General features: G+C 42.2%; 48 protein-coding genes, 1 pseudogene and 1 riboswitch. Of the genes and pseudogenes, 23 read left to right on the top strand and 26 right to left on the bottom strand.

Going from position 1 to position 42,619, the window contains the following annotated elements:
- The 3 genes from IPP77_07300 to IPP77_07290 form a co-directional block, all read left to right on the top strand.
- Positions 1-567 (top strand): hypothetical protein (locus IPP77_07300; protein ID MBL0309470.1); only part of this gene is annotated, 567 nt, incomplete at its 5' end.
- 59 nt (positions 568-626) lie between these two features.
- Positions 627-1,433: a hypothetical protein gene (locus IPP77_07295; GenBank protein ID MBL0309469.1), complete on the top strand. Its 807-nt coding sequence runs from the start codon at positions 627-629 to the stop codon at positions 1,431-1,433.
- Positions 1,430-2,383, top strand: a complete 954-nt coding sequence (locus IPP77_07290) for a hypothetical protein (protein ID MBL0309468.1) — start codon at positions 1,430-1,432, stop codon at positions 2,381-2,383. The genes IPP77_07295 and IPP77_07290 overlap by 4 nt, the downstream gene beginning before the upstream one ends.
- Positions 2,384-2,392: 9 nt before the next feature.
- On the opposite strand, the gene IPP77_07285 is transcribed toward IPP77_07290, so the two are convergent.
- The 9 genes from IPP77_07285 to IPP77_07245 form a co-directional block, all read right to left on the bottom strand.
- On the bottom strand, positions 2,393-2,731 hold the full coding sequence (locus tag IPP77_07285) for a MerR family transcriptional regulator (protein MBL0309467.1): 339 nt from the start codon (positions 2,729-2,731) through the stop codon (positions 2,393-2,395).
- Positions 2,732-2,791: 60 nt separating this feature from the next.
- Entirely contained in the window at positions 2,792-3,523 is a 732-nt protein-coding gene (locus IPP77_07280) for an ABC transporter ATP-binding protein (protein ID MBL0309466.1), read from the bottom strand.
- A gap of 3 nt (positions 3,524-3,526) precedes the next feature.
- Complete coding sequence (locus IPP77_07275) at positions 3,527-4,483, bottom strand: iron ABC transporter permease (GenBank protein ID MBL0309465.1); 957 nt, start codon at positions 4,481-4,483, stop codon at positions 3,527-3,529.
- Positions 4,484-4,555: 72 nt separating this feature from the next.
- Positions 4,556-4,939: a hypothetical protein gene (locus IPP77_07270; protein MBL0309464.1), complete on the bottom strand. Its 384-nt coding sequence runs from the start codon at positions 4,937-4,939 to the stop codon at positions 4,556-4,558.
- On the bottom strand, positions 4,911-5,711 hold the full coding sequence (locus IPP77_07265) for an ABC transporter substrate-binding protein (protein MBL0309463.1): 801 nt from the start codon (positions 5,709-5,711) through the stop codon (positions 4,911-4,913). The genes IPP77_07270 and IPP77_07265 overlap by 29 nt, the downstream gene beginning before the upstream one ends.
- 7 nt (positions 5,712-5,718) lie before the next feature.
- A complete protein-coding gene (locus tag IPP77_07260) occupies positions 5,719-6,771 on the bottom strand; it encodes a hypothetical protein (protein ID MBL0309462.1) in 1,053 nt (350 codons plus the stop codon).
- Positions 6,772-6,774: 3 nt separating this feature from the next.
- A complete protein-coding gene (locus IPP77_07255) occupies positions 6,775-8,652 on the bottom strand; it encodes a TonB-dependent receptor plug domain-containing protein (protein MBL0309461.1) in 1,878 nt (625 codons plus the stop codon).
- The gene (locus IPP77_07250; protein ID MBL0309460.1) at positions 8,649-9,650 is read right to left on the bottom strand and encodes a T9SS type A sorting domain-containing protein; all 1,002 of its coding nucleotides are present in this window, start codon (positions 9,648-9,650) and stop codon (positions 8,649-8,651) included. Before IPP77_07250 ends, IPP77_07255 begins: the two co-directional genes overlap by 4 nt.
- Positions 9,651-9,671: 21 nt before the next feature.
- The gene (locus IPP77_07245) at positions 9,672-10,928 is read right to left on the bottom strand and encodes a DUF4465 domain-containing protein (GenBank protein ID MBL0309459.1); all 1,257 of its coding nucleotides are present in this window, start codon (positions 10,926-10,928) and stop codon (positions 9,672-9,674) included.
- 100 nt (positions 10,929-11,028) lie between these two features.
- Positions 11,029-11,231: riboswitch (cobalamin riboswitch) on the bottom strand.
- A gap of 55 nt (positions 11,232-11,286) precedes the next feature.
- Between IPP77_07245 and IPP77_07240 the strand changes: the two genes are divergently transcribed.
- Complete coding sequence (locus IPP77_07240; GenBank protein MBL0309458.1) at positions 11,287-11,601, top strand: hypothetical protein; 315 nt, start codon at positions 11,287-11,289, stop codon at positions 11,599-11,601.
- Positions 11,602-12,171: 570 nt separating this feature from the next.
- Here the strand turns inward: IPP77_07240 and IPP77_07235 are convergent.
- Entirely contained in the window at positions 12,172-12,372 is a 201-nt protein-coding gene (locus tag IPP77_07235; protein ID MBL0309457.1) for a hypothetical protein, read from the bottom strand.
- 129 nt (positions 12,373-12,501) lie between these two features.
- Here IPP77_07235 and IPP77_07230 point away from each other — a divergent pair, with 129 nt between their 5' ends.
- The 5 genes from IPP77_07230 (at position 12,502) to IPP77_07210 (ending at position 15,285) form a co-directional block, all read left to right on the top strand.
- Positions 12,502-13,425, top strand: coding sequence for a hypothetical protein (locus tag IPP77_07230; protein MBL0309456.1), 924 nt, complete (start codon positions 12,502-12,504; stop codon positions 13,423-13,425).
- Positions 13,426-13,563: 138 nt separating this feature from the next.
- Positions 13,564-13,758 carry a hypothetical protein gene (locus tag IPP77_07225; protein MBL0309455.1) on the top strand — a complete coding sequence of 65 codons (195 nt, stop codon included), beginning with the start codon at positions 13,564-13,566 and terminating at the stop codon, positions 13,756-13,758.
- 60 nt (positions 13,759-13,818) lie between these two features.
- On the top strand, positions 13,819-14,700 hold the full coding sequence (locus tag IPP77_07220) for a sulfotransferase domain-containing protein (GenBank protein ID MBL0309454.1): 882 nt from the start codon (positions 13,819-13,821) through the stop codon (positions 14,698-14,700).
- Positions 14,701-14,821: 121 nt separating this feature from the next.
- Positions 14,822-15,025: a hypothetical protein gene (locus IPP77_07215; protein ID MBL0309453.1), complete on the top strand. Its 204-nt coding sequence runs from the start codon at positions 14,822-14,824 to the stop codon at positions 15,023-15,025.
- The gene (locus IPP77_07210; protein MBL0309452.1) at positions 15,016-15,285 is read left to right on the top strand and encodes a type II toxin-antitoxin system RelE/ParE family toxin; all 270 of its coding nucleotides are present in this window, start codon (positions 15,016-15,018) and stop codon (positions 15,283-15,285) included. Before IPP77_07215 ends, IPP77_07210 begins: the two co-directional genes overlap by 10 nt.
- Before the next feature lie 245 nt (positions 15,286-15,530).
- Here IPP77_07210 and IPP77_07205 read toward each other — a convergent pair whose 3' ends face one another.
- The 9 genes from IPP77_07205 to IPP77_07165 form a co-directional block, all read right to left on the bottom strand.
- The gene (locus IPP77_07205; GenBank protein ID MBL0309451.1) at positions 15,531-16,757 is read right to left on the bottom strand and encodes a PKD domain-containing protein; all 1,227 of its coding nucleotides are present in this window, start codon (positions 16,755-16,757) and stop codon (positions 15,531-15,533) included.
- Between the two features lie 200 nt (positions 16,758-16,957).
- The gene (locus IPP77_07200) at positions 16,958-18,385 is read right to left on the bottom strand and encodes an L-serine ammonia-lyase (protein MBL0309450.1); all 1,428 of its coding nucleotides are present in this window, start codon (positions 18,383-18,385) and stop codon (positions 16,958-16,960) included.
- A 121-nt stretch (positions 18,386-18,506) separates the two neighbouring features.
- Positions 18,507-18,680 (bottom strand): hypothetical protein, encoded by a 174-nt coding sequence (locus IPP77_07195; protein MBL0309449.1) that lies wholly within the window; start codon positions 18,678-18,680, stop codon positions 18,507-18,509.
- Positions 18,681-18,726: 46 nt separating this feature from the next.
- Positions 18,727-19,005, bottom strand: coding sequence for a hypothetical protein (locus IPP77_07190; protein MBL0309448.1), 279 nt, complete (start codon positions 19,003-19,005; stop codon positions 18,727-18,729).
- Positions 19,006-19,317: 312 nt separating this feature from the next.
- The gene (locus tag IPP77_07185) at positions 19,318-19,704 is read right to left on the bottom strand and encodes a hypothetical protein (GenBank protein ID MBL0309447.1); all 387 of its coding nucleotides are present in this window, start codon (positions 19,702-19,704) and stop codon (positions 19,318-19,320) included.
- Positions 19,705-19,916: 212 nt separating this feature from the next.
- Entirely contained in the window at positions 19,917-21,500 is a 1,584-nt protein-coding gene (locus IPP77_07180; GenBank protein ID MBL0309446.1) for a tetratricopeptide repeat protein, read from the bottom strand.
- A 49-nt stretch (positions 21,501-21,549) separates the two neighbouring features.
- Complete coding sequence (locus IPP77_07175; GenBank protein ID MBL0309445.1) at positions 21,550-22,485, bottom strand: substrate-binding domain-containing protein; 936 nt, start codon at positions 22,483-22,485, stop codon at positions 21,550-21,552.
- Positions 22,486-22,498: 13 nt separating this feature from the next.
- The gene (locus IPP77_07170) at positions 22,499-22,732 is read right to left on the bottom strand and encodes a DUF308 domain-containing protein (protein MBL0309444.1); all 234 of its coding nucleotides are present in this window, start codon (positions 22,730-22,732) and stop codon (positions 22,499-22,501) included.
- A 173-nt stretch (positions 22,733-22,905) separates the two neighbouring features.
- Complete coding sequence (locus IPP77_07165; GenBank protein MBL0309443.1) at positions 22,906-23,529, bottom strand: YihA family ribosome biogenesis GTP-binding protein; 624 nt, start codon at positions 23,527-23,529, stop codon at positions 22,906-22,908.
- Between the two features lie 93 nt (positions 23,530-23,622).
- Between IPP77_07165 and ubiE the strand changes: the two genes are divergently transcribed.
- The 5 genes from ubiE to IPP77_07140 all read left to right on the top strand — a co-directional run bounded on the left by ubiE (position 23,623) and on the right by IPP77_07140 (position 26,269).
- Positions 23,623-24,351 carry a bifunctional demethylmenaquinone methyltransferase/2-methoxy-6-polyprenyl-1,4-benzoquinol methylase UbiE gene (gene ubiE, locus IPP77_07160; GenBank protein MBL0309442.1) on the top strand — a complete coding sequence of 243 codons (729 nt, stop codon included), beginning with the start codon at positions 23,623-23,625 and terminating at the stop codon, positions 24,349-24,351.
- Positions 24,352-24,425: 74 nt separating this feature from the next.
- On the top strand, positions 24,426-25,106 hold the full coding sequence (locus IPP77_07155; GenBank protein MBL0309441.1) for a PorT family protein: 681 nt from the start codon (positions 24,426-24,428) through the stop codon (positions 25,104-25,106).
- On the top strand, positions 25,106-25,603 hold the full coding sequence (locus tag IPP77_07150) for a 4'-phosphopantetheinyl transferase superfamily protein (protein MBL0309440.1): 498 nt from the start codon (positions 25,106-25,108) through the stop codon (positions 25,601-25,603). The genes IPP77_07155 and IPP77_07150 overlap by 1 nt, the downstream gene beginning before the upstream one ends.
- Positions 25,600-25,746: a hypothetical protein gene (locus IPP77_07145; protein ID MBL0309439.1), complete on the top strand. Its 147-nt coding sequence runs from the start codon at positions 25,600-25,602 to the stop codon at positions 25,744-25,746. The genes IPP77_07150 and IPP77_07145 overlap by 4 nt, the downstream gene beginning before the upstream one ends.
- A 226-nt stretch (positions 25,747-25,972) precedes the next feature.
- On the top strand, positions 25,973-26,269 hold the full coding sequence (locus IPP77_07140; GenBank protein ID MBL0309438.1) for a type II toxin-antitoxin system RelE/ParE family toxin: 297 nt from the start codon (positions 25,973-25,975) through the stop codon (positions 26,267-26,269).
- A gap of 3 nt (positions 26,270-26,272) precedes the next feature.
- On the opposite strand, the gene IPP77_07135 is transcribed toward IPP77_07140, so the two are convergent.
- Both IPP77_07135 and IPP77_07130 read right to left on the bottom strand, forming a co-directional pair.
- Entirely contained in the window at positions 26,273-28,222 is a 1,950-nt protein-coding gene (locus tag IPP77_07135) for a DNA primase (protein ID MBL0309437.1), read from the bottom strand.
- 639 nt (positions 28,223-28,861) lie between these two features.
- Positions 28,862-29,059: pseudogene (locus IPP77_07130) on the bottom strand (T9SS type A sorting domain-containing protein).
- Between the two features lie 243 nt (positions 29,060-29,302).
- Between IPP77_07130 and IPP77_07125 the strand changes: the two are divergent.
- From IPP77_07125 to IPP77_07105, 5 genes are all read left to right on the top strand, one after another.
- Positions 29,303-30,658, top strand: a complete 1,356-nt coding sequence (locus tag IPP77_07125) for an amino acid permease (GenBank protein MBL0309436.1) — start codon at positions 29,303-29,305, stop codon at positions 30,656-30,658.
- 228 nt (positions 30,659-30,886) lie between these two features.
- On the top strand, positions 30,887-31,306 hold the full coding sequence (gene msrB / locus IPP77_07120) for a peptide-methionine (R)-S-oxide reductase MsrB (GenBank protein ID MBL0309435.1): 420 nt from the start codon (positions 30,887-30,889) through the stop codon (positions 31,304-31,306).
- 121 nt (positions 31,307-31,427) lie between these two features.
- On the top strand, positions 31,428-32,639 hold the full coding sequence (gene sucC, locus IPP77_07115) for an ADP-forming succinate--CoA ligase subunit beta (GenBank protein MBL0309434.1): 1,212 nt from the start codon (positions 31,428-31,430) through the stop codon (positions 32,637-32,639).
- Between the two features lie 16 nt (positions 32,640-32,655).
- Positions 32,656-33,672, top strand: a complete 1,017-nt coding sequence (locus IPP77_07110) for a dipeptide epimerase (protein ID MBL0309433.1) — start codon at positions 32,656-32,658, stop codon at positions 33,670-33,672.
- Positions 33,673-33,683: 11 nt separating this feature from the next.
- The gene (locus IPP77_07105) at positions 33,684-34,406 is read left to right on the top strand and encodes an RluA family pseudouridine synthase (GenBank protein ID MBL0309432.1); all 723 of its coding nucleotides are present in this window, start codon (positions 33,684-33,686) and stop codon (positions 34,404-34,406) included.
- 393 nt (positions 34,407-34,799) lie between these two features.
- Here IPP77_07105 and ribD read toward each other — a convergent pair whose 3' ends face one another.
- From ribD to IPP77_07090, 3 genes are all read right to left on the bottom strand, one after another.
- A complete protein-coding gene (gene ribD, locus IPP77_07100) occupies positions 34,800-35,825 on the bottom strand; it encodes a bifunctional diaminohydroxyphosphoribosylaminopyrimidine deaminase/5-amino-6-(5-phosphoribosylamino)uracil reductase RibD (protein MBL0309431.1) in 1,026 nt (341 codons plus the stop codon).
- A 194-nt stretch (positions 35,826-36,019) separates the two neighbouring features.
- Complete coding sequence (locus IPP77_07095) at positions 36,020-36,619, bottom strand: hypothetical protein (protein ID MBL0309430.1); 600 nt, start codon at positions 36,617-36,619, stop codon at positions 36,020-36,022.
- A gap of 191 nt (positions 36,620-36,810) precedes the next feature.
- Positions 36,811-36,999: a hypothetical protein gene (locus IPP77_07090; GenBank protein MBL0309429.1), complete on the bottom strand. Its 189-nt coding sequence runs from the start codon at positions 36,997-36,999 to the stop codon at positions 36,811-36,813.
- A 222-nt stretch (positions 37,000-37,221) separates the two neighbouring features.
- Here IPP77_07090 and prmC point away from each other — a divergent pair, with 222 nt between their 5' ends.
- A complete protein-coding gene (prmC, locus tag IPP77_07085; protein ID MBL0309428.1) occupies positions 37,222-38,070 on the top strand; it encodes a peptide chain release factor N(5)-glutamine methyltransferase in 849 nt (282 codons plus the stop codon).
- A 50-nt stretch (positions 38,071-38,120) separates the two neighbouring features.
- Here the strand turns inward: prmC and IPP77_07080 are convergent, their stop codons facing one another.
- Positions 38,121-38,705: an SRPBCC family protein gene (locus IPP77_07080; protein ID MBL0309427.1), complete on the bottom strand. Its 585-nt coding sequence runs from the start codon at positions 38,703-38,705 to the stop codon at positions 38,121-38,123.
- 123 nt (positions 38,706-38,828) lie between these two features.
- Between IPP77_07080 and IPP77_07075 the strand changes: the two genes are divergently transcribed.
- Complete coding sequence (locus tag IPP77_07075; GenBank protein MBL0309426.1) at positions 38,829-39,245, top strand: cytochrome c maturation protein CcmE; 417 nt, start codon at positions 38,829-38,831, stop codon at positions 39,243-39,245.
- Between the two features lie 16 nt (positions 39,246-39,261).
- Positions 39,262-41,796, top strand: coding sequence for a cytochrome c biogenesis protein CcsA (gene ccsA / locus IPP77_07070; GenBank protein MBL0309425.1), 2,535 nt, complete (start codon positions 39,262-39,264; stop codon positions 41,794-41,796).
- Positions 41,797-41,847: 51 nt separating this feature from the next.
- On the opposite strand, the gene IPP77_07065 is transcribed toward ccsA, so the two are convergent.
- Positions 41,848-42,057 (bottom strand): hypothetical protein, encoded by a 210-nt coding sequence (locus tag IPP77_07065; GenBank protein ID MBL0309424.1) that lies wholly within the window; start codon positions 42,055-42,057, stop codon positions 41,848-41,850.
- A gap of 310 nt (positions 42,058-42,367) precedes the next feature.
- Here IPP77_07065 and IPP77_07060 point away from each other — a divergent pair, with 310 nt between their 5' ends.
- Positions 42,368-42,565, top strand: coding sequence for a hypothetical protein (locus IPP77_07060; GenBank protein MBL0309423.1), 198 nt, complete (start codon positions 42,368-42,370; stop codon positions 42,563-42,565).
- The last annotated feature ends 54 nt before the right edge of the window (positions 42,566-42,619 follow it).

The raw sequence follows: 42,619 nt of genomic DNA, 5'->3' as shown, positions 1-42,619 counted from the left end.
GTCAAAAATTATGTGCCGGTCGTTTATTGGTTGGTCATTATTGCCACGACAACTTTAGGAACTGAAATCTCTGATTACATTGACCGAACACTTCATTTAGGTTACACCGCCGGAAGCATTTTACTTGTGAGTTGCTTGCTCCTCACCTTGTTTTTATGGTTTCGCAAATTCAAAAACCTCGAGGTTTTCCCAATCGCTGACAAGCAAAAAGAAATTTATTACTGGTCTGCAATTCTTTTCTCAAACAGCTTAGGAACCGCTTTCGGAGATTTTCTTGGCGACCATTTTGGAATGAGTTATCTTCAAGGTGCTTTTATAACAGGCGGAGTAATCATAGTGGTGGTGCTGCTCCACTATCTCACCAAAATCAATCACATCATTTTGTTTTGGGTTGCGTTTATTTTCACCCGACCATTCGGAGCCACCTTTGGCGACTTTCTCACAAAGCCGATTGACAAAGGCGGGTTGAATCTTGGGACTTTAGAATCTTCGCTTGTTGCAATTAGTGTGATAACCGTTCTACTTTTCATTGCTCATAGACAACACAAATTGAACAGCACCGGATAGCTGGAAAGCAGTGGGACAGCTAATCGAGTAGGCTGAGAATTAAAAGCAGAAAGGCCTTAGTGAAAAATAGTTTGCTGGCGCTTTTCTTTCTGTCCTTCATTCATTCATCAAACGCACAAGGCACCTTCATCCCCTTAGGCTCGGATGCTTATAATTATATAGACCGGTTCGACATTAAGTATAGCAAGATTGTTCCGATTTCCCATACCGGCCAGAAAACCATTCAGCGCAGTACGGCCGCTAAGTTGGCAGAAACACTTTTGTTGTCTAATATCCACTTTAACAAAGTAGATCGCGGCAGGATTCAATATTTGATTGATGACAATGCAGATTGGCTGGACACTTTAACCAGTGTATCGAAAAAGCCTTGGTGGAAGATGTATCGTGAACCGGCTACTTTTCTTCATGTTTCTTCCAAGAAAAAAGGTCAGTATGATCTTCGCGCCAACGCCATCGGCGAATTGAGGTTGGGAGGAGAAACATACAACAAGCGCTTTCTCTTTACCCGAACTGCGGGTATGGAATTCAGAGGAAATATCAAGCAGGTGTTCAGTTATTACTTCAACCTGACGCAGACTGCCGCGCGCATACCGCAATATGCTTCAAACAAGGTGAAGTATGAGCGAATCAAAGACACTGTAGGCTTGACAGATTATACCTACGTTCCGAATGAGTCATACTGGAAAGATTATTCTTCAAAGATTTTTAAGTTTGAAGATGGGGTAGATTATTTTGATGTACGGGGATATATCACTGCACACATTCTGAAACACATCAACCTCACCTTTGGGCGCGATAATCATTTTATAGGCAATGGAATCAGATCACACATTCTTTCTGATAATGCCCGGCCTATTTGTTCTTGAAGTTTAATGTAAATTTTTGGCGCATCAGCTATCAGAGCATATTTGCCGAACTGACTTCACAGTATCAGCGCGGCGGAGACCAATTGCTTCCTAAAAAATATATGGCGCTGCACCACGCGAGCATTCAGGCTACTCACTGGCTCAACATCAGCGTTTTCGAATCGGTGATTATGAGTCGTAGCAATCATTTTGAATTGCAATATCTCAATCCAATTATTTTTTACCGAGGGGTGGAACATGCGCTTGGCAGCCCCGATAATGTTTTGCTGGGAGGAGATTATAAAGTCAACTTCCTGAACCACGTACAGATATACGGGCAGTTTGTGCTGGACGAGTTCAGCTTCAAGAATGTAGCCAAGCGAACCCGCTGGTGGGCGAATAAATATGCGATGCAGGTGGGGATGAAATATATAGATATTGTTCCCAATCTAGATGCGCAGGCAGAGTTTAATCTGGTGCGGCCATTCACCTATACTTCGGGAGATCCAAAAACTAACTACACCCATTATAATCAGCCGTTGGCTCATCCGCTTGGCGCAGGGTTCTATGAGTTTCTGCTGAATGTGCGGTATCAACCTGTGATGCGCCTTTCCTTTAATTTGAGAATGATGTACGCCAAAACAACCGGTGATACTTTATGGGTGAATCCACAGAACAATAAATGGGAAATGACGAATTTCGGAGGAGATATTTTTAGAAGTGCAGCGCCATTAACCGTTACTAAAGAGTTCGGCAACCGTATAGGTCAGGGGGCGGGTGGTTCCATTGCTTATATTCAACTGCTTACTTCTTATATGCCTTGGCATAATTTCTATGTAGATTTCGAATTGCTCTATCGTTCTAATACGGCAGGCGATAAATCAATTAACAACCGAAATCCGGCTCTTTCCTCTTTTATCTATTCTATTGGAGCGCGACTCAATTTTGCTTATAAGAGTCACGAATTTTAGTCCGAATGCTTAACCCAGTTCCTCTTTCAGTTGTTCGAGGAAGTCTCTTACCTTTTTGAGTTTGTCAGTTAACTGCATTTTCTTTTCTACATCTTTCGGATCCGCTTTTAGCCGAGCCCTTGCGCCGTCCAGGGTGTATCCTTTTTCTTTTACCAGATGATAGATGAGCTTAACCTTTTCAATGTCCTCTTTTGTGTAGAAGCGATCGCCTTTGCCATTCTTTTTGGGTTTCAATATGCTAAACTCCCTTTCCCAATAGCGCAACATCGAGGCATTGATTTCTAACATGGTCGCCACCTCACCTATGGAGTAATATAGTTTTTCTATGGTTTTCTCTTTCCAAGCCATGTGGCGAAGTTAGAATTTAGATTTAGGATAGATACAAAAGAGCCTCTTCATTTCCACATTTCAGACCAATTCCTGAATCTTCAATTTGTCCATAATTATCTGTCGGAACTCAGGCTCGGTGTTCTTGACTACTACAAATTCCTTTTCCTCAGTCATCAACCAAAAGGTGTTGGCATATTGCATGGCCGCTTGAATGTCGTGGGTCGAAAAAATAGTAACTCCTTCACCCTCTAACGCCGACCTATCTGTCAATAATTCGTAAATAGATTTTTTATGTCTAAAGTCAAGATAGGCAGTGGGTTCGTCGAGTATGAGTATCGGGGTGTCTTGACAAATAGCGCGAGCTATCAATACTCGTTGCTTTTCCCCATCGCTCAAATGATTAAACAAACGATATTCCATATCCTCTAGTTTTGCCGTTGTGATAGCCATGTCAATAACAACATAATCTTCCTCAGACAAATTACCAAACCAACCGGTATAAGGAGTACGCCCCATCGCTATAAATTCTCTTACCGTGATATTCTCTATATAAATCTTCTCGGTCCAGACGGCACTTATCATTGTTGCCAGTTCCGGTGCACTATAGTTTTCAGTTGATTCACCCGCGATAAATATTTCCCCATGTAAGTGTTCTTGAACACCACAGAGTGTACGCAGGAAGGTGGACTTGCCTACTCCATTCACACCTAAAAGAGCTATGATATCACCGGGGTCAGCTTTCACAGATATCTTTGAAAAGATGGGAGCCTTTTCTTTAAATCCTATGTCCAAGTCATTAATTACTATCATGGCTTAGCCCTTTTTATATTTCATGATAATCCAAATAACAACCGGTGCACCAAAAAGGGAGGTAACCGCATTAATAGGAAGAGCAATTTCTGTACCCGGAACCGAAGCAAGGATATTGCAAAGACAGCAGATCACAGCACCCATCAGAGCACAGGCGGGCGTAAGGATATTGTGGTTGTATGTATTAAAAAGCCGGCGCACTATGTGAGGTACCGCAAGCCCTACAAAGCCGATAGGTCCACAGAAGGCCGTGACACAACCGGCCAAGAGGCTGGTGCAAAATACAACTAGATACTTTATCAGGTTTATTGGCACTCCCAAGCCGGCAGCATAAATCTCGCCGAGCAGCAACAGATTAAGTTGTTTGGAAACAGCCAAGGATAAAAATATACCTATCATCACTGCACCAGCCAAATAGGCTACCTGGGTGATATCTACATAACGAAAGCTACCAAAGGTCCAGAGCACATAATGTTTCAGTGCTTCATTGCCCGAAAAGGATTGAAGAATTTCAATAAAGGCACTGATTCCTCCGCCCAACATTAAACCAATAATCAGCACAGCCACCACATCGCGAATCCGAAAAGTCAGTACTGAGCTCACAACAAATATGACAAAAGCACCCAAGGAAGCCGAAATGATAATTCCCCATCCGCTCAATAGATGAAACAAAGAATAGGAACTAAGAGCAGCGGCCCCCATTAAATATAAAGCAACACCCAAACTGGCTCCGGCACTGATTCCCAACACATAAGGACCCGCGACAGGATTGCGAAATAAAGTTTGCATTTGCAAACCGCTGACAGACAATCCGGCACCAGCCAACATGGCAGCCAGCGCCCCGGGAAGCCTCGACTCGATGACAATATTACTCCATGCTTCATTGTCAACCGTTCCTCCGGTTAGAATAGTAAGAACACTACTGATTGGAATTCTTACCGAGCCGATAAATAATTGCAAGAGCAGAACTATGAACAGCAAGCTGGTTAAAACTGCAAAAAGGAAGAGGTGTCTGCTTTTGTTTTCCAAAATCTATTTCAATTGTTGGTAGTAATATAGCTGATGAGCCGGAATGAAATCAGGATGGAAAATAGTAATGAGGTCAGACAATATCAGGTCAGGGTTCACCGTGCCCGATTCCCAGAAATCAAAACCTCCGGCAGGAGTATTGCGAAGATTGTTGTTGAATACCTTATTGGTCTTCCAAGCCTTGAAAAATGTGTTCTTGCTATCAGCGGCTTTAATATCAGCTAATGACTTAGCAAAACCACTGTTTATCCAAAAGTCTGCTTCCGCCGCTTTGTTATAGACTGCTTCGTAATCCAGGTTCAAGTTCAAACCATTATTTGCGTTTGTATTTTTCCATAAAAAATCTCCACCCGCATCTTCAATCAAACGCCATATAGTTTTCGCCACAAGGCATATACCATATTTCCTTGAAAGGGATATTGCAAAAGACAGTAGGTCGCTGCACCACCTGCTTCATTTGGTTCTTTAGAGAAAGATATTTCTCCTCCGTTATAGAAAACAAACTATCCGCCTCCTTTTCCCGATCGAAGAAAGCAGCCATAAACTTCAACCACTCAGCACGAGCCAAAGGATCTTGCTCCATATAGTCGAGATTAAGCACTGAGGGAATATTTAATGAACGGAGTTTAATGTTCAACTTATCTCCACCATCATAGCTACCGGATGAAAGCACAAAGGAAGGAGCAATTTCCACCAATCGTTCAAAATCCATTTCGTCGTTTCCCAAATTGGCAATCGCTCCTTGTTCAATTCTTTGATGAACCTCCTGATTATAAATCAATGATGCTCCGGTGATGCCTGCAATCCGGTCAACAAGATTTAGCTTCACCAATTCAGCGATATGCGTCGTGGAAATACAAACTACTTTATCTACGGGTGTTCCAATCTTGACAGCTTTGTCATATCCAAGAGGTGCCGAAGATGATTTTGGATAAAGAATATACTCTGCCAATAGTTTGGTAGTATCCTTTCCATCGCGAACCGAAATGATTTTGAACCCATCGAAATAATGAATCGAAAAGCCTCGAGCATATTTTAGAGAAAGAACCGATATGGGTTCTTCTGATTTTTTCAGCAATACACCTTTATCCTTTCCCTGATGGCAAGATGATGCAACGAGAAGAATGAAAATGGCACTGAGCAATAGTGAATATTTCATTCGCCCCCTATTCATTTTTAAACGTAAAGTTCCCGGCAATGATTCCCGCCGTGAAGGAATGTATTAGTTGTCCGGATTTATCATAACGATAAACACGAGAAGCCTGAACAAAATCCAATGCGTCAGAAAAATAGATGTCGCCTGATTTAGAGTCAATATCTAAAGCATAGATGTTGTGCCCATTCCGAGAAATGAACGGAGTAGCGGACAGTTGGTTATCAGAAATTGAAAAACGATAAATATCTGAGTCGAGATACAGAAGGGTGTCGCCGGTTGCGTTGATGCGAAGTAATGCCGGATGATGATTCAGAGGAAATGAAATCATCCGGTGAACGGAGAAATCTTCATTGAGGCAAACTAAGGAGGAATTAATGGAATGAGCTGTATCTCCGTCCATCAACAACCAAAGGCGATTGTCCTTATCCTTTGCCATCCCCTGAATATTACTTCCATCAAATGAATAGTGTTGAACAACAGCATGACTATTCGAATTGATTCTTACAAAACCAGCTTGAGAAGAAGGAAAAGCATCTAGATTACGTTCTTCTACCAAAATGTCATTTCCGTACTTCATCAGGTGTTCGGTCCAACGAGAAACCTGGTCTATTTCCTTTATTACCACACCTGACTGATAGTTGAGGACATAGATTTTTGATTTGTAAAGTTCTGAAACATAAGCAATGCTGTCATTCAAAGCATAGAAGTAACGCGGTGAAGAGCCTGGGATTAGAATAGTCCTTATCTTTTTCATTGAAGCAATGTTTACAACTTCAATCTTCTGTGAGTTATTGACTACAATAAATCCTAAAGAATCTCGAATGAAAAGGGATTGCGCCACATCACCTAACGCATACTGATTAGCTGCCTGAAAAAGATTATTACTAATCTCCTGATTCATTGGGTTATAAAAAGAAATTTCACCACTCCCGAAATTGAAGGGGCCTTCATTGCAGATAAATACTCCGGCAGTGGAAGGCAAATTAAGAGTTGTCGTATCCTTTTTACAGGAAGAGCAGACAAACAATATCGCTAAACAAAAAACAACGAATGGTCTTCCCATGAGCTACAAAAATTTAAACCTAAATGTTCCTTCAAAGTTCCTTCCGGGCATTGGTCTCTGCGCAATCACTTGGTACGAAGAATTAGCCATGTTATTTACACGGAATGAGATGCCCAATTCTAAATGAGCGAAGTTCAGCTCCTTTCCTAACTCCAGATCTGAAATAAAATATCCTTTTAGAGACTGTGAATTATCTGTAGTAGTGTAAACTTTATCCGTAAAACGATTCACTGCGCGCAGATAAAACTTGCGGTACTGTAATTGCAAGCCGACCACAACTTGATGAACAGGGACGTATATCAATTGCTTTCCTTTGGAATTATCAAACTCTGAGGTGGCATCCAGATTAGTAGTGCGCGTATAGGAGTATGATGTGTTGAGGTGAAAAACAAATTGGTTTGGAAGATGCTCCATTGCATTGGTAAAATGAAAGTTAGTCTCTATCCCTCTAGAAAAGACCCGTTTCAAATTTTCTGGAGACCAAAAACTTCCATTGGGAGTCCATTGAATCCAATCATTTACATAAATATAGAAGTTAGATACAGCAACGTCTGCCACTTTTCCATATCGGTATTTCAGTTGTATTTCACCATTCCATGATTTCTCTTGTTTCAATTCAGGATTTCCACCTGGTATCCAATACAGGTCGTTGAGTGTAGGAAAACGAAAGTTGCGCGATGCAATCAGCCCGGCGGTGATTCCATGTTTTTGTTTGAAATCCTTTGAATAGCTGAAAGCTAATTCTGGTGCAAAAGTAGAGAACCGTTGACCAACAAAATCTTCACGAAATCCTCCATGTATTCTAAATTGTTTTAGAAAATAATAGTCAGCATAGACTTTTAGTCCAACAATACTTCTGTCTTTCTTGCCTCTGTATGCCAGAACATTAGCCGCTTCATAATCATAGTTTAGCTCTGAATTAAGAATCAACTGAAATGGAAAAATATAACGAGCAGAAAAATTGCTTCTAATGGCAGTCATGTGTGAGGTCTCGTCCAAAAAGGCATTTGGACTGATGTATTCCATATCGTCTTTCAGTAAGGCAGATGAAAGTTTCAGATTCAGATTTTTATACCGTCCTTTCCAATCTGCCATTAAACGCAGGGAGCCATCTTTTTGACTTTCATTGCTCAAGGGTTTACTCATAATTGGTGAAATTTCCCGGAAAGCATCTGTTAGCCAACAATATAGATTCAAAGAATTGTTTTCATTCAACCGAAAACCAAACTGTTGTAGAAATGACAATTGAGATACAGAGGCATTGGTTTGTTTTGTACGAGGATGATTTTCTTCAAAGATATTTCGGTAAGAAAAATTATTAGTCGCATTCACAAAATTAAAACGGGTGCTACCCGAAACTATCCCTTTGGCATACTGCGCATCCGCCATCACCTCAAAAGTGCTGAAACTGGCAACACGAAAATTACCGGAAATCGAAAATCCCGAATCCATTTTCAGTTGATTATCCATTAATAATGTACCTCCAATCGTACCGTGATAACCGGTGCGTATCAACTGCAAATCATCTTGCATTCCTATTTGAAATAGTGATAAATCCACCTGACCCAAAGCAGGGGAGTTGAGTTTTACTCCATTCCATAAAATCTCTGTTTGTGTAGCAGATGTTCCTCGAACGGATAGTGAAGCTAATTGGCCAGCACCATATTTTTTTACATAAACCGACGAATATTCATTCAGTGCATCGGCTATTCGTTTGCCTTTGATATACCGGATATCGGTGAAAGGAGATTCGATCGCTTCGGGGTGAGCACTTACCTTTTCTATCTTCATAACATCTTGAAGTGTCACCGTATCTTTTACACCGGTGGCATACAATAGCTGGACTACATTGAGCAACAGATATGTCCAGATAAATTTCATTCAACTATAACCTTTATGGTCTGTGTTTCCGAAGAAGATTGGAGTGTCAAAAAATATATCCCCTTTGGATACGCAGCCGTCTCAATAACCTTATTTGTTTTATCCAATCTGCCGGAATACAAAACCGAACCGGTAGTGTTCGTGAGCACTAAAGCAGCACCGACCCAATGAGCATCAGCAATTAAATGAACGGTCTCTGTTCTATTGGGATTAGGAAACAATGTTACCGGTATAGCCCATGAATCATTTATACTGGTTTCGTTTAGCGAATGAATGACCCCTACGGCATCTAAATCAAATCCACCGGAAGGAAAAGGTGTAGGCCAAGAATCATTTATTTTCTTTCCCTGCGAATCATAAGTAGCAAACTGCGAATCTATAGACCCGACCACATCCACCACCCGAACGTGTGTAATATGAAGCACATCCAACCCAGCAGAATCTTTCAACTCCTCCAAATCAAAGGGAGTTCCATAACCGGCAACATACTTGCCTGCTAAGTTATTTACTAAAGAAGCATCCATTCCCTCCATAGCCAATTGGATGGTGTCTTGGATATTTGAAATAGTTGGAAAGCGAACGAACCGATTCCCATCTGAACTCACCTCCACAAAAGCAAATTCGAGAAAAGCAAGCGGTGTGCCAGCCACAGAAAATCCATTTTCAAAAACAGCAAAGTCAAAACCCGGGCCGTTGAAGATTGGCGAAGAGAAGGTCAGAGTAGCTATGCCTCCATCTCCAAGACTAACAACACCGTTTTCTCCGGGTTTGCCGGTTGGAGAAATTTCATTACCGACAGCCGTATGACCGATGGTAGTATCCGAAATATTTTGCCAACCTAATTGCAAAGAACAGGTAGAAGCCCAGGAAGTAAAAGATTCATCGCCTTTATGAATTGCCGTACTTCCTTCAAAACCCGCCGCAGGAGCAAATTGTCCCTGCAACGGATTGGAACTAAATATCACTGCAACGAACAGTATCTGTAAGATTGTTTTCATTTCATTCAACCCTGCGAAAGGCTATTGCTTTAGTGCTTTTAACACTACCGAAGCACCACCACCAAACACTTTCACAAAATATAAGCCCGACAAAAGGTCTGTTGTCTGGATTACCTCTTGTTTCATAGATTCCTTCAAAATTTTGTTCTTCACCATTCTTCCGTTTATATCAAACAGTTCTATCCGTTCAGTGCCTTCGGGGAAATTGATAGCAAATGAACCGGTGAATGGATTGGGTGATAAGAGAATATCGTTTTCAGTTAAATCTTCTATACCGGTTAAAGAATTCACCCGCACAACAAGCATCGCGGTATCACATTCCATTGCGGCATCACAAACTCTGTAATAGAGCGTATCCGTCGCTACAATGCCGACGGCAGGCTGATAGTAAATATGCGTACCGTTAGAGTCGGCAGCATAAGCACCGGGAATCATAGGGCTACTGATTAGCTGCACGGTGAGCGGAAGGGCATCCACATCTATATCGTTTGACAGAACATCAATCAATGTATCCTCCAAATAATTAATCATCACTTCATCGTTCATGGCTACCGGTGCGTTGTTTGCAACATCAGCAGTTGTAAAATTGTCCAGACAAAAATAGGCGGGCGTATTCATTCCATAAAGACCGGTGTCGGACGAGGAAAGAAAAAACTGTATGCTGTCCACATTGCCCAGCGGAATGAGGTCTAACCATTCCCACGTTTTGAGAATATAGTCTTCGCTATTATCCGAAGATCGGAAATCGGCCAGATAAAAATCTACCCTATTTTTTTTCTCTGCACCGTTCAACCAACCTTTGGCCGTGAGTTTAAACCAGTCTTCTTCATTACCCGAAACACCCCCGAATTTTTTACAGAAAGCATCTCCGTCTTTCATACTGAGATAAGCATAAGTTGCATTAGTGACATAGAAACCGCTGGCCTGTTTCCCCGCACCGATACCGGTAAGGCGAATTTTTGTTTGGCCACTGAGATTGGCAACTGCATAGTTGGAAGAACCATAAAATCCTTCACCGGTAATCGCACTAAAATCATTTTGATAGCCGGAAGTGGTGGTATCTTTCTTGTTGGAATAACCAAAGCCGCCCCAAAGCTGAAACGCGACAGAATAATCGCTCGCAAAGAAAGCATTGCCATCGCTGAAGCCCCCTGTCAAATCTGCCCCATTCCAAAATGAATCGGCAGGTAAAGTGAGACTTTCAAAATCAGATACGGTTTGTGCAAAAGAGATAAGCGCGAAGCACATCGCAAGAAATAAAAGGTTGATTTTTTTCATTTTAAATGAATTTGAATGATTAAAAAAATCGCCCCGAAATGAAAGATGGAATAAAAACCGGGTAAGGTTTCGACTCGCTGCTCTTCTTCCCGAAAGCTTTGAAAAATTTATTGTTTAAGGCAGGTCTTCTGGCTCGCTTCGTTTTCGGCGCCTTCCCATTTCGCTTGATCGAAATAGTGGCAAAGTTGCCGAAAATGTTAAAGAAGCATACAGCAGCGGGAACTGCTCCTGATTTTCACAGGATTCCCTATTATGGCCGCCACAAATTCTTGTGGTTTGGCCACCTTTAACGGCGTAAAGGAAGAAAAATTCTTTTCACCAGTTGAAAATAAAATGTCAACATTGCGTTTACTTATTTATGAAGTATCTCTTTTTTCTGCTTACAACAACGTGTATTCTTTCCTTTGTTTCTTGCAAAAGAGCCTGCTATCGCTGCACACAATATTGCGCGTATTGTATTTCAAAAACCGATTCGTCTATCTCCTATAAAATCTGTGCCAATGCCGGCATCGGCAATAGCCGCGTAGATGCCGAGCGCGATTCGCTGCAAGCAAGCAACCATTATTGCAGCCGGTTGGTGGATGAAAAAACTATCTGCGATTCTAAAAGCGGTATTGACGACGCGCTCGTTTATTTCCAAAAACAAGATTATTACTGCACGCCTAAGGAGTGAATAGCTCCATCGACACTTTGCTCCCTTCGGGCTTCGGGTGCCTAGCAAAATATATTTTGCAGTTTCGTTTAGACGATTATTTTTGTGAAAGAATAACACAAACCTCTCATGCTTCACAACATGATCTTCTTCTCTCAAACACCGGTAATATCTGCGGCTGATTCTCTCATGATTGAGGCGCGCGCGCGCGCAGCTACGCCTATAATCTAATTCACAGGGCGCTATTTTCCAAGTTCTCCTCTCAAATTTCTCCTAAAATCTGTTTCGACGGGTCTGAAAATTCTTGGACCGAATTTGGTTCAAAGTTCTACAAATTGGAGTCCATGCTTTTGGCACCCGAAGACCCTCCACTGGTTTTGGTGGAATAGCTTACAGACGCGAAAGACCCTCCACCAGATTTAGTGGAACCCCTAACAGACCCACAAGCCTATCCACTACGTTCAGTGGAGGTGCTTACAGACCAGAAAGCCTATCCACCAAGTTTAGCGGAGAGCCTTGCAGACCTGAAAGCCCATCCACCAAGTTTAGCCGAGACCCTTACAGACCTGCAAACCTATCCACTACATTCAGTCAAGACCCTTGCGCACCTGTAAGCCCATCCACTACATTCAGTGGAGCCGCTAACAGACCTGTAAGCCTGTCCGCTACGTTCAGCGGAGGCCCTAACAGACCTGTAAGCCTGTCCACTACATTCAGTGGAAGCCCTAACAGACCTGCAAGCCTGTCCACTACGTTCAGCGGAAGCCCTAACAGACCTGTAAGCCTATCCACTATATTCAGCGGAGCCGCTAACAGACCTGTAAGCCTGTCCGCTAAGTCTGGTGGAGGCTCACACAGCCCTGCGCCACAAGCTATTACGCTTCAAACCCCTTTTTTCATCAAAATAAAAACCAAAACCCTATGACTATAACTCGCCGTTTGCCTAACAGCAACCTCACGCGCCAGAACGCGCTGAACAAAGCCAACAATACCAACGCCGTAGAACCCGGCACCCTCACCCCCACCACCATCGGGCGGCTGGGCAGCATGAACACCAATTTTAACAATGGCCTCACGGCCTGGGCCAACGCCAAGTCGGGGCAAACCACCAACACGCCCACCAAAGATGCACAGGTGGAAGGCACCCGCATGTTTGTTAGCCACTTTATCCAGGTCTTCAACCTGGGGGTGAAACGCAACAAATATCCGGCGGGCAATCGCTCCTTCTATCAATTAGATGTGAGCAGCGAAGCGGTGCCCAATCTGGATAAGGAAGAGGATGTAATAAGCTGGGCCAACCGCTTGGTGGCGGGCGACCCTAACCGCGTGGCGGCAGGCGGTGCGCCAATGGAAAATCCCAACATCAGCGAGGTGCAGTCTATCCTGATAAGCGCCAACACATTTATAGCCCAGCAGGTATCCTTTGCAAATATTCTTGATGCGGCAGAAGAAGCGGTGGATGTGTTGAACATCGAGGCCGATAAGGTGATTAAAAAAGTATGGGATGAAGTAGAGACTTTTTATAACGAAGAATCGCCGGAAAGCATGCGCGAAAACGCCCGCCGTTGGGGGGTGGTATATATGACCGAAGGGCCACCGGCTACTTTGGTTGGTTTTGTGAAAAACAGCGGCGGCGGTGTCGAAGTGGGTCGGGTGGTTACTTTGGAAGATTCGGGCGCTACAGCAACTACCGATGGAACCGGTCGCTATCAAATAGACACCAAACTGACCGGCGATGTAACCCTCCGCGTACACGGCGAAGAGGATGCAGCCGGAAGAGTAGTCGTCAACATACCGGAACATGAAGGAGCCGTTACGATTAATGTGGCGGATATTCTTTGGTAAGAAAAAGCTATGAGCCATGAGCCGTTAGCTATGAGAGGTTTTTCTCACAGCTCATAGCTAACTGCTCATAGCTTAAAAATAAAAACCCAGGTAGCCGAAAAGGGGATATAGAGTAGGTGAAAACAAAAACCAATTTCTATGAAAAAACTTAGATTTTTAATCGGATTGACCGCATTGTTCACCAGCCTTTTTGCCTTCAACTCTTGCAAGAAGAGCTATAATTGTTGCTATGCCGGAGATTGTGAAGTCGTAAAAGAAAGCGATTTTACCAGCAGTGCTGAATTCAAATCGTACATTAAATATTTGGAAAACAGCGGTTACACCTGTCACTAATCACGTATCGTATTTATGAAGATAGGCCTGCAATATTGCAGGCCTTTTATTTTTTTAATAATGAGTTGGGAAATATCAATTATCGAAAAGTGCATTCGCTTTTTATCTAAAGTAAAGAGCAATGTTGAGGGCGCTATTCATCAGCTAAGATTCATGAAATATGAATTGCTGTTTGGTGAGCGCGACGACGACATCTATGTGGTTACATTCCTAAAAGCTGGCACCACTTGGATGCAAATGATACTATATCAATTGACCACGGACGGAGCAATGAATTTTAAGCATATTTATGATGTGTCTCCTTGGTTGAGAAACTTAGCGGATCGAAATGGAACGATACCCGATCTTTTATCCCCACGAATTGTCAAAACTCATGATCCATACAATAAGGTTGATAAGAATAAAAAGGGGAAATACATATTTGTGGTCAGAGATGGACTGGACGTTGCCAACTCGCTTTATCACCACCGCAAAAACTATAATAGCACAAAGATTACGTTTCAAGAAAGTTTTGAAATGTCCTTTCGAGATGAGGATGATTCAAACTGGTTTAAGTTTCATGAACAATGGCTAAGAAACAAGAACAAGTTGCCGATCCTCTATGTCCGTTACGAAGACTTGCAGCAGAATTTTGTACAAGAGCTATTCCGTATAGCCAAATTTTTAGGCATAGAATTGAAGCCGGAGCATATCAATAGAATTCAGGAGCATTGCTCATTCGATTTTATGAAGCAGCATGAAAGCAAATTCGGCGAACAGCCGAACGTAGAAAAGCATGAAATCGTTTATAATCAATTCATCCGGACGGGGAAAATGGGCGAGGGGGAAAAAGTGATTAGCGAGGCCGATAAGGAATACTTTTATAAGCGATTTAATTTTCACTTAGGCCAATTCCCTATAATGGAAATCTATAAGCGGAATCAATCGCCCACTGATAAATAGGCGAAGTGTTTTCAGACTACAAAAGTCTATGAGACTTTTGTAGTTTAAAACGAAAAGTCCCGTTCCGATAACTATCGGGCGGGGCTTTTTTATTTTGTAACCTTATAGCTATATTTGTAGTATGGAAACAATAGTGTTGCAAGCCCGTGATAAAAAAGAAGGTCGTCTTCTTAAAGAGCTTCTGAGCAAAATGAAGGTTCGTATGTTCACCCTTTCTGAAGAGGAGCAGGAGGATTTTGTATTCGGCAAATTGATCAAGGAAGCGGTGAAACAGGGTGAAGCCAAACCCTCCTCTATTGCAAAGGTCATTCGTAAATGGAAGTAAAATTCTCAAAGCCCTTTGAGAAAGATTTCACAGCCATCTCTACCAATAAGAATTTGGTATTAAAGGTGGATGAACTAATTCAGCAGTTTCAAAAGTCTGATTCATTATTAAAAATCGAAGGCATCAAACGGCTTAAGGGTCACGCCCATTGTTACCGGATAAGAATCGGCCATTATCGTTTGGGTTTGTTGGTCGAAGGGAAAGTGGTTTGGCTGGCCAGACTGCTACACCGAAAAGAGATTTATAGGTATTTTCCCTAAGCCGGAATAATATTATTTTTTATTCCGCCACATGGTATCTAGCCCTTGAAGGTGTTTAGTTTCCCAAATTTATAGCAGCGTAAATGCCACCAACAAGTTCGTTCTTCCAAGTGTTAGCGAAGCGAACTTGGAAGTCCTTATAAAATTTTCAGACTACAAAAGTCTTAAAGACTTTTGTAGTTTATAAAAAACAAAAGGCCCGCCTTTCCCAGGCAGGACCTTTTTACAAACCGCTGTATCTTGGTTTATCGCTCGATAAAAATTCTACTGGTACTCACGTCTTTTTCGCCAGCCACAGATAATATGTAATAGCCTGCCGGTTGGTCGTTCAGGTCAATGGCGCATTGCATGGTCTGCCAAGGCGCTTTATAAATCGGTCTGCCTAAAAGGTCGAATATTTGTACTTGTGCATGGTCTGCTACTTGGGTCTTTCTGTTCAAGCGCAGGATGTTTCCCTGAACGGATATCATCAATTCCTGTTTCTTTTCTTCCCTTATCCCCGACGGAACTTCAACCGTAATCATCATTTGTGAAGAAGCCGAACATCCATAAGTGTTAGAACACATCACGTTGACCGGGTAGGTTCCGGGTGTATAATAAGTCATCGGCGGGTTGGCCACGCCGGTGATTAAAGTACCATCACCAAAGTCCCATTCATATTGAGTAGTATTGGATGCCAAGGCATGAAAAGTAGTCCGCTGCCCAACATAAATCGGGTCGTTCGGAGTCTGCATGGAGGAGGTAATATAATTCCCTCCCAGTTCAAAATATTTTCCTGAGGAATAGAAACCGGTTAAAAATGCTACATAGTATTTGCCCTGCGCCAAACCATTGAAGGATGCCACCGGGTTCACATTGGCAATTGTTTCGATTAGATTGTTTGCCGTATCATATAACTGACAGATATCCCAAGGCACGGTAGGGTCAATAGTCACGGTGATAGAACCTTCATTATTCTGACAACCCGAGTTGACGTAGGTGAACACAGCCGGATGGGTGACATGAATATAAAACCTTCCCGAATCGCTGTCACTGGTATTTAGCAAAGCAGTATAAGTTCCGGTTCGCAAGTCGGTAAACACATTTGTTTGCCGATCTTCTAAACGGATAAGGCAGGAGGGGTCGAAATTTGTCAAGTTAATCGCAGAAATATTGTAGTTGCCGTCTATATCCACTTCAAAACCCAGCGGAACTATTTCGGTAGAAGATAAATTGCCGAAACCATTTTTAGAGCATTTGATTCCATCTGAAGTAAAAGAAAAAAGTTCGGGAACTCCCTCAAAAGGACTGGATACAAGCAATTCATCGTCCGTACTGTTGAATGACGAAATAGCATTTTCTTCAAAGTAGATGGAGGCATCATCCAGATAACCGGTATTGACTGATTGAAGGCGCAGGGACAAAGTACTCTTTGCTGCTATTAAATCAGAAAAGTGCATCCCCAAAACAATGATGAGTATAAGTGCTTTCATTTTATCTTGTTTGTTTTTCCTTTTCTAATTTTAATTGTCCGTTGCATCATCCAAGCGGATATTAAATAGAGATACGCCATAAACAAAGGTAAGTTACAGCCAAGGGCTATTTATTGCCTTGCTTTTGTGAAATACAAACTCAGAAGTAAGAGTTAATGGCCAAGAAAGAATTTGATACGACTACCGGTTGATGTTTTGTGCTAACATTCGGGAAGATTTAGGGGAATATTGATGGCTAATCCTCCATCGGCAGTTTCTTTGTATTTACTACTCATATCCAAAGCCGTTTCCCACATGGTCTTGATTACGGTTCCTAATGAAACTATCATCTCTTCCGCATCGCTTTGCATCGCGAGTTGAGAGGCTGTAATAGCTTTGATGGCTCCCATCGTGTTTCTTTCAATACAAGGTATTTGAACCAATCCGCCAATTGGATCGCAGGTCATTCCAAGATGATGTTCCATCGCTATTTCTGCGGCCTGCATTACTTGTGATACATCTCCACCGAGACATTCTGTCAAGCCAGCAGCGGCCATGGAAGATGAAACGCCAATTTCAGCTTGGCAACCACCCATTGCGGCTGAGATAGTAGAGCCCTTTTTAAATAAGGCACCAATTTCAGAAGCGGTCATTAGAAATTTCACAATGTCCTCTTCCTTGTTGCCTTTGCAAAAAACAAAGTAATACATCATCACAGCAGGAATCACGCCGGCAGCGCCGTTGGTAGGTGCTGTTACCACCCGCCCGAACGAGGCATTTTCTTCGTTCACCGCCAAGGCGAAACAACTGATCCAGTTCATTATGTTGGTGAACGATTTATCAGACTGTTGAATGGCAATGACCCATTCGTCAAAGTTGTTCTCGGTTTTTCCTTTCAGCAATTGTTTATTTATACGGGCTGCGCGGCGCACCACATTCAGCCCGCCGGGAAGAATACCATCCGTATGACATCCCCGGTATATACATTCGGTCATCACTCGCCAGATATTCAGTAAATCTTTTACTGTTTTTTTGTCCGCTCTCCAAGCTTTTTCATTTTCTCTAACCAATTGAGAAATACTGATACCTGCCAGTTTGCAATTATCCAACAATTCATCCGCGTTGTTTACCTCATAACGCAATACAATAGATTGGTCTGCCAAAGGATCTTCGCCTTCTTTCACTACAAAGCCACCTCCTACTGAATAGTAAGTTTCTTCTTTTCTATTTCCATCAGATAATAATGCCGAAAACCGCAATGCATTTGGATGATATGGAAGGCTTTCTTTTTTTAAGAAAAGTATATCCTTTACGGAATTGAAATTTATTTCTGATGTCCCCTGAAGTTTTATTTTATTGCTCGATTTGATTCGGCTCACCGTGGAATCAATCAGAGCCGGATCGAAGGTAACCGGATCAAATCCGCTCAAACCCAAAAGGATGGCAATATCCGTCCCATGACCTTTGCCGGTTTTAGCCAGCGAACCATAAAGGGTAGCTTGAACAGAAACCACTTCTTTGATTTTACCCTCATCATGGATCTCATTTAAAAACCTTTCAGCCGCCCTCCATGGACCTAATGTGTGTGAACTGGAAGGGCCAATGCCAATCTTAAAAATATCGAAAACGCTTAACTGTTCTTTTGTCATCGCTCGAAAATAGCAATCTTAAACCTTCAAAAAAACAAGAAAGCTTACACGCTGTTTGTATGGAAGCGACGAAGAGATGAGGAAGAATCTGAAATCTGATAAGAAGGTAATGACCTTGCGGTTATGTCCCGATTTTTGTTTTGATTTTTTTCCATCTAGTTTCAATTGTTTCCAACTTCTTAACCATTTCGTCTGAACGGATTTTAATGTTGTTCATCCGATTGCTCATTTCGGTAATAGAGGGGGCAATAGAATTAAGATCACCGGATGAATTGTCCTTAAACAATTGTTCCAAGTCGGAGATTTTATCGAGATATTCTTTACAAGTTTTAGAGTCTTCGTCATATTCCGAAAAACACCTCGTTAGCCATTAAAGCAAAGTCATCAAATTGATTCAAAAAACCCATAAGCGCTTGAAAAACAAATAAGTCATCCGCAGCGCCTGGTTTAGAAAATTTTTGCAGGTATTTATCTATAGCAGGAGTCGTTTGTTCTATAAACTGTTTGGGCAAAGGATGCAGTTCCTCAAAATGACGATTCACTTCTTTATACACTTCTTCCAATTCGTTTCGAGAACTTCGGAGAATATCAAGTTGACTTGCTGGGGGGAGTTGGCTCATAGAGTACGGTTATACTATTGATATACGTACCTTATGAAAATAGTTTTCACTTTCCCTTTCTTATTGTAAAACACAGAGATTGTATTTTACCGTTTCTGTAAGATGTGTCGGTTGGGAAAAATCAATACGGATGCCATCGTTCTTCGGAGAGCGATGAAGTACTAATGAATGATCGAACGGATGAGGACTAAGCGCAGACTCTTTGACGAATGTTTACCCAACGCAATTCTATGCGTTCCAATTTGTCCACCATTTCATCTGCTTTAGATTTTATCTTTTTCAGACTTTCGTGGAGGTTGGTTAATTCCTGAGTTAGGCTGATGTATTCCACAGCATATTCAGAGATGATACGTCCTTCGTTTTTTGATTCAGTTCTTCTACTTTGTCCAAATAAACGCGGCTTTTATCATTATGCTTCTTGTGCATTTGATACAAATCCTGAGTTTCCTCTGCAAACTCATCCATCTGCTGAATAAAATCTAGTACGGTCTTATAAGAACCATCACTTATTTTTTCATCCTTTTTGAATTTGTAGTCTGTAACAAAGCGATTCAGTTCTTCGGCGGTGTTATCCATCAGTTTTTTGGGCAACAGATATAGTTCCGAAACATACTGATTCACCATTTTATAGGCATTATTAAAATCGTGGTGTACACAACGATAGTATTCGTATTGTCCCTCAAAAGTAATTTCATTCATGTTTCCGGTTTTACTTGTACTATACAGGTAAACGCCTACTAATGTTTCATGTATGACGAGAAAGATTACAAGTAGCGCTTGTATTCAATGCAATTATGCCTTCTTCCTCATACAGAAGCGCATTATCTCAAGCTATTGTGGAATCAATTAGGTAGTTGACCGTTAAGATGAAGGTCTCTTCAAATATTACCGCTAGATATGGTCAGCGTCATCTAAAAAGACTTCAAATAAAGCAGGGCAAACTCATCGGCAGGGTCGAGTTCTATTGCCTTCATGAAATATTCTTTAGACTGCTTTTTGTCTTGATCAAAGGAAGATGCCCCTAAATAGTCATAAGCCTCTATCAGGTTTCTTTTATATCGCGCTGGGTCGGTCGAGGTCAACTCGACATATTTCTGATAAAAAGGAGTGGCGGGAAAGTCTTTGTCGTTCTTGGCAAACATAAATCGCGACAGCGTATGAGCACGCCAGTAATAACCATCCGGCGAGCCGGGGTTTCGGGCAATAAATTCTGCAAAGGTTGTATCCGCCATGGCAGAGTCCTTTAAAGTATAATAACTTCTTCCTAAATAATAAATTTCAACCGAGCCCAGACGACCACATTTATCGTTTGCCAGTTTGTATTGCGAAATAGCATCTTCATAGCGCTGCGACTGAAACAACACCTTCGCAAATTCGGTCATCATGTCGCAGTTGTCGGAATCGTTCGCCAATGCTTTTCTAAAATAGTCCATCGCAAGAGCAGTATCGCCAACTGCGGCAGCAATATGCGCTGAATAGATAATATCAGCATCTTTAACCTTCTTGTTTGGCAACTCCCAAAACCTCTTGATTGCTTCGCTTGCCTCCTTATAACGTTTTAGTTCATAATTGGAAAAAGCAAGAACTCGTTGAAAGATATAGTTAGAGGAGTCGTTCTTTAAACCAATAGTAGATTCCTCAATAGCTTTATCATAATCTTTGCTCTGGAAATTAAGTGAGGCGAGCGTAGTCCGCGCCTGATTGTCACCGGGACTGAGGGCAATATATTTTTCGAAGTTAGGCTTTACCTTATCGTACTGTCTGGTCAGATAGTAAGCTTCTGCCAGTTCTTTATAAACCAAAGGATATTTTTGATCAATAGCCAATGCTTTATTAAAAGCATCAATAGCCTGGTCATAAATTCGTCCGCGCATAGAAAGCCTTCCGATTTTTATCCAAGCCAGTGCCAAGTTTTTGTTTAAATCAGCAGCAGCTTCATACTTATTCATCGCTTTGCCGCCCATCGTGTTGTCGTTGACCGAATTTTCAAGGTAGGCATCGCCCAGTGACAGCATGATAGTGGTATTCTTATTATCTAAATTATATGCTCCTTCAAAATAAGTAATGGCCGTCTGTAAATCCATAATTACCGGACGGAAATAAGCGTCGCCGATTTCATAATAAATCGTTGCATTCTTCATCTTGCTGGTTTGCAGCGCCCGATCAAAATTAGTTTTGGCTTCTGCTTTATTCTTAGATAAAAGAGCCAGTCGCCCATTGGCAACATATCCCAGCGCAGAACGGGTATCGGGATTATAAGCCATCTTATAAAATAGTTTTGCAGAGTCTGGGTCCTCGCTTTTGAGAAGTGTATTTCCAAGATAATAGGCTACCTCAGCTTTGTTTTGCTCGGGATCGTTTAATAGTTTAAACAGAATTTGCTTAGCCCTGAAATAGTTTTCATTGTCTATCTCGCGCTGAGCATCCGGCAAAGTTTGTGAAAAGGCAGAAAAGGTTAAAAAGGTGATTAGTGCTGAAACAATGGTCTTTTTCATTTTATCTTCTTTCGTTGTATGCTTTGGATATAAACTAACGTCACGGGTTTCAATTTGTTATAGGAATTTCACCAGTATTAACATTTATCTCACGCTCCGGCATCTTAGCAGGCACCCAACCCGCTTTTAGAAAAACCTTTGCGCCTTTTTCTCTAAAGAGGAAATTCATAAATCGCCATTCGATACTATCCCGGTATCCATACCTGATTACCGCATTGATGCTGCGGGTGAATGGATAATCTCCGGTGGCAATATCAGATTGATTAGCGCTAACACGAATCGTATTCCCCTCCTCGTTTCGAGTGCGCAAACTTAAAATTTTTACCCGCTTCATCAACGCACGTATACCTTGCTCATCCTCATCGCTCACCAAGGCGTACGGGATAAAGCCAATGCTATTTGGATGTTGCTCTACATAAGCAATCACCGCTTCCGAGGTAGGCAGTGCATAGACCTGCGAAGTCTTCCCCTCCTCAATCTTGGCCCATGCAAATAGCTGTTTGATGATGCTCATGTTCTGATTATCAAAAACCAGCACGGGATAATTAGATTGAGTTTCTTTTGCCGTAAAGTATTTTTTCAATAGCAGCGTATCCAAATCTACATCATTGAATTGAGGGTTGCCAATCATCGCAATGGCATCGTGAGCCACCTCCAGTTCTCGGACATAAATGGTGTCGTTCATTTTCAAATACTCCTTCTCTCTTTCGGTCAGCATACGGGTCAGTAGCATTACTTGGGCTTTACCGGACCGGAAATCATCCAACATTCCGGCTTCCGACTTAAATTCAATATGCACTGCAATACTGTCGTTCAAATGTTCAAATACTTGGGCCTGTTGGTGAACGATTGGCTCTAATCCTACATCCGATACGATGTTCAAATTCCCTTTATAAATTTTGTTTCGCCCTGTTTTAGTTGGGTCATGCGCTGAATCATTTCCACAAGAGGCGAAAAACAGTAGTAGCAAAAGAAAGCTGGACAAAGAGGAATAAGATTTATTCAGCATCATCATTTTTGTATTCCATATAAAAGGTGACCAAACGAAATAGGCCGTAGAACACTAACAGAGCTGAAAAACTGTAGCGCGCAGTTTCCGATAAAGCATTGGCAAAAGCAGGATAAAAGATGATGGCCAGTCCCAAAACAATAAACAGCAAACCGATACCAGCCTTCCAAATCAAGGAAGGACTGGAATAGACCTTGCGAAAAAACTGGTTCAAACGATTCATTGGTAAAATAATGGCCTAAAAAAGCGCCGCGAAGAAAAGAAGAATTGGAATATACCCTTTAGTACTTGATAAGATACTGATTGGCCAAGGTTAATGCCTAAAAAGCAACCTTGCTTCTTCAGTTTATCTTTTACCGGACTGTTATGGGGCCTTTCCTTGGCGGAAGGACAAACTTATAGACTTAGTCTGTCCCCTCCTTGATAGTACTCCTCCACAGCCTGATGGATAAAGTCAAGCACAGATTCGCGGCCATAATTGCTCACAGCAGAGGTTATAAAGGAAGGAGGCAAAGCAGTCCAGTTTTCGAGTAAGCGATTATTAAAATTCTGAGTATTGGTAATCACTTCGCGACTACCCGGTTTGTCTGACTTAGTGAAGAGAATGATAAAAGGGACATTATTTTTTCCCATCCAATTACAAAAATCCAAATCAGATTGTTGAGGAGGGATTCTTGCATCTATTAATAAAGCAACATATCGCAATTGTTCTCTGTGCAAAATGTAGTTGCGAATCATATTGTCCCACTGATCGCGCTGCGTCTTAGATTTCTTTGCAAAACCATAGCCCGGCAAATCCACTAAATTGAATCGGTGGTTGATGTCAAAGAAATTAATCGTTTGAGTCTTGCCGGGAGTTTTAGACACTTTGGAAAGCGCTTTGCGTCCGCAAAGGCTATTAATCAGAGAAGATTTGCCGACGTTAGAACGCCCGATGAACGAAAACTCCGGAAGTTTTGCCTCGGGACACTTCTTCACGTCCACATAGCTAGCGGTATATTCAGCGTATTTGATAATCATGCCGTGAAAATATATAAAAAGCACTCCGTTACTATTGCTTTAATAATATAGCATCGAAAGAAACTCGATGAACCCATTATTTTCGCGCCTTGCATGAGTAAAACCGTAACTCCCTATAACGATCTTTCCAGAACAAAGAAAGAACAGGTGGAAGAGATGTTTGATCACATTGCCCATCGGTATGATTTCTTGAATCATTTATTGTCTTTAGGTATTGACATTAGCTGGAGAAGGAAAGCCGTTAAATATATTGGAGCGGTCCAACCCGAAAGGATTCTTGATGTAGCTACCGGCACCGGCGACTTTGCTTTTGAAGCGCTCAGCCTGAAGCCAACGAAAATTATAGCGTTCGATCTTTCAGAAGGTATGATGAAATATGGCAGAGCTAAAGCGAAGCAACTGAAAGCAGAGTCAATCGTCGAGTTCATTAAGGGAGATTCGGAGCGAATGCCTTTTGAGAATGACTCTTTCGATGCGCTGACGGTTGGTTTCGGCATCCGTAATTTCGAAAATCTTAATGCCGGTCTAAAGGAAATGTATCGAGTGGTGAAGCCCAGAGCGCGAATAGCCATCTTGGAGGCTTCTAAACCGCCCAATGCAATAATCCGATGGTTTTATAGTTTATACTTCAAAAATATCGTGCCGCTGATTGGAAGGATTGTATCAAAGGACAGCAGAGCATACAGCTACCTGCCCGAAAGTGTAGAAGTATTTCCAGAAGGTTTGGAGTTGGTCAAGATTTTAGAGAATATTGGCTTCAGAAATGTGAAGTGGCAAGCGCTTACGTTAGGTGCTTGTGCCTTTTATTCGATGGAGAAGTGAATTTATGTTTGAAATTTAAAGTTCATAGTTTGCAATCTAGTTATTCGTCATTCCCGATTTTTCGCTCCTTTTTAGTGAGAAAGCAGATTCTGGCTACTCTGATTCTGCTTTCGAGTCTTGGTCTATCTGCCCAGTACAATATAAATGAACTAGGCAAGAAAGACATTTACTTCGGCATCGCTATTGGTGGAAATGTAGCGGACTACACTATCACTCATGCCCGGCTGGATCCTGCAAATGATTCTATTCGATATTTCCGCCCCGGCATTGGTCCCGGTTTCAATCTCGGCATCATCGGCAATTATCAGTTTCATAAAAACTTTGATCTCCGGTTTATCCCGACGCTTTCCTTTTCTGATAAGGCCATAATTTACGAAGACCTTAATTCCAACAAAATTAAAAAGACCATCTCGTCCATCTATCTTGACTTCCCGCTGCTGCTTCGTTTCAAATCTAAACCGATTAAAGACTTTCGCATTTATGCCATTGCAGGGGTGCGATATGATTTTGACTTAGCCTCGAACGTAAAGGCGCGAAAGGCAGATGATATTATTAAAGTAAACCGACACGATGCCGGAGCAGAATTGGGCATTGGAATGATGATCTATTTCCCCTACTTCATTCTTTCTCCCGAGTTCAAGGTCAGTCATGGGTTTGTAAACATACTGTCCCAAACACCGGGGCTGATTTACTCGCGCACCATTCAGCGGATGTATTCGCGAACCTTTACCATTACCTTGAATCTCGAAGGCTAATGCCTCTCTGCAAAAAAATTAGCGGAACTGACTTTGAAATCTCGGTGTGGAAAATTACCGAACCCCTGTCCTATTTTGAATCTCTTTTCAACTGGCATCCTGATATAAAGAATGAAAACAAAAAGCTGCAGTGGTTTGCCACCCGTCATCTGGTGAACGAAATGAACGGAATCTTTTCTGAGGTGGTGAAAGAAGAATCCGGCAAACCTTTTCTCAGGAATTCGGCACATCATTTATCTATCACACATACCCGTGAGTTAGCCGCTGTGATGCAGAGCAAGCAATATTATGTGGGCCTTGATTTAGAACGAATTGATTCTAAAGTAGAGCGCATCGCTTTCAAGTTTCTTCGGGAAGATGAAATCAGCTCTATTTCTTCTGAAGAAAAAATAGAAAAATTGATTCTTTACTGGAGTGCCAAAGAATCCCTATACAAACTCTACGGCATGCGCGAGATTGACTTCATGACTCAGTTGTTGATTGAGCCTTTGAAATGAAAAGCAAAGGAGAACTTCAAGGTCAGATAGTAGTGGCCGACAGACCAAGCGAATTCAAACTAAACAACCTGAAGATAGGCTATGAGTTTTTTGAGGATCACGCGATTACCTACGTGTTGGGAGATAAATCATTAAATTCGTAGAAAGTATTTTATGAAAACCATCCCCAAGGGTGAGGGGCCGCCAAACCGCCCGCTGCTTTGATACAAATGCAGCCCTCCAATTTTGTAGGTGGTTTAGAGGTGTGTGAGGAGGCGGCGCCCCCCTTAACCGGGGAAGATTTCCAAGGGTAAAGAGCGGCAGAGCACACAAAGAATCCAGAATCGGCGAAAGACTGGAAAGAAGTCAGACAAATGATTTCAAAAAAATATGGCTTATAATATCAGAGCCCTCGAAGGTTTTAATACTGATTTATTCGCTGCCATAGAATGGCATTTGGAAATAAACCCAAAGCTTGCCGGGCAACTCATCAAAGAAATTGAACGAACGTTTGAGATAATTGCCACCCATCCCCTATCCTTTCAGAAGGTCTATAAAAGGACTCGGAAAGTAAACCTGATACGTTTCCCCTATAAAATAGTTTTTGAGGTGCGAAAAAAAGATGTTATCGTCATCGCATTCGCTCATCATAAAAGGATACCTAAATACTGGGAAGCCAGAAAATGACTCCTATGTCGTGGGCCGATAAATCACATTGCCCACCAGCGCTGCAAACTCCTTTTTCTGCTGCGTGAGCAATTTGTGAAGTTTCATCAGCTTTATCAATTCCGCTTCGTCTTTAGTTTCGCGGAGCAGGACTTCTACTTTCTTGATTTCGGCAATGTTCCGAAACTGCTTGAGCCGCACGACGGAAGAATGAATATCCTTCACCAGATTATCCTTTTTAGTCGGCACGTAAATTCTCAATTTATTCAACCAGTTTTCGCTCAACGAATAGGGCTGTGTCAACAGCTCAATGGCTATGTATGAAATCTGTTCCTCCTCATGGGTCGTGAAATATTTTTCGCTCTGGGCAGTTCCTCCCGCCACTTCTCTCTTCACCAAATCATACACCGGCTTGTATTGTTTGCTCTCAATATCAATCCCTTCCAGTTCGTCTAGCATATATCTCGCCACCGATACTTGCTCGCCTTCCTGCTCAATCATCTCCGAGCCGAACTCAATTAGAATGCGCACTACATCCCGCTCCAGAATATGTAGATTGGATGTCGCTTGGTTGAATTGTTCTTGATGAATCGCCTGCGGCACTTCATCGGGCTGGTTTTGATTTTGCGCAACTGGCTCCGTTCCTCTTTCGTTTTCCTTCGCCTTTCTCCTCCTGATTTTATTGACCTCCGTAATTAGAATTTGCTCGCTCATGTCGAACAACTGACTGGACTCTTTGATATATACCGAGCGATGAATCGTGTCCGGTATCTTGGCAATAGATTCGATGATGTCGCGAATCAACTCTGCCTTCTTGATGGGGTCTGCCTTGGCTTCTTTGGCAAAGAGCGTGGACTTGAACAGGATTAAATCTTTCTTCTGTTCCTTCACAAATGTTTCAAAGGCCTCCGCTCCTACCTTGCGCACATACGAATCCGGGTCTTCGCCATCGGGCAGAATCACGATGCGCACGTTCATCCCTTCCTCCAAAATCAAATCGGTTCCGCGCAGCGCGGCCTTGATACCCGCCGCATCGCCATCATACAAAATCGTGATGTTGGATGTAATCCGCTTCACCAGTTTAATCTGGTCCGTTGTCAGCGAGGTGCCGGACGAAGCCACTGCGTTTTCAATACCGGCTTGCGCCAGCGAAACCACATCGGTATATCCTTCCACCAAAAAACATTCATCCTTCTTTCTTATTTCATTTTTTGCAAAGTAGGCGCCATAAAGAATCTTACTCTTCTGATACACCTCGCTCTCCGACGTGTTCACATACTTCGGCGCCTTTTCATCCTTCGCCATGATGCGCCCCCCAAAGCCCACCACCTTACCGGTCATGTTGTGAATCGGAAACATCACCCGGTTGCGAAAGAAATCGTAGGTACTGTTTTCTTTCGGCGAAGTCAGCCCGGCTTTTTTCAGAATGTCTAATTGAAAGCCCTCCTTCAGCGCATGTTTGGTAAACACATCGCCGCCCTCTGGTGCAAAGCCCAGTTGAAATTTCTCAATCGTATGCGTCAGAAAGCCGCGCTCTTTAAAATAGGCCAGTCCTATTTTACCGTTGTCGTTATGCAACATATATTCGGTAAAAAACTTCTGCGCCGCGCTGTTGGCAATGTGGATGCTCTCCACCAAGCTATACTGCTCCTGCTCCTTTTTCTTTTCCTCGTCGCTTTTCTGCTCTTCGTCAATTTCGATATTGTACTTCTTGGCCAGATAGCGCAGCGCATCGGGATAGCTCAACTGCTGATAATCCATCAGAAACTGCAAAGGCCCACCTCCTTTTCCGCAACCAAAACACTTATAAATATTTCGCGCCGGATTCACGTTGAACGACGGCGTTTTCTCGTTGTGAAACGGACAAAGCCCCAGCAAATTTGCGCCGCGCTTTTTCAGCGTCACAAATTCGCCCACCACTTCCTCTACGCGGGCTTCATCGTTGATTTTCTGTATCGTAAGTTTGGGAATCATCTGAAAGGGAGCGCAATTTAGGAAATAAGCCGTGAGGCAATTTAAGCCACTAGCTACGAGCAATAGCCTTGAGAGAATGCAGGCCTTGTTTTTTTCTTCCGGCTCATAGCTCTCTCTTACTCCTTCATAAATTTCTTGTTATTGCCAAAGCAGATGCCACTGGAATTCCGTTGTTGGTGAAGTTTGCTCTACAATAATTTTGGAAAACTAAATATTAGTAAGGGTCATAAAACTACGAAAACAGGCTTGTAACCATATAGAATAAACTCGGTTCATTCAAAAGGAAGCCTCCTTCTTGTAGAAATAAACGTGGTCAAAACCCGATGTGTCACATTTCGGGCAAAATGTGCCACATCCGCAGTGGACTAAGCTACATTCAGGTCAATTGTGCTACATCTGGGGTCTAGTGTGTTACAAACGGGGTTAAATGCGTTACATCTGAGGTCCATTGTGCCACATTTATAGTAAGATTCGTTACATCCGGGGTCAAACGTGTCACATTCATAGTGAGATGTGTTACATCCGGGGCAAAACGTGACACATTTTGAGCAAACCAAGCTTATCCGGGTTTATTTGTACCAAATTCATTCCAGACTAAACTAGAACGGGGGCAATTTGGGGAACCGCGCCATCGTTTTTTTATTGGAAGATTATCTTCCCCTTTCCCAACAAACTTTCTTTCGTTTCCACCTGCCAGAAATAGATGCCATCCGGCAATCCATCTCTTTGAATGGTGGTGGAAGCCGCGTTCATCATTTCCTGTTTAACCATTCTGCCCAAAGCATCATAGAGTTTGAAATAGGTTTGGGAGGAAGGAGGATTGGAGAGCGAGAGGTGGAAGGAGGAGGTGGTGGTGGACCGCCTCTATCGGCGGGACGGGGGTGGAATTTGCTATGCCGAAAAAATCAAAGACAATATTGTTCAGCGCCAGAACACGCTCCTTCCCGTTAAAATCTAACCGTCAAAGGTCAAAGCGGTTTGATATTCTCACATAGCTTCCTACTTTTATTGCATCAAAAGAAATGATTAGGGTTTAATAATGGGAATGAAACACACGAAGCAATCATATTAAAACCCTTGATGTCCGACACTACCTCTACCACCTCTATTAAACCCAAACTTGCCTTCTTCGACCTGACGATGATTGTCGTCAGCTTGGTGATAGGCGTAGGTATTTTCCGCACTCCGGCCATCGTCGCCACGAAGGCAGGCACGCCACTCATCTTCTTTGCCGTTTGGATTTTGGGGGGCATCATCAGCATTTGCGGAGCGCTTACCTTTGCCGAAATCGGTTCGCGTCTGCCGGTGGCGGGTGGCTTCTACAAGATATTTTCGCATTGCTATCATCCAGCCTATGCCTTCATGCTCAACTGGTCCTTGGTTATTACCAATGCCGCGAGCGCGGTGGGCGTGGCGATTGTGGGCGCAGAATATATCAACCCGGTGTTGATGCCCGAGTCCTTGCAAAATGATATGGGGATCAAAATCACCGCCATGGCCGTCACGCTCATTTTGTTTTCGCTCAACTATCTCGGCATCAAGATGGGCGCTCGAACGCAGAACGTCCTCAGCATGATTAAGATTCTGATGATGATTGCTTTTTGTTTTGCGGCGTTTAATGTCCATCCCGTGTCGCATCTTTCATCGGCTCCCGAAGCATCGGGAGGCATGATGGATGGCATCTTGAAGGCGCTGGGCGTGAGTTTGATTTCGGTGTTCTTTACCTACGGCGGCTATCAAAACACCATCAACTTCGGCGCCGATATTGAAAAACCGGAGCGCAATATTCCACGTTCCATCTTTGCCGGTATTGGCATTGTGGTGATTCTATATCTCACAATCAACGTGGCTTATGTTTCCGCTTTGGGTTTTGAAGGCGTGAAAGGCTCTAAACTGGTAGCGGCAGAATTGGTTAAAACATTTTTTGGTGAAAAGGGTTTTGCCATCACGGCGGTAGCCATTTTTATATCTGTGTTGGGCTTCATCAATACTTCGATGATGCACAACCCCCGGATGTATTATGCGATGGCGGACGACAAGATATTGCCGGAAATATTCCGCCGCGTCAATTCAAAAACGATGGCGCAGGAATTTGCACTCAGCTTTTTTGTAGGCTTGATGTTGCTTTCGCTCTTTATGCTCGGCACTTTTGAAAACATCCTGAACTATGTGATGTTTATTGATAGCCTCTCGCTCGTCTCCGCCGCCGGAACCATTTTTATTTTCAGACAACGCGCCAAACTACAAGGCACTTCAGAAGAACACATTTATAAAATGAAGTGGTATCCCCTGGTGCCGCTTCTGTTCATGTTTGTTTTGTTGATGGTGACCGTCAATGTGGTTTGGTCTGACCCGCGTTCGGCGCTCTACGGCTTTCTGATATTTCTGGCGGGCTATCCTTTGTATAAATGGATGAAGAAGATGGTGGTCAGTTGATGGTTTTTTACCAATCACCTAAACAAAGGTTAATTGTTGTTGAATCCGATGCCTTAAACCCTGTCGGCTATGACATTTCGTTTGTCCGCCTTATTTTTGATGAACGACTAAGGAAATAAAAAGATGAAACGAATTAGCATACTTGTTTGGGTTATTAGTCTTAGTCTGACCTCATGCGGTCAGCGGTCAAGCAGTTTGAATCATCAGAAAAAACAAAAATTAGCCAATATGATTACAGAAAATCAAGACAGCGCAAAGGTGGAGAAAACCGAAGCCGAATGGAAAAAGCTATTGGATTCAGAACAATTTCGCGTGTTGCGCGAAAAGGGAACCGAATCACCTTTCACCGGAAAATATTACTTGAATAAGGAGAAGGGAGTTTATGTGTGCGGTGCCTGCGGCAATGAATTGTTTACTTCGGATATGAAGTTTGATTCGCGTTGCGGTTGGCCCAGTTTCGATAGAGAGATTGCCGGAGGCAAGATCAAAACGATTACAGACTCTTCGCATGGCATGATTCGTACAGAAATTGTCTGCGCCCGCTGCGAATCTCATTTGGGACATATTTTTGATGATGGCCCAACCGAAACAGGAATGCGCTATTGTGTGAATTCCCTATCGTTAGATTTTAAAGAAGCAGAGAAGTAGTACTGAGTTTTCGATCTGCTTTGATTGAGTTCTCCACGCTCTCCGGCTTGGCTATTACCTTCAATCGTTTATTTTCGTCGCGCTTAAAAAGCGATAATCATTCATAAATAATCAACTAGCGATGAATCTGCACGAATACCAGGCAAAAGAACTGATGAAGAAAAATGGGGTAGCTATTCAAGAAGGCATGATTGCCGAAGCACCCGATCAGGCCGTTCACGAGGCCAAAAGACTTAAAGAACTTTATGGCAGCGACTGGGTAGTGATTAAATCACAGATTCATGCCGGAGGCCGTGGAAAAGGAACCATTCAGGGCAAAGAGCAGCGCGGTGTTGCGCTGGCAAAGAATCTGGATCAAGTGAAAGAAATAGCGACGAATCTTCTCGGTGGAATTTTGGTGACGAAGCAAACCGGCCCGACAGGCAAATTGGTGAAGAAGATTTTGGTGGCACAGGATGTTTATTATCCCGGCGAAAACGAACCAAAGGAATTTTATTTCTCTGTTCTCCTTGATCGTACCTTGGGACGAAACGTGATGATTTATTCTACCGAAGGAGGAATGGATATTGAGGAAGTGGCAGAAAAAACACCGGAGAAAGTTCACAAAGAATGGGTTGATCCCAAAGTGGGTTTACAGGATTTTCAGTGTCGCAAGATTGCTTTCAACTTGGGTTTGAGCGGAGTGGCATTTAAGGAGATGACTAAGTTTGTGAAGGGTGTTTATAAGACCTATATCACAACCGATGCCAGCATGTTGGAGATAAATCCCTGTTTGAAAACATCGGATAACAAGATTATAGCAGTGGACGGCAAGATCAGCATAGATGACAGTGCGCTTTACCGCCATCCGGAGTTAGAGTCTCTGCGCGATTTGAATGAAGAAGACCCCACGGAAATTGAAGCGAGCAATGCCGATTTGAATTATGTAAAATTAGATGGGAACGTAGGTTGCATGGTGAATGGTGCCGGTTTGGCAATGGCTACGATGGACATTATCAAACTGAGCGGTGGAGACCCTGCCAACTTCTTGGATGTGGGCGGCACGGCCAATGCAGAAAGAGTTGAGAAGGCTTTCCGTATTATTTTGAGAGACCCACATGTAAAGGCTATCCTCGTCAATATCTTTGGAGGAATTGTGCGTTGCGACCGCGTGGCACAAGGCATCGTAGATGCTTATAAATCAATAGGAGATATTCCGGTTCCGATTATCGTTCGCCTCCAAGGCACGAATGCGGAAGAAGGAAAACGAATCATTGATGAAAGCGGACTAAAGGTTCGCGGCGCCATTCAACTGAAAGAAGCGGCAGAGGAAGTGAAGAAGGCGCTGAGTTAATTCTCACATTCTTTCCTTGCAATATACTCTGTACCCATACCAACTGAAGTTTCGGTATCCATTCCATATTTCGCATGGACTACGGACGCATACCGATGTAGTCTTTATTAAGATAGAACATGAAGGATTTGTCGGATGGGGAGAAGCTACACTCCCACCCTATCTTCGCGAAACCCGGCAATCAGTCATAGACTTCCTTTCACTTCCGGAAGTAAAGAACATCACCCTGCCGGTTCATCCACCCGATATTTTCAAGATGTTAGACGAGAAGTTCCCCGGCAATATGTCGGCAAAAGCGGCACTGGATATGGCTCTCTGGAATTTGAAATCACAAATGGAGCAGAAAAGCATTGGCGAGCTGCTCGAAATACAGTCAGACAAATCTCCCTTGTGTACTTATACGATTGGCCTCTGTTCGTTTGATGAAATGAAAAGAAAAGTAGAAGAGGCAAATGCTATTGGATTTAAGCTATTCAAAATCAAATTGGACGGAAAGCAGGATGAGGAAATGATTTCGGACTTCAGAAAGCTAACAAACAAACCATTTGCAGTAGATGTTAATCAGGGATGGAAAGATGTCAAAGAGGCCTTAACAAAAATAAAATGGTTGTCAGCAGAGGGCTGTATGTTGATAGAACAACCACTCGTGAAGGATGCTTTGGAAGAAATGAAAGAAGTAAAGTCCGATTCACTACTTCCAGTTTTCGCGGATGAGAGTTGTCAGCAATTATCTGATTTAGAGAAAGTAAAAGAATCCTTTCACGGCGTGAACATTAAACTGATGAAATGCGGAGGGGTTTCGCAGGCAGTGGAAATGATTCTTCAAGCAAAGAAATACGAGTTAAAGGTTTTGGTGGGCTGTATGAGTGAATCTTCAGTGGGTTGTAGTGCAGCAGCTAATTTGGCACCTTTGGCAGATTATGTTGATTTGGATGGTCCCTATTTAATAGCCAACGATCCTTTTGAGGGAATGAAAGTAGAAGAAGGAAAGGTTAAGCTATCCCCATTAGTTCAAAAACATCCCTTATCCTGAAGAAATAACCGATGAAAATTAAACCGGAAATAATTTACGAAGACGATGAATTGCTAGTGGTCAATAAACCTCCTGGCATCACGGTCATCCCCGACCGGATTCATACGGAACGAGAAACACTGCAAAGTGTTTTACAAAAAAATCACGGAAGGCTTTTTGTCGTTCATAGAATAGACAGAAATACTAGCGGAGTTTTGTGTTTTGCCAAAAACGAAGTCGCGCACAAAAATTTGTCTTTACAGTTTCAGAACCACAGCGTTCAGAAGCTATACAAAGCAATTGTGCAAGGTAGAATGAAGGAACCGGCGGGGGAAATCAATAGCCCTATTGCTGAAAATCATTCCTATGCTGGGACGATGATGGTTCACAAATCAGGAAAGGAAGCATTAACGATTTATAAGGTAGAAGAAGAATTTCGTCATGCGTCCTTGTTAGACGTTGAAATAAAAACCGGAAGAACCCACCAGATAAGAGTTCATTTGGCATCAGTTGGCAACCCTCTTTTGGTAGATAATGTTTATGGAAATTCAGATGCTTTCTACTTTTCCTCCATCAAAAGAAATTATAAGCTTGGGGAAGAAGAAGAACGACCTACCATCGCCCGTTTGACGCTACATGCTTATCAGCTAAGTCTATTGCATCCGATTCAAAATAAGCAGACATCTTTTATTGCCCCCATAGCAAACGATTTGGAGGTAGTATTGAAGCTGCTCAGAAAATACGACATGAAATAGATTGCTGAACTACCGATTATGGTAGTGGACATCTGGCTAATCTTTGTGGAGAAACATTTTTTGCATTTACCTCTAATACCTTAATATTGCGTTCATTAAATAAACAAAAACAACCATCATGAAAAAATTATTTTTTGGTCTTATGACTATCGCCCTTGTCTCTGCTGGTGCTTCTTGCACTAAATGCGGTCATTGCCTTTATGCTGACGGGTCCACTTCGAGTTCTGTTTGTAAAAGTTCTACATTAAGCGTTCTCGGAGTTGATGAGTATGCTCAAGCTAAGGATCAGTGCAAAGCTAGTAACGGTACTTGGCAGTAAATTGTCTAAGTTCTTTTAAGAATAAAAAACGGGGCTATTTGCCCCGTTTTTATTTGTATTAAGTCAAGCAGATTTTAATTCTCGCGATAAACAAGCTGGTCTCTTCCAACCCGCTCAGTCTTTGATATTCTCCCTCCAAGGCGAGGAGACTTTTTACCCTCTTTCATCAAATGCTTCGTGGTGAATATCCGAGCCTCATCCCATAATCCTTCTTTAATGAAGGTCTTTAAGGTTGCCAGACCGCCCTCTACAATTAACGACTGAATCTCTTTGGAGTAAAGGAACTTCATTATTTCCTGCAGTCCGTTTTTATCAAAACCCAACTTAACCATGTGCCACCGATCGCTCTCGCCATCCCATTTCTCGTTTAATATCCAAAGAGGTTGATTGCTTAAAAATGTTTTGTTCACTACATTTAATCTCAACTTTCGATCTATAACAATTCTCATAGGGTTGATGCCCTTTACCAACCGAACGGTAAGTAGGGGTTGGTCTATATTCACCGTTTTCCAACCCACTAAGATTGCTTGCTCCTCGCTCCTCCATTGATGAACCAGTTTTTTGGAAGCAGGACCAGTCAACCATTTTTGTTTATTACCCTTGGGTGCCATAAATCCATCAGAAGATTGTGCCCATTTCAAAATAATATAAGGACGCTTCTTGGTATGAAAAGTGATGAACCGTTTATTTAGCTCGTCACATTTTTCTTTCAGTACATCTACGGTAACTTTTATTCCGGCGCGTCTCATTTTCTTTATTCCCTTACCCGAAACAAGCGGATTAGGGTCACGACTGCCAATGACTACATGTGGTATTTTCTTTTCGATAATCAAATCCACGCATGGGGGCGTTTTGCCAAAATGAGAACAGGGCTCCAGATTAACATAGAGCATAGACTCTTTTAAGAGCTTCTGATTTTTGACAGATTGAATGGCATTCACTTCAGCATGAGGCCCGCCAAACTTTTTATGATACCCTTTACCGATGATTTTCCCATCGTGAACAATGACACATCCCACCATAGGATTAGGTGCCACAACCCTTAACCCTTTTTGAGCAAGGGATAAGCAAAGTTGCATGTAGTACTCATCTGTTTTCATTATTTCACAAATAAAAACATTTCAGAGATGTCATAAAGCCGACTCAAATACAAAGCGTCTCCGCCACTTCGCTGAATTCTCCGTCGCCATGATGATTCCAGGCATAAACACGGAAAAAATATTTAGTCTGAATTTGCAGTGCTTTCCACTCGCCGTTTGTAAAATAGGAAACGGAAAATTGGATGTTATCTGTTTTAGCTGCCGGAAACCAAATTTTGCCTTCGGGTCAGTACTGATTTCAATAAATATATGCTTGCCATAGCATCCCGCTTCCATTTCAGCAAGATGTTGTGATTCCCTAATGGTTTGATTACTTTGATAACCGCTTTCAGGCAAGGTGATTTTGAGCTGCGTGCTTTTCGAATATCAAATCCGGCGCTGTGAATTTTTTCTGCAATACCGCCGCTTTTCTTCTGAATATCAAAAGATAATTGAAGGATAAGTTCCTTCGCTTCGGCGGTTACCTTCCTTCGTTTCTCAATAAACTCGCGATTGCCGTTGGCCGATTTCTGAATCAAAACTTCTAGTTTATTTGCCATCGCCACAAGTATAAGAAGGCTTGGGTCTATCACAGGAAAATGGAGGTTTCCGGTTAACATAAAGATGTGTTTTCTCAGGCGTTCCAGCACTTTTTCTGCTGAGGTGAGTTGTCGCAGATTTAAGGATATGAAAACCATAAAAAATAATGGGGAAGAAAATATTCCTTCTCCGGTTTGTTGATTTTTTGACCGGATTAACCGGTCTTTATGGAGGCTGCTTTTCAACTTTAACGAGCGCCTTTTATTGCGTTTCATACGAGACTTGTTTATAGAGGCAAAAGCTCTCTTTCTATTAAGAGAAACGAAAATTGCTTCGTTTTAGTGTAAAATGAATTGTCATTTTAATGTCATTTTTTACCCTTTTAAAGATTCTTTGTCCTCATGATGCGAACATCAGAGGTGATTAAAAAAGTTTCAAGATTGATGTTCCCAACTTAATTCTTGAATTAAATAGAATCAGACATGATGTTCCCATCATCAGGATTTCTTTTTTCAGTTTGACCCTTGATATTCCCATCATCAAGGTCTAAAATTATTGAATGGGGGCTGATGTTCCGAACATCAACGCCTGTAATTATAGGTTCCCGACTGATGTTCGGAACATCACTGCTTCTGCTAAATGAATCTTGGTTCATGCGCGGAATTTGGCTAATCCATTCAGTAAAATTGGTCTCGAAAATATAATAGGCTATCACCTAAACGTTTCAGTCCGCAATTTTTGGATTCCGCTTAACTAAAACCTTTTTCAATCTCATTCGCATACCTAGGTACTTGCTTGGTTTATTTTTCATACTTAAAAGCTCCGTGAAGACGGGGCTTTTTTGTTTTACCTCTGTCAGAAAATCTATTTTTACCCCGTGACCGTTGGCGAACAGCAAAAAATATTCAGAGAACAACTTACTACTATCTATCCTGATGGTGAAGCGCGCAGCATTACTGCCATTGTTTTAGAAAACATTCTTGGATTAAATTCCAACCGGCTTGCTTTAGAACGGTTTCAAATACTTACCACCGACCAACAGGCAAGGTTTACAGCTATTCTTCAAAGATTACTGAAACAAGAACCGGTTCAATATATTCTGGAAGAAGGCGATTTTTTCGGATGGAAATTTAAAGTAAATAATTCTGTTCTAATCCCAAGACCGGAAACAGAAGAATTAGTCTATTGGGTGTGTGAATCATTCAACAATCAGAATGGCAAGCTCAGCATTTTAGATATTGGTACTGGTTCAGGCTGCATTTCTATTTCCCTGTCGAAAAAAATGCCGCATACTCACGTAGAAGCCTGCGATATAAGTGTAGAAGCGCTGAAGGTTGCTGAGGAAAATAATTCGAGGCTGGGCACATCAGTTGATTTCTTCCAACTAGATATTTTACAAGACAAACTTAAAGAGAATTATTACGATGTCATCATCAGCAATCCCCCTTACATTGCCATAAATGAAAAAGAAACAATAGAGCAGAACGTCATTGCTTTTGAACCGCATCTGGCTTTGTTTGTGAGTAATGAAGATGATTTAGTTTTTTACCGGCGCATCGGCGAAGCGGCACGGCTAGCATTAAAACCCGGAGGGCTGTTATTTTTTGAAATTCATGAAAACAGAGGTGCTGATGTAAAGCAACTATTAGAAAACCAAGGTTTCGATAAGGTTCTTATCAAAAAAGATTTTCAGGGTAAAGACCGAATGGTAAAAGCATCGAAATAAAATATCCATCCCTTTTTAGTGATGGTTCCGGAAAAATAAATTAAACAGCTTTACTGCACAATAACTTCAGCCGTATCTACTACTGAGGCAACTGGTTCCGGCGTGGGAATTGCTTCACATACCTTTTTCAAATTTTCCAAACCATGTTCTTGATCTCCTCCCAAGATTTTGTCCACCGTCAATCCAAAAAGTCTTCCAATCGGAAATTTTAATCCACCTCGAGTGGACCAAGTAACTTTTGACACTCCTTTATCTTCATCTATGATCCACATAGATTTGGCACTGGCGCGCATAGGTTTTAGAAACTCCATGTCGAGGTTGACAGAAGAATTAGTCTGCAAATAGGCAATGGACATGGTTCCTTCACCAGTTTTATCGCCTTTCCAAGTCATTCTATGTCCAATCGTGCCGGGGTCACCTTCTATTTTTCCCACAGAACTTGGATCCATTTCTTTCCATGGATCCCATCCATTCCATTTACTGAAGTCTGCTATCTGCGAATAAACCACGCTAGCGGGTTTATTGATTTCAATAGTCTTAGATACTTCATAATGGTTAGGAAGAAAATAAATTCCAATTCCGGCAATCACAAAAATTACTGCCAGAGCGATTAAAATGCTTTTCAGTATTCTCATAAGAATGGTTTTAGGTTTAGGGTTTGATTGGTAAAGAAAATATCTTTTTTCTAAAAACAGTTAAATTTTTCTTTGTTTTCTGTCCCTCATTCTTTTGGCTTACCTTTGCCCTGTTCAATAATTATGAAGAAGGTACACATCATTATTCTCATCCTCGCTGCGGTCAGCGTTGGAGTTATCTTTGCTATGACAGGCGACTATACCACCTACGCCAATTTCCTAGAAGCAAAGCATCGGGAGGGTAAATCCGTCAATGTAGTTGGCTATCTGGTCAAAGATAAGCCAATGAATTATGATCCGCAGAAAGACCCAAACTTCTTTTCATTTATCATGGTAGATAAGGAAGGGAACGAACGTGAAGTGATTTATAAAGGAGCCAAGCCTCAAGATTTTGAGCGGAGCGAACAAGTAGTCGTGAAGGGGAAGATGGAAGGCGAAAATTTTCTCTGTTCTGAAATCTCCATGAAATGTCCTTCTAAATATGTGAACGACGAGATCACCTTGAAGGAAACCAATGTTACCGTAAAATCCAGTATTTAATTTCTGTCCATCATTGATGTTACTTAACTTTTTTGTAGACCGTTTTGGAGCAGGTGCCTTTATTGGCGAGCATCTTTGGCTAGGGCATCTTGGTCACTTTTTTATCGTGCTGAGTTTCGCCGCTTCGCTGCTGGCTTTCTTCTCTTTTTTCGGTGCAGAGTTTTCACATAATCAGGAAGTAATAAAAACCTGGAAACGTATAGCCCGTTCAGCTTTTATAGCTCATGGTTTTTCGGTCATTGGTATTTTTGTACTCTTGTTTTTGATGATATTGAATCACCGGTTCGAATATCATTATGCTTGGCGACATTCTTCTACAGCCCTGCCGCTTAAATACATTATCTCCAGCTTTTGGGAAGGACAAGAGGGCAGTTTTCTGCTCTGGCAATTCTGGCTTGTAATCTTGGGTTTTGTAGGTATGAAAACCCTGAAGAATTATGAACTCCCCGTGATGGGAACTATTTCGATTACTCAGGTTTTTCTAGGTTCAATGGTCTTAGGAGTATATTTTCTGGGACATAAAATTGGCAGTAATCCTTTTGTGTTGCTGCGCGATGAGATGAATAGCGCCCCGGTCTTTCAACGTGCGAATTACCTCTCATTGATTCAGGATGGCAACGGGCTGAACCCGCTTTTGCAAAACTATTGGATGACTATTCACCCACCGGCGCTTTTTCTTGGGTTTGCTTCGGTTACAATCCCCTTTGCTTTTGTAATCAGCAGCTTGCTGAGAAAAGACTGGGACGGCTGGTTAAAGCCCGCCCTGCCCTGGACTTTATTCTCCGTAGCCGCTCTTGGCACCGGTATCCTCATGGGAGGGGCATGGGCTTACGAATCTTTAAGCTTCGGTGGTTTTTGGGCCTGGGATCCGGTAGAGAACATGAGTTTTGTACCCTGGCTGATGCTTGTGGCCGGTTTACACATGATGCTGGTGAATCGCTATACCAAGCACTCTTTGATTACCACCTACATCTTTCTCATTCTCTCTTTCGTTCTTGTGTTGTATTCCACCTTCCTGACCCGTAGCGGTATTTTGGGCGACACCTCGGTTCATGCCTTCACGGATTTAGGTATGACCGCACAACTTTTGCTATACATGGCTTTCTTTCTGGTCTTGTCGTTCACCCTGCTATTGATTCGAGTGATCAAAAAGCAGATCCCTTCAATTACTAAAGAAGAAGAATTTTTCAGCCGCGAGTTCTGGATGTTTATCGGTTCACTCATTCTCTTGTTGTCTGCCATCCAAATGATTTTCACCACCTCCATCCCGGTTTGGAATTTATTGTTTGAATCTTTTTTCAAACAATTAAAAATGGAAAAGCTAGCTCCACCGGTTGATGTTGTAGAGCATTATAATAGCATCCAGGTTTTTCTGGCTATTCTGGTTGCCCTGCTTACCGGACTGGTTCAGTATCTATCCTATAAGTCGGCAAAGATTCCCAAAACGGCGAAGTGGGCTGTCTTCACTTTTATCCTATCCATCATTGTTTCTGTTTTCATTGCTTGGGGAATGAACATAGATTACACCCGGCAACACGCCGTGGATCTCAGTAATATTTCCAACAACCTCTTTTTTAAGTTTCCTTTCCTTTCTACCCAATACATGCTACTCATTGCCTCTCTCTATGCTGTATTTGGCAATCTGGCGTATATGTTTTTAATCCTAAAAGGAAAACTCAAATTATCCGGCGGCAGTATTGCTCACTTCGGCTTTGGTGTGTTTTTGCTAGGTGTATTGATTTCTCAGGGAAAAAAAGAAGTCATTTCCTTAAACCGGCAAGGCGTCAACTTTGGCAAAGAGTTTAATGTGTCAGAAAAGATGGAAAACATTTTGCTGCTTAGAGACTCTACGCTGGCCATGGGTGAATATGAGGTGACCTATACGGGAGTTCGCGAGGCTAAGCCGGATAATTTTTATCTCGTTAAATATATTCGTCGCGATTCCGCTACCGGTAAGATTAAAGAGCAGTTCACCCTAGAACCCAATGCCCAACTCAACCCTAAGATGGGTTTGATTGCTAACCCAGATACCAAACATTATCTGACCAAAGATATATTTACCCATGTATCGTCGGTACCGGATAATGCCAATTTGAAAGATACGGTGTTTACGATTGAGGCCGCCGTAGGCGATACTTTCATCGTCAAAAAATCATTTGCCTTTATCAAAGCCCTTAATCCTACTCCAAATCTGCCCGATGGATTTGACAAGGAGGGGAAATTATTGGCAGGCGTGCTGGTAGAAGTGAATACCATTTCCGGCAAAAAATATGAGGCGGAACCGGTTTTCATCATTGATTTAAAAAATGGAAATTCCATCAGTTCTCTCCCTGCCGAAATGAAAGAGTTGGACTTGACATTCCAAGTAGAAAGAATAAACCCTTCTGATAAAAAAATTCTACTCTCCGTTCGGGAAACCGAAAAGCCTCTAGATTTTATCATTCTTAAAGCTATTATCTTCCCTTACATAAATTTAGTTTGGTTAGGCGGAATTCTTACCTTTTTAGGAGCGCTATTGAGTATGTACAGAAGAATGAAGGAAAACCAATAGGTTTTTATCAGCCTTGCAAGGTTTCTATATATCCTATTCCCGGGTTTTACGTCAGTTCATGAACTCGTCAGCTATGATGGTACGCTCATGAGCTATGATGGCCAACTCATCAGCCATGATGGTACACTCGTCACCTATGATGGCCAACTCGCGAGCTACGGTACGCTCGTGAGCCATGACGGTACGCTTGTCAGCCATGATGGTACGCTCGTCAGCTATGATGGCCAACACGTAAGCTATGATGGTGTACTCGCGAGCCATGATGGCCAACTCATCTGCTATGATGGTGCACTCGTAGGTCGTGATGGTGTACTCATACTTTGTTTGGTTATTCGGTTATTTGCTCTGAACCGCAAATAGATAATATTGAGCGGAGCAATTATTACCCAAAAGCAATGATAGACAAGGGTTGGCACTAAAAAACAGCACCAAAACGAAAATCGAGGTAGTATTATTTGTTAATCCCCAACACCCCTTGCAATCAAATTTTATCTTTGGGTCCGAGTATTTACATGCCTTAAATAAGAAAAAGAATATCGCAACGTAGCTAATACAATTAAAAAAGCAATAGGTGGATAATCGAAAAGAAGTAGAATACAAAATCTGGAGAAAAATGAATCTTAACTGGATAAAAAAGGGAGGGCTTTTTGTTTTTCTTTTCTTCCTTATTAAAGGGATTGGATGGCTAGTGGTTATTGGACTGCTAGCAGCGGGGCTTTTGAACGAAGAATCATTCGAAAAAATAAAAGAGGCTATTCCGCTTTTCTAAAATTGTTGAACGAAAAGAGAGATTCCTACTCTTGTCAACTATTATCTCCAAGTT

It is taken from the genome of Bacteroidota bacterium (assembly GCA_016722375.1).
Lineage (GTDB): Bacteria > Bacteroidota > Bacteroidia > Chitinophagales > LD1 > Bog-950.
This window is presented reverse-complemented; position numbering and strand designations above follow the sequence as displayed.

Coding starts and splice junctions, on each gene's coding strand:
- IPP77_07210 (MBL0309452.1), top strand. CDS start 15,016: ATGGAAGTAAAATTCTCAAAGCCCTTTGAGAAAGATTTCACAGCCATC.
- IPP77_07125 (MBL0309436.1), top strand. CDS start 29,303: ATGTCCGACACTACCTCTACCACCTCTATTAAACCCAAACTTGCCTTC.
- IPP77_07135 (MBL0309437.1), bottom strand. CDS start 28,222: ATGATTCCCAAACTTACGATACAGAAAATCAACGATGAAGCCCGCGTA.
- IPP77_07250 (MBL0309460.1), bottom strand. CDS start 9,650: ATGAAAACAATCTTACAGATACTGTTCGTTGCAGTGATATTTAGTTCC.
- ccsA (MBL0309425.1), top strand. CDS start 39,262: ATGTTACTTAACTTTTTTGTAGACCGTTTTGGAGCAGGTGCCTTTATT.
- ribD (MBL0309431.1), bottom strand. CDS start 35,825: ATGAAAACAGATGAGTACTACATGCAACTTTGCTTATCCCTTGCTCAA.
- IPP77_07285 (MBL0309467.1), bottom strand. CDS start 2,731: ATGGCTTGGAAAGAGAAAACCATAGAAAAACTATATTACTCCATAGGT.
- IPP77_07280 (MBL0309466.1), bottom strand. CDS start 3,523: ATGATAGTAATTAATGACTTGGACATAGGATTTAAAGAAAAGGCTCCC.
- sucC (MBL0309434.1), top strand. CDS start 31,428: ATGAATCTGCACGAATACCAGGCAAAAGAACTGATGAAGAAAAATGGG.
- IPP77_07255 (MBL0309461.1), bottom strand. CDS start 8,652: ATGAAATTTATCTGGACATATCTGTTGCTCAATGTAGTCCAGCTATTG.
- msrB (MBL0309435.1), top strand. CDS start 30,887: ATGATTACAGAAAATCAAGACAGCGCAAAGGTGGAGAAAACCGAAGCC.
- IPP77_07230 (MBL0309456.1), top strand. CDS start 12,502: ATGACTATAACTCGCCGTTTGCCTAACAGCAACCTCACGCGCCAGAAC.
- IPP77_07225 (MBL0309455.1), top strand. CDS start 13,564: ATGAAAAAACTTAGATTTTTAATCGGATTGACCGCATTGTTCACCAGC.
- IPP77_07090 (MBL0309429.1), bottom strand. CDS start 36,999: ATGAACCAAGATTCATTTAGCAGAAGCAGTGATGTTCCGAACATCAGT.
- IPP77_07200 (MBL0309450.1), bottom strand. CDS start 18,385: ATGACAAAAGAACAGTTAAGCGTTTTCGATATTTTTAAGATTGGCATT.
- ubiE (MBL0309442.1), top strand. CDS start 23,623: ATGAGTAAAACCGTAACTCCCTATAACGATCTTTCCAGAACAAAGAAA.
- IPP77_07165 (MBL0309443.1), bottom strand. CDS start 23,529: ATGATTATCAAATACGCTGAATATACCGCTAGCTATGTGGACGTGAAG.
- IPP77_07105 (MBL0309432.1), top strand. CDS start 33,684: ATGAAAATTAAACCGGAAATAATTTACGAAGACGATGAATTGCTAGTG.
- IPP77_07245 (MBL0309459.1), bottom strand. CDS start 10,928: ATGAAAAAAATCAACCTTTTATTTCTTGCGATGTGCTTCGCGCTTATC.
- IPP77_07215 (MBL0309453.1), top strand. CDS start 14,822: ATGGAAACAATAGTGTTGCAAGCCCGTGATAAAAAAGAAGGTCGTCTT.
- IPP77_07220 (MBL0309454.1), top strand. CDS start 13,819: ATGAGTTGGGAAATATCAATTATCGAAAAGTGCATTCGCTTTTTATCT.
- IPP77_07065 (MBL0309424.1), bottom strand. CDS start 42,057: ATGGCTCGCGAGTACACCATCATAGCTTACGTGTTGGCCATCATAGCT.
- IPP77_07075 (MBL0309426.1), top strand. CDS start 38,829: ATGAAGAAGGTACACATCATTATTCTCATCCTCGCTGCGGTCAGCGTT.
- IPP77_07260 (MBL0309462.1), bottom strand. CDS start 6,771: ATGGGAAGACCATTCGTTGTTTTTTGTTTAGCGATATTGTTTGTCTGC.
- IPP77_07145 (MBL0309439.1), top strand. CDS start 25,600: ATGAAAAGCAAAGGAGAACTTCAAGGTCAGATAGTAGTGGCCGACAGA.
- IPP77_07265 (MBL0309463.1), bottom strand. CDS start 5,711: ATGAAATATTCACTATTGCTCAGTGCCATTTTCATTCTTCTCGTTGCA.
- IPP77_07240 (MBL0309458.1), top strand. CDS start 11,287: ATGAAGTATCTCTTTTTTCTGCTTACAACAACGTGTATTCTTTCCTTT.
- IPP77_07150 (MBL0309440.1), top strand. CDS start 25,106: ATGCCTCTCTGCAAAAAAATTAGCGGAACTGACTTTGAAATCTCGGTG.
- IPP77_07140 (MBL0309438.1), top strand. CDS start 25,973: ATGGCTTATAATATCAGAGCCCTCGAAGGTTTTAATACTGATTTATTC.
- IPP77_07205 (MBL0309451.1), bottom strand. CDS start 16,757: ATGAAAGCACTTATACTCATCATTGTTTTGGGGATGCACTTTTCTGAT.
- IPP77_07180 (MBL0309446.1), bottom strand. CDS start 21,500: ATGAAAAAGACCATTGTTTCAGCACTAATCACCTTTTTAACCTTTTCT.
- IPP77_07080 (MBL0309427.1), bottom strand. CDS start 38,705: ATGAGAATACTGAAAAGCATTTTAATCGCTCTGGCAGTAATTTTTGTG.
- IPP77_07185 (MBL0309447.1), bottom strand. CDS start 19,704: ATGAATGAAATTACTTTTGAGGGACAATACGAATACTATCGTTGTGTA.
- IPP77_07170 (MBL0309444.1), bottom strand. CDS start 22,732: ATGAATCGTTTGAACCAGTTTTTTCGCAAGGTCTATTCCAGTCCTTCC.
- IPP77_07095 (MBL0309430.1), bottom strand. CDS start 36,619: ATGAAACGCAATAAAAGGCGCTCGTTAAAGTTGAAAAGCAGCCTCCAT.
- IPP77_07190 (MBL0309448.1), bottom strand. CDS start 19,005: ATGAGCCAACTCCCCCCAGCAAGTCAACTTGATATTCTCCGAAGTTCT.